We start from the raw sequence: 40,641 nt of genomic DNA, 5'->3' as shown, positions 1-40,641 counted from the left end.
GCCCTGCTTGGTGAAGGCCATGGGCAGCAGGTCCAGCTTGGCCTCGTCCTTGAGTTCCTTCTTTTCCTTCTTGCCGGGCTTGCGGCCTTCGGTGGCCTCGATGTGGGCGGCCTTCTCGTTGACACGGCGGTTGAGCACGCTGGCCGGCAGCATCTTGGCCTCGGTCATGAAGCGCATCACCCACTGATTGGCCACGGACTCGGCCAGCGGGCCATGGGGCTCGCCGCGCGGCGGCACCCAGCCGGCGCTGCGCTCCTGCGTGGCGCCGCACTCGGCAAACGGGCTCTTGCCCAGGGCTTCTTCAAGCTGCTGCAAATCGCCCTGCCAGCTCTCGGCAATGCGATAGACGATCATGTTTTTGAACATAGCGAACCTTTGCTCGGACGGACTGCGGCCGTGCCGCAAGAGGGTGTGCAACACCGGGCTGCGCCGCCTCCATCCAGAGGGAGAAAACTGAAAAAACAGCAGGGGCGCCATGCCTTGGCGCCCCGCCCGGCCATTGTGCATGCCTGGCGCCGGACAGCGCTGCACAAGCTTGTCAATTCTTTACAAGCCCTGCGCAAAACCACACGGCCCCGATACATCGGACGACCACACTTCAACCATCCGCTGCACAGGGCCCGCCAAGTGCCTTGACGGCGGCCTTCAGTCACCCTCTCCAGAAAGGATTTTGGAATGACCACCACCTTCCGCCGCACCCTCGCCAGCGCCGCAGCTGCCACCGCCTTGCTGGCCTCGTTCGCCCTGCCCTCGTACGCCCAGACCGCCGCGCCGGCAGCACCGGCTGCAGCCACCACGCCCAAGCCCGAACGTCCCATGCACAAGCCCGGCGAGCGCCGCGAGCACATGCAGCAGCGCATCGCCAAGCTCAAGGCCGACCTCAAGCTCACGCCGGCCCAGGAGACCGCATGGAACACCTATGCGGCCACCTTCAAGCCCGGCGAGCGTCCCCAGCGCATGGAGCGCGAGGACTTCGCCAAGCTGACCACGCCCCAGCGCATCGACAAGATGCGTGAAATGCGCGCCCAGCGCGCGGCCGATGCCGATCGCCGCGGCGAAGCCACCAAGGCCTTCTACGCCCAGCTGGATGCCAGCCAGCAAAAGACCTTCGATGCCGCCACGCTGCACAAGGGCCACCCCGGCCACCACGGCATGGACCACGGCCCGCGCCATGACCACAAGAGCGGCCAGGCCCGCCCTGCCCCGGCACCTGCCCAGTAAGCGCCAGCCTGGCCTGCCTGCCACCGGCGGGCAGCCGGATTGCTTGAGCCAGCCCTTGCACGGACGCCTTGTCGGGCGACCGACAGTGCAAGGGCTTTTTTGCTGACGCCCCGGTCTTCACCAGCCTCCCTAGAGTGCTACAGGCACAGCAACGTGTGCCGCCCCCGGAGAAGATCATGGCCCTCAAAATCATTCAAACGACGCCATCCAGCTACCAGCGCCTCGCCAAGGCACGCATCCATCCGCCAGCACGCCTGGCAGCGACCGTGATGCTGGCCTGCGCAGGCGCTGTCCTGCCGATGGCGACCCAGGCGCAATCCTTGGCGCCGGAATCCACCCCTTCCCTGTACCTGCAATATGGCGCGGCCGAGCGCAGCGCCGACAGCTGGACCCTGGGCGTTACCGTGCCCTGGCGCAACTGGCGCCATGCGCTGTGGGGCGGCCAGCTCAGCGGCTACTGGGATATCTGGGGCGCGCGATGGTCCGCCCCCCTGGAAGGCAGCCACCGCAGCACCTGGGTGGTGGGCATCAATCCCACGCTGCGCTGGCGTGGCAGCAACGGACAGTCGCCCTGGTTTGCAGAAACCGGCGTGGGTCTGAGCTGGGCACTGAACCGGCGCTACGTCACGGACGAGAAGGAATTCCCGACCCGCTACAACTTCGCCACCCATATCGGCGTGGGCTACCTGTTTGGCAACCAAGGCCAGCATGAACTGGTGCTGAGGCTGGAGCACCATTCCAACGCTGGCATCAAGAAGCCCAACCCCGGCGAAAACTTCCTGCAGCTGCGCTACGCCCACCATTTCTGACCATCGCTGCAGCCCAGCCCCGACCACCCGCGAGGTGGTCTTTTTTTTGCCCGCTGCAGGCCTGTGGAAAAACCTGGGTATAAAAACCTTGTAAATCCATGCTTATTCACAGGATGGATGCATCGCGGAAAGTTGTTCCCAAAACGGGTGCAGCTGCAAGGCAGCATCCACCACAGGGTTTGCATACTCGTAACTTATTGATTTTCCATGTGAAAAATCAGTTATCAACAATTAAGCGATTCACTTACTACTACTACTAATTAAAAAATAGAAGAAATAGGAATAACAGCCGAGCTCAGTTTTTCACAGCACGAACGCAGATCTGGATAAAAAAAGCAGCCCCCTTGCCCAGGAAAAGCTGCTTGTCAACAGATCACAGCATGGTCAGACCCTGTGTTCATCCATGCATCACAGGTCTGCCTTCTGACTGGTAAACGCTTAAATTTCTTTTAAATCAATAACTTACGAGAAAACATCACAAAAAAAGCCTGTCATGCAAAACTGTGGATAGAAGATGATCAACTTTCAAGTTATCCACAGAAAAATCCGTGACATGCAATCTATCCCCGTTGGCAAGACACCGGGAACAGGGCGTTGACCACATGTTTTTCAGTACGCTAGATCCTTGTTTTTTTTAAGGTAATGGCAGTTATCCACAGAGATATCATGCCTCTACTACTACGACTATTCTTTATAAGAAGATCAAAGAACAACCAAAGGCGAAGTCACGCCGGGATGCCAAGGCAGCCAGGTTTGCCAAAAAAACAGACGCGTGAGCTTGGCTGGAGCCAGGCATGTGCAAAGAAGGACTGCGCTCCAGCGAAATTGGCGCGCCTGTCTGCAAAAAATCCGCAAGACTCCTGGGCGATGGCCTTGCTCATGAAGACAAGACGTCACCCGTCACCCGGTTGGCATGCAGGTGAACGACGGCCTTTTTCACGCCAGGCTGTGAACAACCAGGGAAAACTTCGAGGAAACGGCGTCTCTCGCACGGGCACATGCGGACACGCCAGAGGCCGCCGTTGTTCATTCAAAAAAATTCAATCCTTGATCTGGACCCTGCAAGCGGCCTGTGCATCCGAATCAGGAGCAGTTGATCCAGCACTGGCAAGGGCAATCACGAAAAGTGATGGCTGCAGCACTGCAGGGAGAAAGGATGGGAATCAGGCCGTCTCTCCAACGGCCCGCAGACAGCGCAAACACCAGGCAGATGCCAGGACCCCTGCAGGGGCGCCAAAGCGCTTCCTGGGGCCGCCTGATGGCCTGTGGGCCGTGATCTACGGGGGTGGTCGGCAGGTGTGGCCTGCGAGGTCGTGCAGGTCCTTTGAACCTGTTGCCGGGCGCCGCATGCATGAACGGATCCCGTGGAGTGAAGTTGCCCACAGGCTGTGTGCAAATGGCCTGTGGGCAATAGGGAGGATGGTTTTCAGGAAAATTGCCTGAAATCAAGGGCTTGTGTGGATGGGGGAAGGTGGAGGAAACGGACAGGGGCTGGTTTCCCCGTTCTTTCCACAGCTTTCGTCTCAGCGTGCCGGGCGGCGCTGCAGGGCAAAGGGCGGCAGGCCCTTGAGCAGCTGCTGGCCATAGCTGGTGTTCACCAGGCGCCGGTCATAGCAGTAGACATGGGCCTGGTCTTCCTCGGTGCGGATGGCGCGGCCCACCCACTGGGCCAGCCGTATCGCCGTGGCCGGCACCACGAGTTCGTTGAAGGGGTTGCGGCCGCTGCTGCGCAGCCATTCGGCGCGGGCCTCGCCCACGGGGTCGTCGGGCGGGGCAAAGGGCAGCTTGGTGATGAACAGGGACTCGCACAGTGCGCCGGGCAGGTCCAGTCCCTCCCCGAAGGACTGCATGCCGAAGATGATGGAGGGCTCGCCCATCTCCACGGCATCGCGGTGGCGTGCCAGCAGCAGGGCGCGGGGCATGGCCGTCTGCACCAGCACCTGCGAGCGCATGGCCGTGGACAGCGCATCCACCGCCAGGCGCATCTGCTCGCGCGAGGTGAACAGCACCAGGGCGCCGGCCTGCACGTGGGACAGGTCGCCCAGCAGCGCGTCCACCATCTCCTGGGTGAAGCGGGCGGCCTCCTTGGGGTCGGCCACGGTCTCGCGCGCCACCAGGGTGCCCTGGCGCGCGTAGTCGAAGGGGCTGGGCACTTCCAGCGTGGTCACGGCCGCATCGTCGTGCAGGCCTGCCTCGCGCAAAAAGAAGTCGAATTGTCCACAGCTGGTCAGGGTGGCCGACGTGAGCACCGCGCCGCGCACCTGGGACCACAGATGGTGGCGCAGCGTGGCTCCGGGCAGGATGGGGCTGGCATGGGCCTTGACCACGATGTACTCGCCATCTGTCTCCAACGTGAACCATTTGGCATTGGGTACGCGGCTACTGTCGTCATCCTGCGCCGGCTGCTGCATCAGCAACTGGGCCGTGTCATAGACGGATTCCAGGCGGGGTGCCAGTGCGCCAACCTGTGCATAAGCTGTAGACAGCCTGCGTGCTTCCTCTGGATTGTCCTTGATGGCGGCGCGCAGCGCCTTGGAGATGGCGCGCAGCGCGTCCAGAAAGCTGTTGGCATGGTGGGCCGCCCTGCCCAGCGGCTCCAGCAGGGGCTCGGGCAGCATGCCGCGCGGCACGCGCACCCGGGCCGGCCCCCAGCTGTCCTTTTGTGACTTGAGCGTATCTCCGTACAGCTCCATCACTAGGCGCGCCAGTTCCTGCAGCTGCTGGCGCAGCTGGCTTGCATGGCTGGGCAGGTCGGCCAGTTCCTCCACTTCGACCAGGGTATTCACGCGCAGGGCGCGGCTGGTCAGCTTGTCTATCCAGCCCAGGCGGCTCAGGTCCATCTCGCCGGCGAACTGGCCCAGCGCCGTGGCGGGCAGATGGTGGGCTTCGTCCAGCACCAGAAGGCAGTTGTCCAGCTCGGGCAGCAGCCGCGCGCCCAGGGAGGACAGCAGCAGATCGTGGTTGGCCACGATGACCTGGGCGGCCACCAGGTCCTTGCGGCGCTCGTAGTAGACGCAGTTGCTGAAGGCCGGGCAGTGCTTGCCCGTGCAGGACGAGGATTCGGCCGCCACGGGGCTCCAGGCCTCGGCCTCGGGCGGGGTTTCCAGCGAGTCGCGGTCGCCGTCCCAGGCCTGGCTGGCCAGCGCGTTGGCCATGCTTTTGTAGAACTGCATGCGCGCCTCCAGCTCCAGGGCCGGGCGTGCCACGCGGCTTTGGGCCTGGGCCTTTTCCTCGGCGAACAGATCGTCCAGATCCTCGTCCTGGGCCTCGCCAGTGCTGGCTAGCCGCTCCAGCTTCAGTTTGCAGACAAAGCGGCCCCGGCCCTTGGCCAGCGCGAACTTGAAAGGCTGCTCCAGCTGCTGGGCCAGCGCGGGCAGATCCTTGTTCACCAGCTGTTCCTGCAGCGCCACGGTGGCCGTGGAAATCAGCACCCGGGTGCCGCGCGCCAGCGCCATTGAAATGGCGGGAATGCTGTACGCCAGCGATTTGCCCACCCCCGTTCCGGCCTGCACCACGGCAATGGACCGGGTGGGCTCCGGCGCGCCCTCATCGATTTTTCCCAGCTGGGCCTGGCTCAAGGTCTGCGCGACCTGGGCTGCCATTTTTCGCTGCCCCTCACGATTTCGGAACCCCGGGATGGCTCCGACCACGTCATCGAAGGATTTCAGGGCTTGGTCAGCCCATTTTTTTTCATGCATTTCGGCGTATTTCGACCAGATGGATCACTTTGGTCCGTCTGTTTATAAGGATTCGTACAGTGATATGTATTAAATAAGATGCGAAATCTTATGGAATACAGCGCACAAAGCGCGTTTTTCGTATGCCGTACAGCCTACAAGCTGCACGTCATATGGATCACTGCACCCGCCAATCGCATGTGCGTACAGGTGGGTATCGGTGGCCGGGATGGGCATCTGTCCACCGGCTGTTCCTGGATTGTTCCCATGGCCGTTGATGGCTGTGCGCGTGGCTGCATCCACAGTCTTGCCCACAGCTGCCAGGGTGTGCGGCCTGTGGTCAATCTTGTGTGCATGCTGTTGGCATGCCTGTGGATTGATGGAGTGATTGTCGCAATTCATCGTTGATTTGCAACGAATTTTTCGCGGATTCAGGTTTGCTGCAATTTGCAGAAGGTGGTGGAAGTTGTCACCACTGTGGAAAACAGGGCCTGTGCAGATCTCTGGCTTTGCAGGGCGCATTTTTCCCTGGGATATCCACAGGTCTGCCGCCACTGCGGCCTGGCCTGGGTCACACGCCAGGCGGCAGGTCCGGGACCGCGCAGGCTGTGCGCCGCGGACCGCGCCGGATCTCGCAAAAGTCCGGCAAAGGCACAGACCATCCCCGCCGGGGACAGGTCCCGGGGGCGAGCCCAGGGCATGCGAGTGCCTTACCAAACGGTAATGAAGGCTTCACGCACGCCGGAAGATGCGTTTTCTAGCATCTGTTTCATCTCAGGAGACAAGGGTCGGCTCGCTGCAGTCCCTGCGCTCCAGGCATGGATTGAAGGGGCAAGAATGATCAAGACACTTGCGGGCCTGCCCACGGCAGCCCGGTTTCCGGCGGCCTCGGCATGCGCCGTCATCGCCGTGGCCTGCCTTGTGGCGGGCTGCGATGCATCCAAGGCATCGGCACAGAACGAGCCTGCCGCGCAGGCGCCCGCGCCGGCCGGCGTGGTGCGGGTCAAGCCCGAGTCGCTGAAGATGCTGGACATCGCCGCGGTGGCCGATCCGCAGGGCACGCAGATGGCCTGGGCGCCGGCGCGCGTGACCTTTGCCGAGGACCGCGTGGCCACCGTCTCGGTGCCGCTGGCCGCGCGCGTGGTGTCCGTGCGTGCCCACGTGGGCGACATCGTCAAGGCCGGCGACGAGCTGGCCACCCTGGTCAGCCCCGAGGCGCTGCGCGTGCGCTACGAAGTGGAAGCTGCCCGCAGCGCGCATGACGTGGCCACCGTGGAAGTGCGGCGCCAGCAGACCATGGTGGACAAGGGCGTGGGCGTGGAGGTGGATCTGCGCGCGGCCCAGGCCAAGCTGCGCGAGTCGGCCCAGGAGCTGGCGCGTGCCCAGGGCACGTCGGCGCTGCTGGGGCAAGGCGGCGGCGACCGGCTGGTGCTGCGTGCGCCGCGCGCCGGCGTGGTGGCCGAGCGCAAGGCCGTGGTCGGCGCCTCGGTCGAGCCCAGCGGCGAGCTGTTCCTGATCGGCGATCCCTCCGCCATGAACGTGGTGGCTGATGTCTTTGAAAGCGATCTGCCCGGCATCCGCCTGGGCAGTGCCGTGCAGGTCGATGTGCCGCAGCTGCCCAAGCCCCTGACCGGCACGGTGCGCCACCTGGGCGCCACGCTGGACAAGGAATCGCGCCGCGCCTCCGTCATCGTGCAGCTCGATGCGCAAAACCCCGTGCTGCGTTCCGGCATGCAGGCGCGCGTGGGCCTGCAGGTCTCCAACGAGCACGAGATGCTGATCCCCGTGACGGCCGTGCTCATCAAGGATGAAAGCCGCAGCATCGTCTTCGTGCAGACCGGCGAGCTGCAGTTCGAGGCCCGCACCGTGGTGCTGGGCCGGCCCTCGCGCGGCATGGTGCCCGTGGTGTCGGGCCTGAAGTCGGGTGAGAAGATCGTCGTGCGCGGTGGCCTGCTGCTCGACGGCGCAGCCAGCCAGCTGCTCTGATCGCGGCAAGGAGTCCCATCAATGCTGCGTTCCCTGATAGCGTTTGTGGTGCACCGGCGGCTCGTCGCCCTGTGCGCCACCCTGATCATCGCCATCTATGGCGTGTATTCGTACCTGCACACGGCCATCGAGGCCTATCCCGATGTGACCAATGTGCAGGTGGGCGTGATTGCCCAGGCGCCGGGCCTGGCCCCCGAAGAGGTGGAGCGCCAGATCACCCAGCCGCTGGAGCGCGAGCTCAACGGCACGCCGGGCCTGGTGTCGCTGCGCTCGGAGAGCTACTTCGGCCTGGCCATGATCAACCTCGTCTTCAATGACGAGGCCGACAGCTTCCATGCGCGCGCCGAGGTGTCGCAGCGCCTGCCCCAGGCCAATCTGCCCGACGGCGTCACGCCCGAGATGGCGCCCGACTACACGCCGCTGGGCAAGATCTTCTACTACCGCTTGAAGAGCGACCGCCACACGCTGGCGCAGCTGCGCACCGAGCAGGAATGGCGCGTGGTGCGCGTGCTCAAGCAGGTGCAGGGCGTGGCCGACGTGGTCAGCATCGGCGGCTTCGTCAAGGAGTACCACGTCGAGGTCGATCCCGAGAAGCTGTATGCGCTGGGCCTGTCGCTGGAAGACGTGAGCGATGCCCTGTCCAAGTCCAACCGCAACGTGGGCGGCGGCCTGATGCGCCGCGGCGAGCAGTCGCTGATCATCCGCGGCATCGGCCTGCTGCGCACGCCGCAGGAGATCCAGGGCGTGGTCGTGGCCATGCGCGGCAGCGCGCCCGTGACCATTGGCGACGTGGCGCGCGTGGTGCAGTCGCACACGCCGCGCCAGGGCTCGGTGGGCATGGACGATGCCGACGACGTGGTCCAGGGCATCGTGCTGCTCAAGCGCGGCGAGAACCCCTCGGTGGTGCTGGACCAGATCCATGCCAAGGTGGCCGCGCTCAATGACGGCGGCCTGCCCGAGGGCATGCACATGGAGACCAACTACGACCGCTCCGACCTGGTCGGCCACACGCTGGGCACGGTGCAGCACAACCTGCTGTTCGGCGCCACGCTGATCGTGGGCGTGCTGTGGCTGTTCCTGCGCAGCCTGCGCGGCTCGCTGATCGTGGCCACGGTGATCCCGCTGTCGCTGCTGGTGGCCTTCATCGGCCTGCACCTGCTGGGCATGCCGGCCAACCTGATCTCCATGGGCGCCATCGACTTCGGCATCATGGTGGACGGCGCCGTGGTGCTGGCCGAGAACATCATCCGCAACGCCCGCCTGCGCAAGCCGCAGACGCAGGCGGACATGCGCCACATCATCATCGACTCGGCCGTGGCCGTGGCCAAGCCCACGCTGTTCGCCATGGCCATCGTGATCGCGGCGCTGATCCCCGTGTTCTCGCTGGAAAGCATCGAGGGCCGCATCTTCCGTCCGCTGGCCATGACCTACAGCTTCGCGCTGCTGGGTGCCCTGGTCTTCGCCATGGGCCTGGTGCCGGCGCTGTGCGCGCTGTTCCTCAAGCCCCAGCACGTGATGGTGGAAGAGCCCAAGATCTTCGACCGCGCGCACCACGGCTACCAGCACTGGATCGGCAGCCTGCTGGGCGCCGGGCGGCGCCGTGTCATGGTGGTGGTCGCCTCGCTGGCCATCCTGGTGGCGGCCGGCCTGTCGGCGGCCTGGCTGGGCACGGAATTCCTGCCCGAGCTCGATGAAGGCGACGCCTACGTGCTGGTGCAGATGCCGGCATCGATCTCGCTGGAAAAGGGCCAGGAAGTGCTGCGCGACGTGCGCCTGCGCCTGAAGACCTTCCCCGAGGTCATCACCGTCACCACCGAGCAGGGCCGTCCCGAGTCCGGCACCGACAACGAGACGCTGAACCTGGCCAAGGTGCTGGTGCGCCTGAAGGGCCACGGCGAATGGCGCAAGGGCCTGACCAAGCCCCAGCTCATCGAGCAGATGCGCGCCACGCTCAGCGAGATTCCGGGCGTGTCGTTCAACTTCGCCCAGCCCATCCGCGACAGCGTGGAGGAATCGACGTCCGGCGCGCGCGGCCAGGTGGTGCTCAAGGTCTTCGGCCCCGACATTCCGCAGCTGCGCTCCATCCTGCAGCAGACCGTGGACCTGGTGAAGGACATCGACGGCGTGGTCGACCTGGGCCTGTACCGCGATGCGCCTGCGCCCCAGGTGCACGTGGAGTTCGACCGCCAGGCGCTGGCGCGCCAGGGCATTGCCATGGAGACCGCGCAAAAGACGCTGGAGGCCGCGCTGGCCGGCAACATCTCCACCACGCTGTGGGAAGGCGAGTACCCCGTGCCCGTGCGCGTGCGCCTGCCCTACGTGGACCGCATGGACGAGGAACGCATCCGCAACATCGCCATCCCCCTGCCCAATGGCGCTGCGGGCGGCTCGGTGCCGCTGCACTCCGTGGGCCAGGTGGCCATCAAGATCGGCAACTCCTCCATCTTCCGCGAAGGCAATGCGCGCTACATGGCGCTCAAGTTCAACGTGGAAGGCCGCGACATCGGCTCCGTGGTCAAGGACACGCTGGCCACGTTCAAGAAGAACGTGAAGATCCCCGAGGGCTACCAGGCCGTCTGGGGCGGCGAGTGGGAGAACCAGCAGCGCGCGGCCGCGCGCCTGAAGATCGTGGTGCCGCTGTCGCTGATCATCGTCTACGCCCTGCTGTTCGGCGCGCTGGGCCAGGCGCGCAGCGCCGGCATCATCTTGCTGTGCGCGCCCTTCACCATGGTGGGCGGCATCGCGGCCCTGCACTTGGCGGGCATCGAGCTGTCCATCAGCGCGGCCATCGGCTTCATTGCCTTGCTGGGGCAGGTGGCGCTGGCCGGGCTGCTGGTGATCTCGGCCGTGGAGGAGCTGCGACGGCAAGGCATGCCCATGATGCAGGCCCTGGTCGAGGGCGCTGCCGAGCGCATGCGCTCCATCGTGCTCGTGGCGCTGCTGGCGCTGCTGGGCCTGCTGCCCATGGCGCTGTCCACGGGCGTGGGCAGCGAGACGCAAAAGCCCTTCGCCTCCGTGATCGTGGGCGGCATGGTGGTGCTGCCCCTGGTGGCCCTGGTGCTGCTGCCCGTGCTCTATGCGCTGCTGGGCCCCAAGAACATGTTGACGCAGGAAGAACTCGATGAAAAAGAGTGATAGCCCCCTGAGCGGCTTCGCCGCTTCCCCCTCTCGCTTCGCGGGGGGGACGACGCCCTCGCCGCGAGGCGGCTCTTGCTCGGCGTCCCTGGCTTTTGGTCGCGCCGGTTTTGCAGGCAGCGCCCGTTATCGGGCCCTGTTTGTGGCTGTGGCGCTATGCTGGGGGGCGGGTTCTGCGCTTGCGCAGCAGGCTGTACCCGCTGTGCCCGCTGTACCGGGCGGGGCGGCTGTGCCGGCCATCACTGCGGCGCCTGCCTCCGAGGTGGCTCCGGCGGCTGCGCCGCAGCAGCCGGTGGGGATGCAGGAGTATCTGCAGATGGTGGTGCGCAACCAGCCCCAGCTGGCTGCGCAGCGGCTGCAGATCGGGATTGCGCAGGCGGACAGCCGCACGGCGGCGGCGTTTCCCAATCCTTCGGCGTCGTACAGCAGCAAGCCGGGCGAGAAGCAGTGGGGCATAGAGCAGCCGCTGCCCATTTTCGGCCAGCGGCGCCTGCGCATGGAGAACGCGCGCAAGGGCGAGACGGCGGCGCGCGCCAATGTCGAGGTGGCCGTGGCCACCACGCTCAACGATGCAGCCACGGCCTTCATTGATCTGTTGATGACGCAGCAGCGCCTGCAGGTCTGGCAAGAGGCGCAGGAGGCCCTGAACAGCGCGGGCAATATCGTGCGCGGACAGATCGAGGCCGGTGCGCGCAGCCGCTATGACGGCGCGCGCCTGAGCCTGCAGCAGGCCCAGATGGCCATGCAGGTCAGCCAGGCCCAGTCGGACTGGCAGGATGCCGCCTCGCACGCCGCCGCCCTGGCCGCCCTGCCCCAGTGGGCACCGCGCGCCACGGGCAGCCTGCAGGCCGTTCCCGTGGCCCAGCTGCTGCACGAGCAGGAACTTTGGGAGGCCGCGCGCCTGCGCCTGCCGGCCCTGGTGGCCGCCCAGGCCGAGCTGGACCAGCTGCGCCACAAGGTCGAGCTGGAACGCCGCGAAGCCCTGCCCACGCCCAGCATCAGCGTGGCGCGGGTGCGCAACCGGCTGGACGGCAACTACAACCAGATCGGCGTGTCGGTGGAGCTGCCGCTGTTCGATCGCCGCGAAGGCCCCATCGCGCGTGCCCAGGTGGAGGCCGAGCAGGCCCAGCTGCGCTACGACGCCGCGCTGATCGAGGCGCGTACCGAGCTGCAGCGCGCCATCAGGCAGCTGAAGCTGCGCCGCGATGCCGTGCGCGCCTACGAAAAGCAGGGCCTGGCGCAGATCGCGCCGCTCAACCAGATGGCCCAGGACGCCTACAAGCTGGGCCAGGGCTCCATCCTGGAGCTGATCGATTCGCTGGGATCGATCAACGAGCACCGCCTGGAGCACCTGGACCTGGTCAAGGAAATGATGCTGGCCGAGTGGCAGGTGCGCGTGGCCAGCGGCGATCTGCCGATGTGGGCAGCGCCCTGACGGTTTCATGCGGCGCGGTGCTCTGGGATGCCGCGCGGCCCTGCCCCTAGCTGGAAAGAGGTGGTCAACATGCCGGCATCCCCACCGATCTCGGCGGAGTCTGGCGCGCCGTATAGTGTCTGCCTCAGTTTCGAGTCAGGCCCTGCCGCCCGCATGTACCGCTATCTCATCATCGAAGACGACGCGCTGAACGCGCGCTACATCGCCGAAGGCCTGCGCCAGCAGGGCGCGCAGGTGGCGGTGTGCAGCGATGGTGTGCAGGGCATCGCCATGGCCGTGGGCGAGAGCTGGGATGTGATCATCCTCGACCGCATGCTGCCCAACGGCTTCGACGGCCTGCAGATCCTGCAGACGCTGCGCTCCATGGGCAAGCAGACGCCGGTGCTGGTGCTCAGCGCCCTGTCGGCCACGGACGAGCGCGTGCGCGGCCTCAAGGCCGGCTGCGACGACTACCTGACCAAGCCCTTTGCCTTCTCCGAACTCTCGGCACGCCTGGAGGCCCTGGTGCGCCGCGCCCAGATCCCGGCCCCCGCGCGCGAGATGCGCCTGGCCGACCTGCGGCTGAACCTGCTCACGCGCAGCGCCGAGCGCGCGGGCCAGCCGCTGGCGCTGCAGCCGCGCGAGTTCCGCCTGCTGGCCTTTCTGATGCAGCACGCGCACCAGATCGTCACGCGCACCATGCTGCTGGAGTCGGTGTGGGACTACCGGTTCGACCCGCAGACCAATGTCATCGACGTGCACATCAGCCGCCTGCGCGGCAAGGTGGACAAGGGCTTCGAGCCTGCGCTGATCCACACCGTGCGCGGCGTGGGCTACAGCCTGTCGGACCGGCCGCAGGACCTGCCGCAGGTGGCCTGATCCCATGTCGCTGGCCAAGCCCTGGAGCTCCACGGCCTTCCGGCTGGCGCTGACCTACGGCGTGCTGCTGGTGCTGACCATGTCCATCGTGCTGTCGGTGTTCTACGTGCAGACCGTGGGCGTGCTGCGCATGCGCATGGACCGGCAGGCCGAGAACCACATGCGCCGCCTGGTCGAGCACCGCGACAAGTACGGCGAGCCCGCGCTGGAGGCCGAGATCCAGCAGACCCTGCTGGACGGCGTCAACACCGATACCGAAATCCTCATCCTCATGGATGGCGACGGCAATCCCATCATCGGCAACGCCGACGTGGTGCCCGCACGCCGCCTGACGGAGATGGGCGTGCGCGATCTCAAGGTGCGGCGCAACGGCCGCATCATCGCGGGCCGCGTGGCCGTGGCCCAGCTGTCCGACGGCAAGCTGCTGGCCGTGGGCAGCGACATGCAGGTGCAAAGCGATGTGGAGGAGCTGTTCGGCCGCGCCAGCCTGCTGGCCGGCCTGGTGGCCCTGGGCATGGCCGTACTGGGCGCCGGGGCCTTCCGGCGCGTGGTGGAAGAGCGTGCCGCCGACATCCGCAGCACCATGGCGCGCGTGGCCACGGGCGACCTGCGCCAGCGCATTCCGGTCACGCGCCGCGACGATGAGTTCACGCTGCTCAACCGCGACATCAACACCATGCTGGACCGGCTGGAACTGCTGATGGACGGCATACGCCATGTCTCCAACACCATCGCCCACAACCTGCGCACGCCGCTGACGCGCATCCTGCTGCGCCTGCGCAATGCCCAGCAGGCCACGCCCGAGGAAAAGAACGAGACGCTGGCGCTGGTGGCCCAGGAAGTGGCCGAACTGGGCGTGGTCTTCGACAAGCTGCTGCAGATTGCCGAAGTGGAAAGCGGCGCCAGCCGCAAGAACTTCGCGCCCGTGGACCTGCGTGCCCTGCTGGTCGACGTGGTGGAGTTCTACGAACCGCTGGTCGAGGACGCAGGCGGCGTGCTGCGCCTGGAGGTCGAGGGCACGCCCATGGCGCTGGGCGACGGCGACCTGCTGGCCAGCGCCGTGGCCAACCTCGTGGACAACGCCATCAAGTACGGATCACTGCCCGACAGCGACCACGGCGCCGACATGCTGCTGCGCGCGGGCGTGGCCCACGAACACGGCATGGACGGCGGCGCATGGGGCGTGGAAATCATCGTGCAGGACCGCGGCCCCGGCGTGGACGCGCAGACGCGCGAGAAGATGAGCACCCGTTTTTACCGCGCCGAATCGGACCGCGAAGGCTACGGCCTGGGCCTGGCCAGCGTGCTGGCCATCGTGCAGCTGCACGGCGGCAAGCTGGGCTTCGAGAACATGCATCCGGGCCTGCAGGCAAGGATCTGGCTGCCCGGGTTGCCCACGGCCTGAAGCCGTTTCAGCGGTCCTTGTGACCGTAGGCGCAAAAGCCGGGCTTGGGCCCCTTCTTGGGGTGCAGGCGACAGGTTTCGGGCCGCTTGTCGTAGACCGTGCAGCGCCGCGACTTGGCATCCAGAAAATTGCAGTCCCCGCTGGCGCGCCGCGCCATGGTGAAGATGTTGTGCTTGGGGTTGTAGTGGTCGATCAAGCGCATCTTCATCAACCGCTTGGCGATGAGCTTGGGCTCCACGTTGTCCACCTCGAACGGATCCACCAGCTCCAGCCGCACCAGATCGGGCAGCTGCACCTCCAGCGGCATGGTGCAGCAGTTGGCCGCACAGCTGTCGCACATGCCGGGCTTGTATTTGCTCCAGGAGTCGAGGCGGTCGACGTCGACGATGCTGATGGGGGATCTCATGGTGGGCGATGGGCGTGTGCAGGGCCGCTATTTTTCGCCAGAAAGCCCGGCGGCGGTTGCCGCGCCGGCGTAGCCAAGCGACGGGGCGGGTCTTTGGGGGACGCCGCCCCTGCATCCATCCCCTGGCCCTCAGGCCGGCCGCTTCCTCAGCAGGTATTTCTGAAACCCGTCGGACACCCGCTCGTCGCGCTGGTTCAGCACCTCGGTGGCCAGGGTCAGCACGCCCGTGGTGTTGCCGGGCTTGAGCTCGGACACCGTCAGCGTGCAGTACAGCGTGTCGCCCACATAGACGGGGGCCAGGAAGCGGCTGCCCTGCTCCAGAAAGCCCTTGAGCGATTCCTCGACCATGTGCGGGAACAGGCCGGCGCCCGCCGCCGTCTGTATGGCCACCTGGTAGCCGTGGGCCAGCATATGGGGCATGCCGCGCGCACGGCAGTACTCCACGTCGTAGTGCACGGGATGGTTGTCGCCGCTGGCCAGCTGGAAGGCGGCGAACAGGGCATCGGTCATGGTGCGCGATGGCAGGGCGAAGACCTCGCCCAGCGCGAAGTCTTCAAAGTAGCGCTGGGCGCACAGGGATGGGTGGCGTGGCATGGCGACTCTCCTCAGTTCGCGCTCATGTGGGCGGCCCGGGCGACCTTGCCCCATTTGTCCAGCTCCTGCTTGAGGAAGGCGGCCAGCGCCTGGGGGCGCGGCTGCTTTTCCAGCACCAGGCCCATGTCGTAGGCCTTTTTCTGCAGCCCGGCATCGTCCACCGTGGCCTGCAGGCTGGACTGCAGGCGGGCAATCAGCGCTGGCGGCGTGCCTGCGGGGGCGAACACGGCGTTCCAGGTATAGGCCTCGTAGCCGGGCACCTGCTCGGCAATGGCAGGCGTGTCGGGCGTCTGCGGCAGGCGCTGGGCCATGGTGGTGGCCAGCAGGCGCACCGTGCCCGCCTTGACCTGGGCCAGGCCTGTGGGCGCGCTGTCCAGCATGAAGGCCAGGTGCCCGCCGATGAGGTCCTGTATGGCTGGCGCACTGCCCCGGTAGGGCACATGCTGGGCCCGGGTGCCCGCCATCAGGTTCAGCAGCTCCGCACCCAGGTGCGGAGCGCTGCCCACGCCCGCCGATGCATAGCTGACCTGGCCGGGCCGCGCCCGCAGATAGGCCAGGAAATCCGGCAGGCTTTGCACGGGCAGCCGCTTGTCCACCACCAGCACCAGCGGCGCCCTGGCGAGCAGTCCCACGGGCGCGAAGTCTTCCTCCGTGCGGTAGCCCAGCTTGTCGTGGATGTAGGGATTGACGGCATGCGCCACCGTGGTCAGCAGCAGGGTGTAGCCGTCAGGGGCTGCCTTGGCAACCGCCTCCGTGCCCACCAGGGTGCCGGCACCCGTGCGGTTCTCGATCACCACGGGCGTGCCCAGCTTCTGGCTCCAGACATCGGCCATGGCGCGGCCAAAGGTGTCGGTGGGGCCGCCTGCCGCGTAGGGAATCACCAGCTTGATGGGGCGCGCAGGATAGTCCTGCGCTGCGGCCGCGCCTGCGGCCAGAAGCAAGGCGGTGATCAGGGTTTGGCGTCTTGCCGTCTTGAAGTCCATAATTTTCTCCGTTGTCTCCTGGCGCCGACTATAGAAATGCGCTGCCAATGCGGCCAGTCGAATCATTGATAGGGCGGTTAGAAACCGTCTAACACCAAGGAAATGCCCAAGGCGGGCATGCAACGGATGCGATATGAATTGACGGATCTCAGGGTTTTCCTTGCGATTGCCCAGGCCAAAAGCCTCAGCGCAGGCGCGGCTGAAATGCATTTGACGGCGCCATCGGCCAGCTACCGGCTCAAGAATCTGGAGCAGGCCATGGGCGCATCGCTGTTTGAAAGAACGTCCAAAGGCATGGTGCTGACCCCGGCGGGAATGACGGTCAAGAAATACGCCGATTCCATTTTTGGCAGCGTGGACCGCTTGCACGGAGAAATGCAAAGACACATCAACGGAATATCGGGCCATATCCGCGTCTTTGCCAACAGCAGCACGCTGACGGGAATTGCGCCCGTGCTCAGCCGCTATCTGGCCCATTATCCGAACGTCAATGTGGACCTGGAGGAGCGCCTGAGCGAAGACACGGTGCGCGCCGTGCTCGACGGCAGTGCCGACGTGGGCCTTGTGGCTGGCCAGATCGATCTGCATGGCCTGCATGCCATCACCTATGGCCACGATGAACTGGTGTTTGTGGTGCCCGCTGGCCACCCCTTGGCCGCCAGCAGCAGGGTGCCGCTGGAAACCGCGCTGACCTACGACCTGGTCTCGATCGGCCGCAAGACCAGCAACTTCCTCTACCTCCAAGGCATGGTTTCCAGGCTGGGCATGAATCCAAGGGTACGTGTGCACGCACCAACATTCGAGGCCGTGCTGCAGTGCGTGCAGGAAGGCGTGGGCATTGCGCTGGTGCCACGCTCCATTGCCCGGCCGGCGCTGCAGGCGCGCCGGCTGGCTGCCGTGGGTCTGGACGAGGCCTGGGCGCAGCGCGAGCAGAAGGTGGTCACGCGCGAACCCGAAACCCTGCCCGCCTATGCCCGCGATTTCGTGGCCTATGTGGCGGCCCAGCCTTTGCCCGAGGAAGGCGCCGTGCAGGAATCCCTGCCTTAGAAGATTTGGAATTCCGCTTAGAAAATGCCGACTGGCTGGGTGATGGTCGCACTTCTAGAATGCGGCGAATCGAATATTCGCCTCGTTCAAGAAAATGCAGACACGCCCATTGGATGGTTTGACGGTATTGGCCATGGAACATGCCGTGGCAGGGCCTTTTGCCAGCCGGCAGCTGGCGGACCTGGGTGCCAGGGTCATCAAGCTGGAGCGATTGCCCGATGGGGATTTTGCACGGGGCTATGACGACAAGGTCCATGGTGAATCATCATTTTTTGTCTGGGCCAATCGGGGAAAGCAAAGCCTCGCTGCGGATATCAAGACCGCCGAAGGGCAGCATATCGTCGGGAAAATACTGGAAAACGCCGATATCCTGATCCAGAACCTGGCCCCGGGTGCCATGCAGAGAATGGGCATGGATTTCGACAGCCTGCATGAGAAATATCCGCGTCTCATCGTCTGCGATATATCGGGCTATGGCGAGGGCGGCCCGCTCAGCGACAAAAAGGCCTACGACCTGCTGATCCAGGCGGCAGCCGGCCTGATCTCGGTCACGGGCACGTCCGACCAGCCCGCACGCGTGGGCATTTCCATCGCCGACATCGCGGCCGGCATGTATGCCTACTCGGGCATGCTGTCTGCCCTGCTGCAGCGCGCCCGCACCGGACGGGGCCTGCGCGTGGAGGTGTCCATGCTGGAGGCGCTGACCGAATGGATGGCCTACCCGCTGAACTTCGCCCACTACGGCGGCACGGCGCCCGCGCGCAGCGGGCTGACCCATCCTTCCATCGCGCCCTATGGCCAGTACACGGCCGGTGACGGCCAGAGCCTGATCTTCGGCCTGCAGAACGACCGCGAATGGCACAGCTTCTGCACCCATGTGCTGCAGCAGCCCGCGCTGGCGCAGGACGCGCGCTTTGCCACCAACCTGCAGCGCGTGGCGCACCGCAAGGAACTCGATGCGGTGATCACCTCCGTGCTGGCCCACCTGAGCCGCGAACAGGCCATGCAGCGCCTGGATGCAGGCGGCATCGCCAACGCGCCGCTCAACGGCATGCACGAGGTCTGGAACCATCCGCAATTGCAGGCGCGCCAACGCTGGCGCGAGGTGGCCACGCCCGCCGGCAGCATCCAGGCCCTGCTGCCCCCGGCCACGCTATCGGATGCCGAAGCCGCCATGGGCGCCGTGCCCGCGCTGGGCGAGCACACGCAGGCGCTGTGGGAGGAGTTTGGCGGGCGGTAAACATGGGCAGGGGGGCCAAGGTCCGGCCATGAAAAAAGCGCTCCTTGCAGAGCGCTTTTTGCAGTGTGCCGTTCGGCTGGATCAGACGTCGATATTGCCTGCCCGCAGCGCATTCGTCTCGATGAAGTCCCGGCGCGGCTCCACCTCGTCGCCCATGAGCATGGTGAACACGCGGTCGGCCTCGATGGCGTCGCCGATCTGCACCTGCAGCAGGCTGCGCACGGTGGGGTCCATGGTGGTCTCCCACAGCTGCTCGGGGTTCATTTCGCCCAGGCCCTTGTAGCGCTGGCGGGCCGTGGTGCGTTCGGCCTCGTGCAGCAGCCATTGCATGGCCTGGCGGAAGTCGGTGGCCTTGTCGCTCTTGGCCTTCTCGCCTTCGCCGCGCGTGACCTTGGCGCCTTCGCCCAGCAGGCCGTTGAAGTTCTGGGCTTCGTCGGCCAGTGCGGCGTAGTCGTGGCTGCGCACGAACTCCTGGGTGAGGATGGAGCTCTTGATGTTGCCGTGGTGGTGGCGGCTGATGCGCAGCACGGGCTTTTCGGAGACCGGGTCGATTTCGGCCGTGACCTCGGCGGGCACGCCCGTGGTGGTCAACTCGCGCAGCTTGGCCTCCAGGATGGGGGCGCAGGCCTGTGCCGCCTCGATGCTGTCCAGCGTGATCTGCACGCCGTCGGCGATGGCGCGCAGGGCTTCGGCATCCATGAAGTTGGACAGGCGGTCGATGACGGTCTCGGCGGCCAGGTGCATGTTGGCCAGCTTGGCCAGTTCCTCGCCGTCCAGCGTGCGCGGGTTGGCGCCGCCGGTGCTGACGCTGGCGTTCATCAGCGCGATGCGCAGCAGGTACTGGTTGAGCGCGGGGCCGTCCTTGATGTACAGCTCTTCCTTGCCGTTCTTGACCTTGTACAGCGGCGGCTGGGCGATGTAGATGTGGCCGCGCTCGACCAGGTCCGGCATCTGGCGGTAGAAGAAGGTCAGCAGCAGGGTGCGGATGTGGGCGCCGTCCACGTCCGCGTCGGTCATGATGATGATGCGGTGGTAGCGCAGCTTGTTGGGGTCGAAGTCGTCGCTGCCGCTCTTGCCCGATTCGGCCGTGGCCTTGCCGATGCCGGTGCCCAGGGCCGTGATCAGGGTGACGATTTCGTTGCTGGACAGCAGCTTCTCGTAGCGGGCCTTTTCCACGTTCAGGATCTTGCCGCGCAGCGGCAGGATGGCCTGGAACTTGCGGTCGCGACCTTGCTTGGCGGAGCCGCCGGCGGAGTCACCCTCGACGATGTAGATCTCGCACAGCGCCGGGTCCTTTTCCTGGCAGTCGGCCAGCTTGCCGGGCAGGCCCATGCCGTCGAGCACGCCCTTGCGGCGCGTCATCTCGCGGGCCTTGCGCGCGGCCTCGCGGGCACGCGCGGCATCGACGATCTTGCTGCACAGGATCTTGGCGTCGTTGGGCTTTTCCTCCAGGTAGTCGGTCAGCGCCTTGGCGACGATGTCCTCCACGGGCGCGCGCACTTCGCTGGAGACCAGCTTGTCCTTGGTCTGGCTGCTGAACTTGGGCTCGGGCACCTTCACGGACAGCACGCAGCACAGGCCTTCGCGCATGTCGTCGCCGCTGACCTCGACCTTGGCCTTCTTGGCCAGCTCGTTCTGCTCGATGTACTTGCCGATCACGCGCGTCATGGCGGCGCGCAGGCCCGTCAGGTGGGTGCCGCCGTCGCGCTGCGGGATGTTGTTGGTGAAGCACAGCACCTGCTCGGCGTAGCTGTCGTTCCACTGCATGGCGACTTCGACGCCGATCTCGGTGCCGGGGATGCCGCCGTAGCTTTCCGCAGGACGCGTGCCGTTGGCGTGGAAGGCGGTGGGGTGCAGCACCTTCTTGTTGGCGTTGATGAACTGCACGAAGCCCATGACGCCGCCGGCGCCGGAGAAGTCGTCCTCGCGGCCGTCGCGCTCGTCCTTGAGGCGGATGCGCACGCCGTTGTTCAGGAAGGACAGTTCGCGCAGGCGCTTGGCCAGGATCTCGTAGCGGAACTCATGGTTCTGCGTGAAGATTTCCGTGTCGGGCAGGAAGTGGACCTTGGTGCCGCGCTTGTCGCTCTTGCCGACCACGCGCATGGGCGAGACCTCGACGCCGTCCACGATCTCGATGGGGCGGTTCTGCACTTGGCCGCGCGAGAAATCGATCTCGTAGACTTCGCCGTCGCGGCGCACGCTGAGCTTGAGCCAGATGGACAGTGCGTTCACGCAGGACACGCCCACGCCGTGCAGGCCGCCCGAGACCTTGTAGCTGTTCTGGTTGAACTTGCCGCCCGCGTGCAGTTCGGTGAGGGCGATTTCGGCCGCCGAGCGCTTGGGCTCGTGCTTGTCGTCCATCTTCACGCGCGTGGGGATGCCGCGGCCGTTGTCGATGACGGACAGGGAGCCATCGGCATGGATGGTGACCAGAATGTCGTCGCAGTAGCCGGCCAGGGCTTCGTCGATGGAGTTGTCCACCACTTCGAAGACCAGGTGGTGCAGGCCCGTGCCATCGGAGGTGTCGCCGATGTACATGCCGGGGCGCTTGCGCACGGCCTCCAGGCCTTCGAGGATCTGGATCGCGCCTTCGCCATAGCCGCTGGAGTCTGAGCCTTCGGGGGCAATGGTCTGGTTTTCTGGCTTGTTCTCGTCGGTCATGGAAGGCCCTGGGGTAGTTCCGTCGGAAGCTGTCGCTTCGCTTGAAAATGTTCGATTCGGCCGCTGGCGCGGTGCGTAGGGACGCGCGCTGCGGGCTACGAGTCGGATAGGGTGGTTGCGCGCCTTGCACCGGCTTGTGCCACCGGGCGGCGGGTGCAGGGGCTGCGCAATGTGTCAGGCATCGGGTAGGTGTGGCGCGCGCTCAGATGCGCATCGGCATCACGACGTACTTGAAGCTGTCGTTCTCGGGGATGGTCAGCAGCGCCGAGCTGTTGCCGTCCTGCAGGTCGATCCTGATCATGTCCTGGCCCATGTTGGACAGGGCGTCGATCAGGTAGGTGACGTTGAAGCCGATCTCGATGGTGTCGCCACCGTAGTCGATGTCCAGCTCGTCCATGGCCTCTTCCTGCTCGGCGTTGTTGGAGGCCACGCGCAAGGTGCCGGGTTCCACCGTCAGGCGCACGCCCTTGAACTTGTCGCTGGTCATGATGGCCGTGCGCTGCAGGCTGGCCAGCAGCGGGGCGCGGCCCAGGGTCACGCTGTTGGTGTGGTTGCGCGGGATGACGCGGTTGTAGTCGGGGAACTTGCCCTCGACCAGCTTGGTCACGAACTCCATGCCGCCAAAGGTGAACTTGGCCTGGTTGTTGGCGAACTGCATCTCGATGTGGGGCTGGTTCTCGCCGCCGGCATCCGACAGCAGGCGCTGCAGCTCCAGCACGGTCTTGCGCGGCAGGATCACTTCCTGCTTGGGCACTTCCACGTCCAGCTGGCTGCTTGCAAAGGCCAGGCGGTGGCCGTCGGTGGCCACCAGGGACAGCTGCTTGCCCTCGGCCACGAACAGGATGCCGTTGAGGTAGTAGCGGATGTCCTGCACGGCCATGGCGAAGGAGACCTGGCCCAGCAGGTCCTTGAGCACCTTCTGCGGCACGCTGAAGGAAGGGCCGAAGGCCGCAGCCTCCTGCACCAGCGGGAAGTCCTCGGCCGGCAGGGTCTGCAGCGTGAAGCGGCTCTTGCCGCCCTTGAGCACCATCTTGGCCTGCTGGGTCTCCAGGCTCACGGTCTGGTCGCCGGGCATGGTCTTGAGGATGTCGATCAGCTTGCGCGCGCCCACGGTGGTGGTGAAGTCGCCGGTGTCGCCGCCGAGTTCGGCGGTGGTGCGGATCTGGATTTCCAGGTCGCTGGTGGTCAGCTGCAATGCGTTGCCGGTCTTCTTGATCAGCACGTTGGCCAGGATGGGCAGCGTGTGGCGGCGTTCGACGATGCCGGACACCGATTGCAGGACCGCGAGAACTTTGTCTTGTGTGGCTTTCAGGACGATCATGTCAACCTCTGATTTAAGGATGCGGGTCTCGGTGGGAGCGGCGGCTCACACATGAGCCCCCTCTTGCCGCTCGAATCCCCCATTTTGCCGCGTACGCAGGGCCTGAACGGGGGAGTTTTCATCAACCTTTGAGAGTTTGCTCCAGCACGTGCAGCTGCTGGTTCAGCTCGGTCAGTTGCTGGCGTTCGCCGGCGATCTTGCGCACCGCGTGCAGCACGGTGGTGTGGTCGCGTCCGCCGAACAGCTCGCCGATCTCGGGCAGGCTCTTCTGGGTCAATTCCTTGGCCAGGTACATGGCAATCTGGCGCGGTCGGGCAATGCTGGCCGGGCGCTTCTTGCTGTACATGTCGGCCACCTTGATCTTGTAGTAGTCGGCCACCGTCTTCTGGATGTTTTCCACGCTGATCTGGCGGTTCTGGATGGACAGCAGATCACGCAGGGCCTCGCGGGCCAGCTGGATGGAGACTTCCTTCTGGTTGAAGCGCGAATAGGCCAGGATCTTGCGCAGCGCGCCTTCGAGCTCGCGCACGTTGGAGCGCACGTTCTTGGCCACGAAGAAGGCGACTTCCTCGGGCATCTCGGCGTTCTCGGCGCGGGCCTTGTTGATCAGGATGGCCACGCGCATCTCCAGCTCGGGCGGCTCGATGGCCACCGTCAGCCCGGAGTCGAAGCGCGAGACCAGCCGCTCGTGGATGTTGGCCAGACCCTTGGGATAGGTGTCCGAGGTCATCACGATGTGGCTCTTCTTGGCCAGCAGGGCCTCGAAGGCGTTGAAGAACTCCTCCTGCGTGCGGTCCTTGTTGGCGAAGAACTGCACATCGTCGATCAGCAGCAGATCCAGCGAGTGGTAGCGCTCCTTGAATTCGTCAAAAGTGCGGCGCTGGTAGGCCTTGACCACATCCGAGACGAACTGCTCGGCGTGGATGTAGAGAACTTTCGCGTCGGGCTTGTCGGCCAGCAGCTTGTTGCCCACGGCATGCACCAGGTGGGTCTTGCCCAGGCCCACGCCGCCGTAGATGAACAGCGGGTTGTACAGGTGGCCGGGCGAGCCCGCCACATGCATGGCGGCCGAGCGTGCCATGCGGTTGGCCGTGCCTTCCACCAGGGTTTCAAAGGTCAGCGCGGCGTTCAGGCGCGTACGGAAGACCGGCGCTGCCGCGTCTTCGCCAGTGACCGTGGGCACCGAGGTGACAATGGTTTCCGGTGGGGCCGAGCGCTCGCTGGAAGATGGGCGAACATAAGTACGCACAACGCTTTCCCGTTGAGCGAGCGCTAACTCAAGTGTCACCGGCTGGCCATAGAGCGACTCCAGCATGGCCGAGATGCGGCCTGCATATTGGGCGCGGATCCAGTCGAGCTTGAAGCGGTTGGCCACGTAGACGGTGACTTTGGAGAAGTCTTCGGCGACGTGCGCGGTCAGGGGCTTGATCCAGGTGTTGAACTGCTGCTCAGGCATTTCCTGCCCCAGTTGCTCAACGCAGACTTGCCACAGGCCCTGGCCTGCATCGTTCGTAGGTTCCTCTGTCATTGTCGAAGTCTAGTTGTGGATAGGAGGAACTGTTGCGAGGCTGCCATTGTAGCTTTTGCGGAAGTTATCCACAAAATATCAGGAGCTTGTCCTCTGCCCTGTCGCAAAATGGGCAGGCATCCTTCGGGTTCGAAGGGCATTGCATCAAGTGGGCAACGCTGTGATAATCGCGGGTTTCCCTGAATGTGTTCAGGGTGATATGTCCCGCCCGTCTGCATCGGGTCTGCATGCTGCTGCTGGTTGCCTTGGGCGAAACCTTCCCGGTTCGCGCTCCTGGCCGCACATGGCAAGTGCATCGTGCAGATTTTTGGCAGGTGGCCTGGCGGTTTGCCTTTGTGGCGGCTGCTGGCTGCACTGCGTGTAGCGTGCCGGATACGGGACCGGTGCAAAACTGAACCTTCTCTAGGAACCAACATGAAACGTACTTACCAACCCTCCAAGACCCGTCGCGCCCGCACCCACGGCTTTCTGGTCCGCATGAAGACCAAGGGCGGCCGCGCCGTGATCAACGCTCGCCGCGCCAAGGGCCGCAAGCGTCTGGCCGTCTAAGGCCAGCCATTGCTGGGCGGTTTGCTCGCTGCACTGAACCCCTGAAAGGGGTGCTGGAATGCAACGGCTGAAAACACGTCCGCAGTTTCAGGCCGCCATGGCTGCTGGTACGATTTCGCGTACCGCGCACTTCGCCCTGCACCGTCTCGTTCTGACGGAGCAGGTCGCTGCCATGCCGCCACCGACAGGGCCCGGATCGCAAGATCCGCAGGCCCTGTTCGGCGTTGGCGCGGTGCGCCGGGATGCCTGGCTGGGTGCCATGGTGCCCAAGCGCTGGGCGCGCCGATCGGTGACACGCCACACCATCAAGCGGCAGATCTACGCCGTGGGCGGCGAGCACGAGGCCTTGATGCTCCATGGCGCGCATGTGGTGCGATTGCGCTCGGGCTTTGACCGGCGCCAGTTCGTGAGCGCCACGTCCGATGTGCTCAAGCAGGCGGTTCGTGCCGAGCTGCAGCAGCTGTTCGCCCATGCCGCGAAACGCCTGTCGCAGCCGGCACCCGGGTTGCCTCAGCCAGCGCAGGAGCCGGCCGCTGCCGCTGGCGAGCCTGCCGGAGCCACGCCATGATGCAGCGGCTGCTGATGGCGCTGGTGCGTGGCTATCGGCTGATGCTCAGTCCCTGGCTGGGCTCGGCCTGCCGCTTCACGCCGACCTGCTCTGCCTATTCCCTTGAAGCGCTGGAGCAACACGGCGCTGCGGTAGGCTCCTACCTGACACTGCGCCGACTGGCGCGCTGTCATCCGTGGTGTGACGGGGGGCATGACCCTGTGCCAGAGCACAAGCCCAGGCTGTTCACCAGCCTGACGGCTGCGCCCGAAAACACCCAACCTTCCTCACCTAAGAAGTCTTCATGAACGATATTCGCCGCACCATCCTGTGGGTGATATTTGGCTTTTCGCTGGTCTTGCTATGGGACAAATGGCAAGTGCACAACGGCAAGAAGGCCACTTTCTTCCCCGCGCCGGCCGTGGCCACGGCCCCGGCACCTGAAACGGGCAAGGCGCCCGGCGACGCCAGCGTGCCCTCGGCAGCGACTGCGGCAACGGCCGGTGCCGGCGAAGTGCCTGGCGGCGCTGCCGCGCCCGAGGCTGCTCCGCGCCAGAACGTGACCATCAGCACCGACGTGCTGCGCCTGACCTTCGACAGCCAGGGCGGCACGCTGCGCCATGCCGAGCTGCTCAAGTACGCCGATTCCGCCCACAAGGACAAGCCGGTCGTGCTGTTCGACGAGAGCGTGCACCGTGTGTATCTGGGCCAGTCGGGCCTGATCGGCGGCGGTTTCCCCACGCACAAGACGACCATGACCGCGCTGCCCGGTGCACGCGAGCTCAAGGACGGCGAGGACCAGATGGAGCTTCGCTTCGAGTCACCCGACATGGGCGGCGTGAAGCTGGTCAAGATCTGGACGCTCAAGCGCGGTGCCTACGACATCGGCGTGCGCCATGAAGTGGTGAACACCGGCACGACTGCCGTGAACCCGCAGCTGTACCTGCAGCTGGTGCGCGACGGCAACAAGCCCGAAGGCGAAGAGTCCACCATGTACTCCACCTTCACGGGCCCGGCCGTCTACACCGACGAGAAGAAGTACCAGAAGGTCGAGTTCAAGGACATCGAAAACGGCAAGGCCAGCGTCGAGAAGTCGTCCTCGGGCGGCTACGTGGCCATGGTCCAGCATTACTTCGCCAGCGCCTGGCTGCTGGCCGAAGGCGTGCAGCGCGAGAACTTCCTGCGCAAGGTGGACAGCAACCTCTACGCCGTCGGCATGATCACGCCCGTGGGCACCATCGAGCCCGGCCAGAGCAAGAGCGTGGAAGCGCGCCTGTTTGCCGGACCCCAGATCGAAAAGCGCCTGGAGGCTCTGGCCCCCGGCCTGGAGCTGGTCAAGGACTATGGCTGGCTGACCATCCTGGCCAAGCCGCTGTACTGGCTGCTGGACAAGCTGCACGGTTTCCTGGGCAACTGGGGCTGGTCCATCGTGGCCCTGGTGCTGCTGCTGAAGATCGCCTTCTACTGGCTCAATGCCAAGGCCTACTCCTCGATGGCCAAGATGAAGGCCATCAACCCGCGCATCATGGAAATGCGCGAGCGCCTCAAGGACAAGCCCCAGCAGATGCAGCAGGAGATGATGCGCATCTACCGCGAGGAAAAGGTCAACCCCATGGGCGGCTGCCTGCCCATCATCATCCAGATCCCGGTGTTCATCGCGCTGTACTGGGTGCTGCTGTCCAGCGTGGAAATCCGCAACGCCCCCTGGATCGGCTGGATCACCGACCTGTCGGCCAAGGACCCGCTGTTCATCCTGCCCGTGCTGATGACCCTGTCGTCGCTGCTGCAGACCGCGCTGAACCCCGCTCCGCCGGATCCGATGCAGGCCAAGATGATGTGGATCATGCCCCTGGTCTTCAGCGTGATGTTCTTCTTCTTCCCGGCCGGCCTGGTGCTGTACTGGCTGACGAACAACATCCTGTCCATTGCCCAGCAGTGGATCATCAACACCCGCATGGGCGTGCCGCCGCAGTTCAATCTGCCCAACTTCGGCAAGACCAAGCCTGCCAAGTAAGCCTGCGAAGGCCCTGGCTCCAAAGCCCGCTTCGGCGGGCTTTTTTCATGGGCGGCCTATCATCGGCGGCCTGAAATCCCTTCCCAAGAAAGCTCCATCCATGCTGCCCCGCCACAACGACCCCATTGCCGCCATCGCCACCGCTCCGGGGCGCGGCGCCGTGGGCATCGTGCGCGTCTCCGGCAAGGGGGTGGCGCCGCTGGTGCGGGTGCTGTGCGGGCGCGACCTCAAGCCGCGCGAGGCCACCTACCTGCCGTTGCGCGATGCCGCAGGCGGACCCATAGACCACGGCCTGGCCCTGTTCTTCCCGGCGCCGCACAGCTACACCGGCGAGGACGTGCTGGAGCTGCAGGCCCACGGCGGCCCGGTCGTGCTGCAACTGCTGCTGGCACGCTGCCTGGAGGCGGCGCAAGAGCCTCTCGAAGGCCATCGCAGCGTACTGCCTGGCCTGCGCCTGGCCCAGCCTGGGGAATTCACCGAACGAGCCTTTCTCAACGACAAGATCGATCTGGCCCAGGCCGAAGCCATTGCCGACCTGATCGACGCCAGCACCGAGGCCGCCGCGCGCAGCGCGAGCCGCTCGCTGTCGGGAGCCTTCTCCGAGGAGATCCATGGCCTGCGCGATGCGCTGGTGCACCTGCGCATGCTGGTCGAGGCCACGCTGGACTTTCCCGAGGAAGAGATCGACTTCCTGCAAAAGGCCGATGCCAGCGGCCAGCTCGCGCGGCTGCGCGGCAAGCTGGACCAGGTGCTGTCGCGCGCCCACCAGGGTGCGCTGCTGCGCGAAGGCATCAAGGTCGTGATCGCAGGGCAGCCCAATGCGGGCAAGAGCTCGCTGCTCAATGCGCTGGCCGGTGCCGAGCTGGCCATCGTCACGCCCATCGCCGGCACCACGCGCGACAAGGTGCAGCAGACCATCCAGATCGAGGGCGTGCCGCTGCATGTGATCGACACGGCAGGCCTGCGCGAGAGCAGCGACGAGGTCGAGCGCATCGGCATCGCGCGCGCCTGGGACGAGATCGCCGCGGCCGATGCCGTGCTCTTCCTGCACGACCTCACGCGCATGGGCGACAACGACTATCTGGCCGCGGACGCGGCCATCGCCGAAACCCTGGCCCAGAAGCTGCCGGGCCAGGTGCCCGTGATCGATGTCTGGAACAAGACCGATCGCGCCGAGCCGGCCCAGCTGCAGGCGCATGGCGGGCGCGAAGGCAGCGTGGCGCTGTCGGCACGCACCGGCGACGGCCTGGATGCGCTGCGCCGGCGCCTGCTGGATGTGGCCGGATGGCAGTCCGCCCCCGAAGGCCTGTACCTGGCGCGCGCACGCCATGTGGAGGCGCTGCAGGCCGTGGCCGCGCACCTGGAAGAGGCCGAGCTGCAGCTGGCGGCCCAGGCCGCCCATCTGGACCTGCTGGCCGAGGAACTGCGCCTGGCCCAGGTCTCGCTGAACTCCATCACCGGGGAATTCAGCTCGGATGACCTGCTGGGTGTGATCTTCTCGAGCTTTTGCATTGGCAAGTGACAGAGGGGATGCGGGCTGAGCGCGGCATGCCCAGCACGGCTGATGGGATGGCGGCAATATTTATCTTTTGCTACAAAATTTGCCGTCGAAAACCCACGCGCCGGCATTGGCGTGCCCGCTGCCGTCGCTTAGCATGCGGCGTGCCGCAGCGGCCCTTGCCGCTGCCTGTCGCCGGGTGCCGTCCCGGAGCGGGTACGCGGCCCACTTCGAACCGGATCCGCCATGTCTTCTTCCTCCCACAATGATTTGCGGCCCTTGGCCCAGGCCATGTCGTCGGCCGTGGCTGTCGACGGTGTGCAGAACGCGCTGACCTCGGAGCAGTGGGATCTGCTGGCACCTTACCTGGTGCCCGTCACTCTGGCCGCGGGCGAGCTGCTGTTTGCCGAAGGTTCGCTGGACCGCAATCTGTACTTCGTGGAGTCCGGCAGCCTCAGCGTGCACTACCAGGATGCCAAGGAGCGCATCCGCCTGGCCATCGTCGGTCCGGGCTCCATCCTGGGCGAGGGCGCCTTCTTTGCGCACCGCGCGCGCCACGCCACCGTGCAGGCTGCCGCGCCGGGGCGCCTGTGGTGCCTGACGGCCATGCGCTTCGCCGAACTCAGCAACCGCCAGCCCGGGGTGGCGCTGGCCCTGGTCATGGCCGCCGGCCAGGTCCTGGCGCGACGCGCGGTGGACAGCCGCCGCCGGGTGGCGAGCACCTGAGCCGCACCTGAACGGCACTTGGGCGAAGGCTCTCCGGGGGCCGGGTGGGATTACAGACCGGGCTTTGCTCTGCGACAAATTGATACAGCGGTTTTTGCAACACCTGTGCTCAAAATGTCGCCAAGTTGCAGGCACAATGCCGCGAGTTTGTGACTATTCGTGACAATGAGAGCCCCCATGTCTGTGTTCAACTGGTTTTCCCGCAAGCCTTTGCCCGAACAGGGCCGTGGTTCGCCTGGAAACGATGGCCAGGCCAACCCCGCGGCACGCCGTGATGCCGTCGCGGCCGGGCGCCGCAGCGAGCGGTCCGAGCGCCGTGAGCAGCTCTACGGCGTGGTGCGCGATGTCATGGTGCGTGCCGGGGTGTTGTCGGCCAGCTACAAGTTCAAGGTGCTCTCGCTGGACAGCGTGGGCCAGCGCTTCGTGGTGATGATGGACTTGGCACGGGCCTATGCCAGCGAAACCGCTCGGCTCAGCGAGATCGAGGCCATGCTGGCCCAGGCGGCCAAGGCCCGCATGGGCGCGGTCGTGACAGCCGTGTACTGGCGGGTCAGCGACCAGAACGCTGCCGCCCAGGCCCAGGTGCATTCCGTGGCCGTGCGCACACCGCGTCCCGTCCAGCCCGTGGCCGTCCCCGCCGTGGCTGCGATGGAGGCCGTGGCGCCCCAGCGCCGCAGGCAGGACACGGCGCCGTTCGAGCCCATAGACGACCAGGAAATGGCCGCCTTCAAGATGGCCGTGGCGGCCATGCCCGCTGCAGCCCGTGGTGCGGGCTCTGCAGCTGCGGCGCCCGCCGGCGTGCGCCGCTCGGGCCCCTTGCTCGGGCCAGGCGCAGGCGAACGCGGCGCGGACTTTCACCACAGCACGCTGGACCATCTGGACCTGGGTGTCACCCAGTACGGCGAACTGCGCTGACCGGGCGCCGGCCTGATTCAGTGGCCGGCGAAATCCACCAGCGTGAACAGCGGCAGGCCGCCATCGCGCAGCAGGGTGGAGCCGCCCAGTTCGGGCAGATCCACGATGGCCGCGCCCTCGATCACCGTGGCGCCCAGCTTTTCCAGCAATCTCTTGCCGGCCATCATGGTGCCGCCGGTGGCGATCAGGTCGTCGATCAGCAGTACGCGATCGCCGGTCTTGACGGCATCTGTGTGCAGCTCCACCGTGGCGCTGCCGTATTCGAGCTCATAGGTTTCCTCCACCGTGGTGAACGGCAGCTTGCCCTTCTTGCGGATGGGCACAAAGCCAACGCCCAGCTCGTGGGCCACCACGGCACCCAGGATGAAGCCGCGTGCATCGAGCCCTGCCACCACGTCGGGGCGCATGCCGCGCTGCATGTAGCGGTGCACGAAGGCGTCGGTCATCACGCGAAAGACCTGGGGGTCCTGCAGCAGCGGCGTGATGTCGCGGAACTGCACGCCGGGCGCCGGCCAGTCGGGCACGGTGCGTATGTGCGATCGCAGGTAGTCGTTGACGCTGAGGGTGGTGTGCATGGCGCTGGATCGGGGGCTGGAAAGAACGGGCCAGTGTACCCAGACGCCCGATGGGGGCCGCCGCCGCCGGGTAGCCAGACCGCCTAAAATCTTCCAGATGAATTCTGATGCTGCCACCTTGAATGCGCTGGATACGTCCAGGGTCCTGCGCCTGGCCCGCGACACCCTGGGCATCGAGGCCGATGCCCTTCTTGCCATGTCGCAGCGCCTGGATGGCGTGTTCGGTGAAGTGGTGCAGCGCATCCTGAGCCTGTCCGGCCGCGTCGTCGTGATGGGCATGGGCAAGAGTGGCCATGTCGGGCGCAAGGTGGCGGCCACCCTGGCATCCACGGGCACTCCCGCCTTCTTCGTGCATCCGGGCGAGGCCAGCCATGGCGACCTGGGCATGGTGACCGGCATCGATCTGGTACTGGCGCTGTCCAACAGCGGCGAGGCCGATGAACTCACCGTGCTGCTGCCTGCCATCAAGCGCCAGGGCATACCCCTGGTGGCCATGACCGGCGGCGCGCAGTCCACGCTGGCCCGCCATGCCGACTGGGTGCTGGACACCCGTGTGGAGCGCGAGGCCTGCCCTTTGAACCTGGCACCCACGGCCAGCACCACCGCGCAGATGGCCATGGGCGACGCCCTTGCCGTGGCACTGCTCGATGCACGCGGCTTTGGCGCGGAGGACTTTGCGCGCTCCCATCCGGGCGGCGCGCTGGGCCGCAAGCTGCTGACCCATGTGCGCGATGTCATGCGCAGCGGCAAAGAGCTGCCCAAGGTCGGGGCCGATGCCAGCTTTGTCGAGTTGATGCGCGAGATGAGCGCCAAGGGCCTGGGCTGCTCGGCCATCGTCGATGCGGCAGGCGTGCTGCAAGGCATCTTCACCGACGGAGACCTGCGCCGCCGTGTCGAGGCCGGCACCGACCTGCGCGCGCTGCAGGCCGGCGATGTCATGCACAAGGGCCCCCGCACCATCGCCGAAGACGCGCTGGCCGTCGACGCCGCCAGCATGATGGAGGAGCACGGCATCACCGCCGTGCTGGTGGCCGATGCGCAGCACCAGCTGCGCGGCGTGGTCCATATCCGCGACCTGATGCGCGCCAAGGTAATCTGATGGCACGCGCTCCCTTGACGCCCGTGCAGAACTGGGACGCACCGCTGCTGCTGCTGGCGCAGGACGTGCGGGTGGCATTCTTCGATGTCGATGGCGTGCTGACCGATGGCGGCCTGCTGTTCTCTGGCGAAGGCGAAGTGCTCAAGCGCTTCAACACGCTGGACGGCCATGGTCTGAAACTGCTGCAAAAGGCTGGCATCACGCCCGCCGTGGTGACGGGCCGCGATTCGCCCGCGCTTCGCCTGCGGCTGAGCAATCTGGGCGTCACGCATGCGCGCTTTGGCACGGAAGACAAGGTGCCTGCCGCCGAGGCCATCCTGAAGGAGCTGGGCCTGCAATGGCACCAGGCGGCAGCCATGGGCGACGACTGGCCGGACCTGCCCGTGATGCGGCGCTCCGCCTTCGCCTGCGCACCGGCCAACGCCCATGACGAAGTGCTGGCCGTGGCCGATTGGGTCACGCCGCGCAGCGGCGGTGAAGGAGCGGTGCGCCAGCTGTGCGACCTGCTGCTGGCCGCGCGTGGCGCCTATGCCGGGCTGCTGGCGGAATACGCATCATGACCCAGGCCTGGCGCCGCGTCGGTGACCGGCTTTCCCTGTACCTGCCCGTGCTGCTGATGGGCCTGCTGGCGCTGGGCACCTGGTGGCTGGTGCGCAATGCGCCGCAGCCCCTGGCCAGCGGCACCGAAAAGGCCGTGGCGCACGAGCCCGACTATTTCATGAAGGATTTCTCGATCAAGAGCTTCGATGCCACGGGGCGTCTGAAGAGCCAGATCGAGGGCAGCATGGGCCGCCACTATCCCGATACCGACACGCTTGAAATCGACAACGTCCGCATGTTCGCGGTCTCGCCCGAAGGCCGCATCACGCGCGGCAGTGCGAACCGGGCGCTGAGCAATGCCGATGGTTCCGAGGTGCAGATGTTCGGCAATGCCATCGTCACGCGCGAGCCATTTGTGACAGCAGGTAAACAGCCGCAGCCGCAGTTGCAATTCCAGGGCGAATTCCTGCACGCCTGGCCCAACGAGGAGCGCGTGAGTTCCAACCAGCCCGTGGTGCTGACCCGTGGCAAGGACCGCTTCACGGCCGATAGCATGCAGTACAGCAACCTGGATCTGGTCATGAAACTGCAGGGCCGCGTGCGCGGCACCCTGCAGCCTTCCAGGACCAAGTAAGGCACCAGCGCAAGCGCAGGCATGCCGATGGAGAACAAGCCATGACGACATCCTCGCGCAGCCCGGCACCCCTGGCCTTCATCACCGGCGCATCCAGCGGCATAGGCCAGGCCCTGGCCTGGCACGCCTACCAGCAAGGCTGGTCGCTGGCGCTGGTGGCTCGGCGCGGCGACGTGATGGCGCAATGGGCTGCGCAACAGGGCCTGGACTCCTCGCGTTTCGCCCTCTACGAGGCTGATGTGGGCGTGCCTGACAGCATCATCGCCGCCGCCCGGCGCTGCGAGCAGCAGCAGGGCCTGCCCGATGTCGTGATCGCCAATGCTGGCGTCAGCTGGGGCGTGGACACCTCGATGCGCGAGGACATCGACACCATGCAGCAGGTGCTGGCCGTCAACACGATGGGGGTTGTGGCCAGCTTCCACCCCTTCATCGCACCCATGGTGCAGCGTGGAAGCGGGCAACTGGTCGGAATTTCCAGTGTGGCCGGGCTGCGCGGCCTGCCAGGACACGGCGCTTATTGCGCCAGCAAGGCTGCAGTCATTGCCTATTGCGAAAGCCTTCGCGGTGAATTGCGCAGTAGTGGCGTAAAAGTCACGACATTGCTTCCTGGCTATGTGGATACACCCCTCACGCGTGGTAACCGCTATGGCATGCCATTCCTATTGGAGCCGCAGGAGTTTTCCGCAAGGGCCTGGCGTGCCATTGAAGATCGCCGTAGTCTGGTCATCATTCCATGGCAAATGGCCTGGGTGGGGCGGTTGATGAAAATTCTCCCCAACGCGATATTCGACAGGCTGCTTGTAGGACGGAAGCGCAAACATCGGCATTTGGAAAATCCCTGATGCCCATTGCCGTTCGGAATATGCTCATGCACGCATCTTGTGCGTAAAAAAGGCTCCATGAAGGAGCCTTTTTGATTCGGGGTAACACTGAGAACCGTGGATCTCATTCCCCGTTGTTATTGTTGTTTCCCCAGCCGCCGCCACGGCCGCCATTGCGGGGGCCGGAGCCATAAGGGCTGCGGAATCCGCCGTCGCCACGACCGCCGTAGCCGCCGCCACCGCCGCCGTCGCCACGGCCATAGCCGCCACGGTCGCCACCGTCACCGCGTCCGTAGCCACCGCCATCACCGCGGCCACCGCCACCGTAACCGCCGCCGCCACCATCGCCACGGCCATAGCCGCCGCCACCGCCGCCAAAGCCGCCCGAACGCGGGGGGCGAGGCTCCATGGGACGTGCTTCGTTCACCACGAGGCTGCGTCCGCCCAATGGCTGGCCATTCATGCCCTGAACGGCAGCCTGAGCCTCGGCATCACTGCCCATCTCGACAAACCCGAATCCCTTGGAACGGCCTGTGTCGCGCTCCATCATGACCCGGGCGCTGGTGACAGCGCCGAACTGGCTGAATGCCTGCTCCAAGTCGTTGTCACGCACACCATAGGGAAGGTTGCCGACGTAAAGCTTATTGCCCATCAAAAACTCCTCAACTCCTCAATGCTCACTGGTTTGCGCTCGGCTTCAGGACGCACAGACATCAGGTTCCTTGTATACAAGAGCCTGGCCAACCTTCCTAAACACATAGCGTTCGAACGGGTCTGCCCGAAACTAAATTATGAAGCACAAAAATCAAAAAGATAAATGCTCGAAAACACAAGCTGATAACGTTTGGCAACAAAAAAGGGGCCCGGAGGGCCCCTTTTTTTGCTAACGCATGCTCTAAGCGAGAGCTTAGTAGCTGTTGCGACGGCCACCGCCGTAGCCGCCGTCGCGGTTGCCACCGCCGAAGCCGCCACCGCCGCCACCACCGAAGCCGCCGCCGAAGCCGCCGCTACGGGGAGCGCGGGGCTCCATCGGGCGGGCTTCGTTGACCACCAGGTCACGGCCGCCGCGGTTTTGGCCGTGCAGGCCTTGGATAGCAGCTTGTGCTTCGGCATCGCTGCCCATTTCGACGAAGCCGAAACCCTTGGAACGGCCGGTGTCGCGCTCCATCATTACCTTGGCGCTGTTAACGGCGCCGAATTCGCTGAAGGCTTGCTCCAGATCGCTGTCACGGAAGGTGTACGGCAGGTTGCCGACGTAAAGCTTGTTGCCCATGGAGGACTCCTGAAAAAACTGGAAAACGCGATGGAGCCCTAGGGAGTCAACACGGGATGACAACGTTAGAGACGCAAACGCACTAGCACTCATTGAGCCGAAGCCCGAACGAAAGCTCGCCCATTATGTGGCAGAAGTTTTCGCACGTTATTACTGTTTCGCAAAAATTCGTCGTGCCCGCCACAGAATGCCCCTGGGAGTTACCCTGAAATTGCGGCAGCGCATAAGCAAGTGCCTTGGCGGCAGTGGGGGCCGGCATGCAGATCCGAGGGCTGCTATGATCGCCGGCTCAGTCTTTGGGGAGTAGATCGTTCGGCTCAGCAGCCGGATGCATGCGTCAACAAACTTGGGCCTTCGCTGGCCTATGGCGTATGCGGCGCGCAGTGCAATGCTGCGTGTGACCGATCGAGACCATTGGCCGCGCACCGATCCAAAGGCCGGAGTCGGAGCGTGGTCAATGCGTGCTCTATCCGGCCGGATAAATCCCCACACCATGGAAGCCTTCCTGATTTCAACCTCCGTCGTCGCGCTTGCCGAGATGGGGGACAAGACCCAGCTGCTGTCGCTGGTGCTCGCCGCGCGTTTTCGCAAACCCTGGCCCATCGTTGCGGGCATTTTCGTGGCCACCCTGGTCAACCATGCGCTGGCCGGTGCCGTGGGCGCCTGGATCACCAGCTATCTTGGCGAGAACGCCATGCGCTGGATTCTTGGCCTGTCCTTCATCGCCATGGCGGTCTGGATGCTGATCCCCGACAAGCTCGACGAGGACGAGGTGTCCGGACACTCGCGCTGGGGCGTCTTCGGCACGACGCTGGTGGCCTTCTTTCTGGCCGAGATGGGCGACAAGACGCAGATTGCCACCGTGATGCTGGCGGCCAAGTACAACGCCTACCTGTGGGTGGTGGCGGGCACCACGCTGGGCATGATGCTGGCCAACGCTCCCGTGGTGTGGCTGGGCGACAAGCTGGTCAAGCGCGTGCCCATCCGGCTGGTGCATGTGATCTCGGCCGTGATCTTCCTGGTGCTGGGCGTGCTGGCCCTGTTCCTTCCGGGGGCAGGCGTTTTGGCATAATGATTCTTCATGCGCCGATTTGCTTCTGCTTGCGGGCGCTTTATAAATCCAGCTAAAGACGACACCAGAGAACCCGGCCTCGTTTTTAGCGATGCCGGGTTTTTTCATGTCCTTCATCGCCACACCACAATCCATGCACTTCGACGAGCCGCTGCCGCTGCAGGGCGGCGGCTCGATCCGTGACTACGACCTCGCCTACGAGACCTACGGGCAGCTCAACGCCGACCGCAGCAATGCCGTGCTGGTCTGCCATGCGCTCAACGCCTCCCACCATGTGGCGGGCGTGTACGAGGGCCAGCCCAAGAGCGAGGGCTGGTGGGACAACATGATCGGCCCCGGCAAGCCCGTGGACACGAACCGGTTCTTCGTGATCGGCGTGAACAACCTGGGCTCGTGCTTTGGCTCCACGGGCCCCATGCACGCGCATCCGGACACCGGCAGGATCTATGGCGCCGACTTTCCCGTGGTCACCGTGGAGGATTGGGTGGACGCCCAGGCCCGGCTGCTGGACCGGCTGGGCATAGCGCAGCTGGCCGCGGTGCTGGGCGGCAGCCTGGGCGGCATGCAGGCGCTGTCCTGGTCACTGCGCCATCCGGACCGCATGCGCCATGCCGTGGTCGTGGCCAGCGCGCCCAACCTCAATGCGGAGAACATCGCCTTCAACGAGGTGGCGCGGCGTGCCATCGTCACCGATCCGGATTTCCATGGAGGGCATTTCTACGAGCATGGCGTGGTGCCGGCGCGCGGCCTGCGCATCGCCCGCATGATCGGCCACATCACCTACCTGAGCGACGACGTGATGAACCAGAAGTTCGGCCGCCAGCTGAGGGAGGGCCTGGACCTGAAGTACAGCACGCAGGACGTGGAGTTCCAGATCGAGAGCTACCTGCGCTACCAGGGCGAGAAGTTCAGCAGCTACTTCGACGCCAATACCTACCTGCTGATCACGCGCGCGCTCGACTACTTCGACCCGGCGCGCACGCATGGCGGCGACCTGACCCAGGCGCTGTCGGTGGCCAAGGCCGGCTTTTTGCTGGTCAGCTTCACCACCGACTGGCGCTTCGCGCCCGCACGCAGCCGCGAGATCGTGAAGTCGCTGCTGGAGAACAACCGCGACGTCAGCTATGCCGAGATCGACGCGCCCCACGGCCATGACGCCTTTCTGCTCGACGACCCCCGCTACATGAACGTGATGCGCTCCTACTTCGACGGCATCGCCCAGGAAACCACGACAGCCGCCAAGGAGGCCGCATGACCGAGCTGAACACCATGCAGGCGATTGCGCGCCTGATCCCCAAGGGCTCGCGCGTGCTCGACCTGGGCTGCGGCGATGGCGCCCTGCTGTCGCACCTTCAGCGCGAGCGTGGCTGCACCGGCTACGGCGTGGAGCTGGATGACGCCAACGTGCTGGCCTGCGTGCGCCGGGGCGTGAACGTGCTGCAGCTGAATCTGGAGGACGGCCTGGCCATCTTCCAGGACAACAGCTTCGACGTGGTGCTGCAGATCGATACGCTGCAGCATCTGCGCAATGCCGAGACCATGCTGCAGGAGACGGCGCGCATAGGCCGCGCGGGCATCGTCGCCTTCCCCAACTTCGCGCACTGGCCCAACCGCCTGTCCGTGCTGCGCGGGCGCATGCCGGTGACGCGGCGCCTGCCCTACCAGTGGTATGACACGCCCAACATCCGCGTGGGCACCTACAAGGACTTCGAGGTGCTGGCCACCCGGAACCGGCTGCGCATACTGGACTCCTTCGGCCTGCAGGATGGCCGCAGCGTGCGTACCCTGCCCAATCTCATGGCGGGCACGGCGGTCTTCCATTTCGAGCACGCCTGAGCGCAGGCGGGCCATGCCCGTGTCATCCCCGGCGCGCACAATCGGATGCCCCGAGACCCCGGAGACAGACATGGACAACCTCCCACGCCGCCGCGCGCTGGCCCTGGCCGGCGCGGCCGCCGGCCTGCTGGTGGCCGGCTGCGCCGCACCGCAGGCGCCCGCCCGAAGCGATGCCGCTGCCGACTGGCCGCCCCGGCCCGCGCTGATCGCCCATCGCGGCGCATCGGCGCTGCGGCCAGAGCACACGCTGGAGGCATACCGCGAGGCCATACGCGCGGGCGCCGACTTCATCGAGCCCGACCTGGTCATCACGCGCGATGGCGTGCTGGTGGCGCGGCATGAGAACGCCATCGCCATCCTCGCGGCCGACGGCAGCCTCAAGGAGGCCACGACCAATGTGGCCGACCGCCCCGAGTTCGCGGCGCGCAAGACCACCAAAACCATCGACGGGCAGGCGATCACGGGCTGGTTCGTGGAGGATTTCACGCTGGCCGAGCTGAAGACGCTGCGTGCGCGCGAACGCATCCCGGCGATCCGCCCGGCGAATGTGCAGTTCAATGACCGTTTCGAGGTGCCCACGCTGCAGGAGGTCATCGACCTGGCCCGAGCCGAGAGCGCACGCTCGAGCCGCACCATCGGCATCTATCCCGAGACCAAGCACCCGAGCTACTTCCAGTCCATCGGCCTGCCGCTGGAGCCCGCGCTGCTCAAGCTGCTCGCGGACAACGGCTGGAACCATGCGCAGGCGCCGGTGTTCGTGCAGTCCTTCGAGGTCGAGAACCTGCGCTGGATCCGTGCGCGCAGCAGCCTGCGCCTGGTGCAATTGCTGGCGCCCAAGGGCAAGCCCTATGACAGCGTGGCACGCGGCACGGGCCCCGGCTATGCCGACATGGTCACGCCCGCAGGCCTGGCCGAGATTGCGCGCTACGCCAACGGCATAGGGCCGAGCAAAAGCATGGTGATCCCCGTGGTGCAGGGTGCGAATGCCGCGCCCACTGCGCTGGTGGCCGATGCCCATCGCGCGGGGCTGCTGGTCCATCCCTGGACGCTGCGGCCCGAGAACGCCTTCCTTCCCCTGAGCCTGAAATCTCCGCCCGCACAGGACGGCGCCCGGCGTGGCAATGCGCGCGCCGACATGGACGATTTCCTGCGCACGGGCATCGATGGCATCTTCACCGACGACCCGTCGGTGGGGCGAGCCGCCATTGACGCATTGCTCAAGTCGCGGCCTTGACCGGACGTGCTGCCGTGCGCCGGCCCGCTGCCTGCGCCTGCTCCAGCCACTGCTGGCGGCGTGCGGCATCGGCGCCGAGCACGGGTCCGAAACTGTGTATGCGCACGGGCCGGATGCCGCTGAACTCCAGGATGGCACGGCGCATCTGGTGATGGCCCGGCATGTGCGCCAGCCAGCGGTAGTACCAGGGCGGGGAATCCATGCTCACCAGCAGATCGGCGGTGCGGCCGGCCAGCAGCCGGTCCCACAGCATCGAGCCCTTGCGGTACTTGAAGGCGAAGCCCGGCAGAAAGATGCGGTCGATGAAGCCCTTGAGCAAGGCCGGCAGGCCGCCCCACCAGGTCGGATAGACCCAGGCCAGGTGGCTGGCCCACAGGATGTCGGCCTGGGCCTGCTGCAGGTCAGGCTCCAGGGGCTGATCCTGGCGATAGCCGGCGCGCAGCAGCGGGTCGAATTCCAGTTCGCCCAGGCGCAGCGTGCGCACTTGGGCACCGCTGTCGCGTGCGCCCTGGGCGTAGGCATCGGCCAGGCCGGCGCACAGGCTGCCGGCCGACGGGTGGCCGAGGATGATCAGGATGCGCTGGGGATGATGGGGGTGCGTGGTGCTTGGAGACATGGCGGCCATGTTCGCCTTGCCCCAAGGGGCAGGGTCAAGACCCTGGATCAAGCCATGGCGGTCTCGCAGGCGCGTTCTCTGGAATCCGTCGGCTCCAGGCGGCATTCGAGCAGCTCACGCTCCAGTGCGGCCAGCTGCGTCTGCAGTCCCTGAAGGTGCTGCATCTGCGCCTGCACCTGCTCGCGGCGGCCGCGCAGCAGCCGGGCCAGCGCGTCCCAGCTGTCGGCGTGGTCCAGGCGCTGCAGGCCATGCAGCTCGTCGAGCCGAAAGCCCAGCCCCAGCGCCTGGCGGATGCGCTGCACCAGCACCAGATCCTGCTGTCCATACACGCGGTAGCTGCCTGCCCGCGCCACGGCACCGAGCAGGCCCCGTGATTCATAGAGCCT

The 40,641-nt window shown here is 65.7% G+C and carries 37 protein-coding genes (1 of these 37 running past the window's edge); 24 read left to right on the top strand and 13 right to left on the bottom strand.

Going from position 1 to position 40,641, the window contains the following annotated elements:
- A partial coding sequence (rdgC, locus tag ACF8NF_RS13770) for a recombination-associated protein RdgC (RefSeq protein ID WP_392450724.1) occupies positions 1-366 on the bottom strand: 366 nt, incomplete at its 3' end.
- A gap of 309 nt (positions 367-675) precedes the next feature.
- On the opposite strand from rdgC, the gene ACF8NF_RS13765 reads away from it, so the two are divergent.
- Both ACF8NF_RS13765 and ACF8NF_RS13760 read left to right on the top strand, forming a co-directional pair.
- Positions 676-1,221 carry a Spy/CpxP family protein refolding chaperone gene (locus tag ACF8NF_RS13765; RefSeq protein WP_065344976.1) on the top strand — a complete coding sequence of 182 codons (546 nt, stop codon included), beginning with the start codon at positions 676-678 and terminating at the stop codon, positions 1,219-1,221.
- Between the two features lie 176 nt (positions 1,222-1,397).
- The gene (locus ACF8NF_RS13760; RefSeq protein WP_046984862.1) at positions 1,398-2,030 is read left to right on the top strand and encodes an acyloxyacyl hydrolase; all 633 of its coding nucleotides are present in this window, start codon (positions 1,398-1,400) and stop codon (positions 2,028-2,030) included.
- Between the two features lie 1,523 nt (positions 2,031-3,553).
- Here ACF8NF_RS13760 and dinG read toward each other — a convergent pair.
- Entirely contained in the window at positions 3,554-5,728 is a 2,175-nt protein-coding gene (dinG, locus tag ACF8NF_RS13755) for an ATP-dependent DNA helicase DinG (RefSeq protein WP_083281183.1), read from the bottom strand.
- Between the two features lie 816 nt (positions 5,729-6,544).
- Between dinG and ACF8NF_RS13750 the strand changes: the two genes are divergently transcribed.
- The 5 genes from ACF8NF_RS13750 (at position 6,545) to ACF8NF_RS13730 (ending at position 14,526) form a co-directional block, all read left to right on the top strand.
- Positions 6,545-7,693 (top strand): efflux RND transporter periplasmic adaptor subunit, encoded by a 1,149-nt coding sequence (locus tag ACF8NF_RS13750; RefSeq protein WP_016447268.1) that lies wholly within the window; start codon positions 6,545-6,547, stop codon positions 7,691-7,693.
- 21 nt (positions 7,694-7,714) lie between these two features.
- Entirely contained in the window at positions 7,715-10,828 is a 3,114-nt protein-coding gene (locus ACF8NF_RS13745) for an efflux RND transporter permease subunit (RefSeq protein WP_016447267.1), read from the top strand.
- 298 nt (positions 10,829-11,126) lie between these two features.
- A complete protein-coding gene (locus ACF8NF_RS13740; protein WP_392450723.1) occupies positions 11,127-12,263 on the top strand; it encodes a TolC family protein in 1,137 nt (378 codons plus the stop codon).
- 153 nt (positions 12,264-12,416) lie between these two features.
- Positions 12,417-13,121: a response regulator transcription factor gene (locus ACF8NF_RS13735; protein WP_017407046.1), complete on the top strand. Its 705-nt coding sequence runs from the start codon at positions 12,417-12,419 to the stop codon at positions 13,119-13,121.
- A gap of 4 nt (positions 13,122-13,125) precedes the next feature.
- The gene (locus tag ACF8NF_RS13730) at positions 13,126-14,526 is read left to right on the top strand and encodes a HAMP domain-containing sensor histidine kinase (protein WP_013799933.1); all 1,401 of its coding nucleotides are present in this window, start codon (positions 13,126-13,128) and stop codon (positions 14,524-14,526) included.
- 7 nt (positions 14,527-14,533) lie between these two features.
- On the opposite strand, the gene ACF8NF_RS13725 is transcribed toward ACF8NF_RS13730, so the two are convergent.
- The 3 genes from ACF8NF_RS13725 to ACF8NF_RS13715 all read right to left on the bottom strand — a co-directional run bounded on the left by ACF8NF_RS13725 (position 14,534) and on the right by ACF8NF_RS13715 (position 16,509).
- Entirely contained in the window at positions 14,534-14,932 is a 399-nt protein-coding gene (locus tag ACF8NF_RS13725; RefSeq protein ID WP_013799932.1) for a YkgJ family cysteine cluster protein, read from the bottom strand.
- Between the two features lie 129 nt (positions 14,933-15,061).
- Complete coding sequence (locus ACF8NF_RS13720; RefSeq protein ID WP_012201953.1) at positions 15,062-15,526, bottom strand: MaoC family dehydratase; 465 nt, start codon at positions 15,524-15,526, stop codon at positions 15,062-15,064.
- Between the two features lie 11 nt (positions 15,527-15,537).
- Positions 15,538-16,509 carry a tripartite tricarboxylate transporter substrate binding protein gene (locus tag ACF8NF_RS13715; RefSeq protein ID WP_016447264.1) on the bottom strand — a complete coding sequence of 324 codons (972 nt, stop codon included), beginning with the start codon at positions 16,507-16,509 and terminating at the stop codon, positions 15,538-15,540.
- A gap of 126 nt (positions 16,510-16,635) precedes the next feature.
- On the opposite strand from ACF8NF_RS13715, the gene ACF8NF_RS13710 reads away from it, so the two are divergent.
- Together ACF8NF_RS13710 and ACF8NF_RS13705 are read left to right on the top strand one after the other, a co-directional pair.
- Positions 16,636-17,556: a LysR family transcriptional regulator gene (locus ACF8NF_RS13710; protein ID WP_392450726.1), complete on the top strand. Its 921-nt coding sequence runs from the start codon at positions 16,636-16,638 to the stop codon at positions 17,554-17,556.
- A 133-nt stretch (positions 17,557-17,689) separates the two neighbouring features.
- Complete coding sequence (locus tag ACF8NF_RS13705) at positions 17,690-18,796, top strand: CaiB/BaiF CoA transferase family protein (RefSeq protein ID WP_392450722.1); 1,107 nt, start codon at positions 17,690-17,692, stop codon at positions 18,794-18,796.
- 81 nt (positions 18,797-18,877) lie between these two features.
- Here ACF8NF_RS13705 and gyrB read toward each other — a convergent pair whose 3' ends face one another.
- From gyrB to dnaA, 3 genes are all read right to left on the bottom strand, one after another.
- A complete protein-coding gene (gyrB, locus tag ACF8NF_RS13700) occupies positions 18,878-21,457 on the bottom strand; it encodes a DNA topoisomerase (ATP-hydrolyzing) subunit B (RefSeq protein ID WP_016447261.1) in 2,580 nt (859 codons plus the stop codon).
- A 202-nt stretch (positions 21,458-21,659) separates the two neighbouring features.
- Complete coding sequence (gene dnaN / locus ACF8NF_RS13695; RefSeq protein ID WP_016447260.1) at positions 21,660-22,778, bottom strand: DNA polymerase III subunit beta; 1,119 nt, start codon at positions 22,776-22,778, stop codon at positions 21,660-21,662.
- A 121-nt stretch (positions 22,779-22,899) separates the two neighbouring features.
- Positions 22,900-24,306, bottom strand: coding sequence for a chromosomal replication initiator protein DnaA (gene dnaA, locus ACF8NF_RS13690; RefSeq protein WP_016447259.1), 1,407 nt, complete (start codon positions 24,304-24,306; stop codon positions 22,900-22,902).
- Positions 24,307-24,720: 414 nt separating this feature from the next.
- Between dnaA and rpmH the strand changes: the two genes are divergently transcribed.
- The 7 genes from rpmH (at position 24,721) to ACF8NF_RS13655 (ending at position 30,555) form a co-directional block, all read left to right on the top strand.
- A complete protein-coding gene (gene rpmH / locus ACF8NF_RS13685) occupies positions 24,721-24,855 on the top strand; it encodes a 50S ribosomal protein L34 (protein WP_012207856.1) in 135 nt (44 codons plus the stop codon).
- Positions 24,856-24,913: 58 nt separating this feature from the next.
- Entirely contained in the window at positions 24,914-25,423 is a 510-nt protein-coding gene (locus ACF8NF_RS13680; protein ID WP_017407041.1) for a ribonuclease P protein component, read from the top strand.
- Positions 25,420-25,710: a membrane protein insertion efficiency factor YidD gene (yidD, locus tag ACF8NF_RS13675; RefSeq protein WP_016447257.1), complete on the top strand. Its 291-nt coding sequence runs from the start codon at positions 25,420-25,422 to the stop codon at positions 25,708-25,710. The genes ACF8NF_RS13680 and yidD overlap by 4 nt, the downstream gene beginning before the upstream one ends.
- Complete coding sequence (gene yidC / locus ACF8NF_RS13670; protein ID WP_016447256.1) at positions 25,707-27,416, top strand: membrane protein insertase YidC; 1,710 nt, start codon at positions 25,707-25,709, stop codon at positions 27,414-27,416. The genes yidD and yidC overlap by 4 nt, the downstream gene beginning before the upstream one ends.
- Positions 27,417-27,516: 100 nt before the next feature.
- Complete coding sequence (gene mnmE / locus ACF8NF_RS13665; protein WP_017407040.1) at positions 27,517-28,938, top strand: tRNA uridine-5-carboxymethylaminomethyl(34) synthesis GTPase MnmE; 1,422 nt, start codon at positions 27,517-27,519, stop codon at positions 28,936-28,938.
- Between the two features lie 222 nt (positions 28,939-29,160).
- Positions 29,161-29,640: a Crp/Fnr family transcriptional regulator gene (locus ACF8NF_RS13660; protein WP_016447254.1), complete on the top strand. Its 480-nt coding sequence runs from the start codon at positions 29,161-29,163 to the stop codon at positions 29,638-29,640.
- Positions 29,641-29,817: 177 nt separating this feature from the next.
- Positions 29,818-30,555: a hypothetical protein gene (locus ACF8NF_RS13655; RefSeq protein ID WP_016447253.1), complete on the top strand. Its 738-nt coding sequence runs from the start codon at positions 29,818-29,820 to the stop codon at positions 30,553-30,555.
- 17 nt (positions 30,556-30,572) lie between these two features.
- On the opposite strand, the gene ACF8NF_RS13650 is transcribed toward ACF8NF_RS13655, so the two are convergent.
- A complete protein-coding gene (locus ACF8NF_RS13650) occupies positions 30,573-31,130 on the bottom strand; it encodes an adenine phosphoribosyltransferase (protein WP_017405006.1) in 558 nt (185 codons plus the stop codon).
- A gap of 97 nt (positions 31,131-31,227) precedes the next feature.
- Between ACF8NF_RS13650 and ACF8NF_RS13645 the strand changes: the two genes are divergently transcribed.
- The 4 genes from ACF8NF_RS13645 to ACF8NF_RS13630 are packed head-to-tail and all read left to right on the top strand — an operon-like array spanning position 31,228 to position 34,245.
- Entirely contained in the window at positions 31,228-32,229 is a 1,002-nt protein-coding gene (locus ACF8NF_RS13645; RefSeq protein WP_016447251.1) for an SIS domain-containing protein, read from the top strand.
- On the top strand, positions 32,229-32,789 hold the full coding sequence (locus tag ACF8NF_RS13640) for an HAD family hydrolase (protein ID WP_016454196.1): 561 nt from the start codon (positions 32,229-32,231) through the stop codon (positions 32,787-32,789). The genes ACF8NF_RS13645 and ACF8NF_RS13640 overlap by 1 nt, the downstream gene beginning before the upstream one ends.
- The gene (gene lptC / locus ACF8NF_RS13635) at positions 32,786-33,403 is read left to right on the top strand and encodes an LPS export ABC transporter periplasmic protein LptC (RefSeq protein WP_016447249.1); all 618 of its coding nucleotides are present in this window, start codon (positions 32,786-32,788) and stop codon (positions 33,401-33,403) included. The genes ACF8NF_RS13640 and lptC overlap by 4 nt, the downstream gene beginning before the upstream one ends.
- A gap of 41 nt (positions 33,404-33,444) precedes the next feature.
- Complete coding sequence (locus ACF8NF_RS13630; RefSeq protein ID WP_017405004.1) at positions 33,445-34,245, top strand: SDR family oxidoreductase; 801 nt, start codon at positions 33,445-33,447, stop codon at positions 34,243-34,245.
- 103 nt (positions 34,246-34,348) lie between these two features.
- Here the strand turns inward: ACF8NF_RS13630 and ACF8NF_RS13625 are convergent, their stop codons facing one another.
- On the bottom strand, positions 34,349-34,876 hold the full coding sequence (locus tag ACF8NF_RS13625) for an RNA-binding protein (protein WP_082001643.1): 528 nt from the start codon (positions 34,874-34,876) through the stop codon (positions 34,349-34,351).
- A 255-nt stretch (positions 34,877-35,131) separates the two neighbouring features.
- On the bottom strand, positions 35,132-35,497 hold the full coding sequence (locus ACF8NF_RS13620) for an RNA-binding protein (RefSeq protein ID WP_016447246.1): 366 nt from the start codon (positions 35,495-35,497) through the stop codon (positions 35,132-35,134).
- A gap of 493 nt (positions 35,498-35,990) precedes the next feature.
- Between ACF8NF_RS13620 and ACF8NF_RS13615 the strand changes: the two genes are divergently transcribed.
- The 4 genes from ACF8NF_RS13615 to ACF8NF_RS13600 all read left to right on the top strand — a co-directional run bounded on the left by ACF8NF_RS13615 (position 35,991) and on the right by ACF8NF_RS13600 (position 39,639).
- Complete coding sequence (locus tag ACF8NF_RS13615; protein ID WP_034348253.1) at positions 35,991-36,569, top strand: TMEM165/GDT1 family protein; 579 nt, start codon at positions 35,991-35,993, stop codon at positions 36,567-36,569.
- Positions 36,570-36,675: 106 nt separating this feature from the next.
- Complete coding sequence (locus ACF8NF_RS13610) at positions 36,676-37,824, top strand: homoserine O-acetyltransferase (RefSeq protein WP_026062280.1); 1,149 nt, start codon at positions 36,676-36,678, stop codon at positions 37,822-37,824.
- Positions 37,821-38,405 carry a methionine biosynthesis protein MetW gene (gene metW / locus ACF8NF_RS13605; RefSeq protein WP_012207840.1) on the top strand — a complete coding sequence of 195 codons (585 nt, stop codon included), beginning with the start codon at positions 37,821-37,823 and terminating at the stop codon, positions 38,403-38,405. The genes ACF8NF_RS13610 and metW overlap by 4 nt, the downstream gene beginning before the upstream one ends.
- A 70-nt stretch (positions 38,406-38,475) precedes the next feature.
- A complete protein-coding gene (locus ACF8NF_RS13600) occupies positions 38,476-39,639 on the top strand; it encodes a glycerophosphodiester phosphodiesterase (protein ID WP_189354098.1) in 1,164 nt (387 codons plus the stop codon).
- Here the strand turns inward: ACF8NF_RS13600 and ACF8NF_RS13595 are convergent.
- Entirely contained in the window at positions 39,623-40,264 is a 642-nt protein-coding gene (locus ACF8NF_RS13595; protein ID WP_016447241.1) for an NAD(P)H-dependent oxidoreductase, read from the bottom strand. The genes ACF8NF_RS13600 and ACF8NF_RS13595 overlap by 17 nt on opposite strands.
- Positions 40,265-40,302: 38 nt before the next feature.
- On the bottom strand, positions 40,303-40,641 hold the 3' portion of the coding sequence (locus ACF8NF_RS13590; protein ID WP_313284181.1) for a MerR family transcriptional regulator. Its footprint extends 51 nt past the window's final position; only the last 339 of its 390 coding nucleotides appear in the window; its start codon lies beyond the right edge, outside the window; its stop codon occupies positions 40,303-40,305.

It is taken from the genome of Delftia sp. WSY_22 (assembly GCF_043104185.1).
GTDB lineage: Bacteria > Pseudomonadota > Gammaproteobacteria > Burkholderiales > Burkholderiaceae_C > Comamonas > Comamonas tsuruhatensis.
The sequence above is the reverse complement of the archived record's forward strand: the minus strand, read 5'-3'. Positions and strand labels throughout refer to the sequence as shown.

Bases quoted from the DNA above. Each gene is read 5' to 3' on its own strand.
- ACF8NF_RS13610 (WP_026062280.1), top strand. From the start codon at position 36,676: ATGTCCTTCATCGCCACACCACAATCCATGCACTTCGACGAGCCGCTG.
- ACF8NF_RS13745 (WP_016447267.1), top strand. From the start codon at position 7,715: ATGCTGCGTTCCCTGATAGCGTTTGTGGTGCACCGGCGGCTCGTCGCC.
- ACF8NF_RS13595 (WP_016447241.1), bottom strand. From the start codon at position 40,264: ATGGCCGCCATGTCTCCAAGCACCACGCACCCCCATCATCCCCAGCGC.
- ACF8NF_RS13645 (WP_016447251.1), top strand. From the start codon at position 31,228: ATGAATTCTGATGCTGCCACCTTGAATGCGCTGGATACGTCCAGGGTC.
- ACF8NF_RS13650 (WP_017405006.1), bottom strand. From the start codon at position 31,130: ATGCACACCACCCTCAGCGTCAACGACTACCTGCGATCGCACATACGC.
- ACF8NF_RS13750 (WP_016447268.1), top strand. From the start codon at position 6,545: ATGATCAAGACACTTGCGGGCCTGCCCACGGCAGCCCGGTTTCCGGCG.
- ACF8NF_RS13630 (WP_017405004.1), top strand. From the start codon at position 33,445: ATGACGACATCCTCGCGCAGCCCGGCACCCCTGGCCTTCATCACCGGC.
- ACF8NF_RS13620 (WP_016447246.1), bottom strand. From the start codon at position 35,497: ATGGGCAACAAGCTTTACGTCGGCAACCTGCCGTACACCTTCCGTGAC.
- ACF8NF_RS13735 (WP_017407046.1), top strand. From the start codon at position 12,417: ATGTACCGCTATCTCATCATCGAAGACGACGCGCTGAACGCGCGCTAC.
- dinG (WP_083281183.1), bottom strand. From the start codon at position 5,728: ATGCATGAAAAAAAATGGGCTGACCAAGCCCTGAAATCCTTCGATGAC.
- ACF8NF_RS13740 (WP_392450723.1), top strand. From the start codon at position 11,127: ATGCAGGAGTATCTGCAGATGGTGGTGCGCAACCAGCCCCAGCTGGCT.
- ACF8NF_RS13715 (WP_016447264.1), bottom strand. From the start codon at position 16,509: ATGGACTTCAAGACGGCAAGACGCCAAACCCTGATCACCGCCTTGCTT.
- dnaN (WP_016447260.1), bottom strand. From the start codon at position 22,778: ATGATCGTCCTGAAAGCCACACAAGACAAAGTTCTCGCGGTCCTGCAA.
- ACF8NF_RS13710 (WP_392450726.1), top strand. From the start codon at position 16,636: ATGCGATATGAATTGACGGATCTCAGGGTTTTCCTTGCGATTGCCCAG.
- ACF8NF_RS13730 (WP_013799933.1), top strand. From the start codon at position 13,126: ATGTCGCTGGCCAAGCCCTGGAGCTCCACGGCCTTCCGGCTGGCGCTG.
- ACF8NF_RS13625 (WP_082001643.1), bottom strand. From the start codon at position 34,876: ATGGGCAATAAGCTTTACGTCGGCAACCTTCCCTATGGTGTGCGTGAC.
- mnmE (WP_017407040.1), top strand. From the start codon at position 27,517: ATGCTGCCCCGCCACAACGACCCCATTGCCGCCATCGCCACCGCTCCG.
- ACF8NF_RS13765 (WP_065344976.1), top strand. From the start codon at position 676: ATGACCACCACCTTCCGCCGCACCCTCGCCAGCGCCGCAGCTGCCACC.
- ACF8NF_RS13660 (WP_016447254.1), top strand. From the start codon at position 29,161: ATGTCTTCTTCCTCCCACAATGATTTGCGGCCCTTGGCCCAGGCCATG.
- ACF8NF_RS13725 (WP_013799932.1), bottom strand. From the start codon at position 14,932: ATGAGATCCCCCATCAGCATCGTCGACGTCGACCGCCTCGACTCCTGG.
- yidC (WP_016447256.1), top strand. From the start codon at position 25,707: ATGAACGATATTCGCCGCACCATCCTGTGGGTGATATTTGGCTTTTCG.
- rpmH (WP_012207856.1), top strand. From the start codon at position 24,721: ATGAAACGTACTTACCAACCCTCCAAGACCCGTCGCGCCCGCACCCAC.
- gyrB (WP_016447261.1), bottom strand. From the start codon at position 21,457: ATGACCGACGAGAACAAGCCAGAAAACCAGACCATTGCCCCCGAAGGC.
- lptC (WP_016447249.1), top strand. From the start codon at position 32,786: ATGACCCAGGCCTGGCGCCGCGTCGGTGACCGGCTTTCCCTGTACCTG.
- ACF8NF_RS13680 (WP_017407041.1), top strand. From the start codon at position 24,914: ATGCAACGGCTGAAAACACGTCCGCAGTTTCAGGCCGCCATGGCTGCT.
- ACF8NF_RS13640 (WP_016454196.1), top strand. From the start codon at position 32,229: ATGGCACGCGCTCCCTTGACGCCCGTGCAGAACTGGGACGCACCGCTG.
- ACF8NF_RS13705 (WP_392450722.1), top strand. From the start codon at position 17,690: ATGGAACATGCCGTGGCAGGGCCTTTTGCCAGCCGGCAGCTGGCGGAC.
- ACF8NF_RS13720 (WP_012201953.1), bottom strand. From the start codon at position 15,526: ATGCCACGCCACCCATCCCTGTGCGCCCAGCGCTACTTTGAAGACTTC.
- dnaA (WP_016447259.1), bottom strand. From the start codon at position 24,306: ATGACAGAGGAACCTACGAACGATGCAGGCCAGGGCCTGTGGCAAGTC.
- ACF8NF_RS13615 (WP_034348253.1), top strand. From the start codon at position 35,991: ATGGAAGCCTTCCTGATTTCAACCTCCGTCGTCGCGCTTGCCGAGATG.
- metW (WP_012207840.1), top strand. From the start codon at position 37,821: ATGACCGAGCTGAACACCATGCAGGCGATTGCGCGCCTGATCCCCAAG.
- ACF8NF_RS13655 (WP_016447253.1), top strand. From the start codon at position 29,818: ATGTCTGTGTTCAACTGGTTTTCCCGCAAGCCTTTGCCCGAACAGGGC.
- yidD (WP_016447257.1), top strand. From the start codon at position 25,420: ATGATGCAGCGGCTGCTGATGGCGCTGGTGCGTGGCTATCGGCTGATG.
- ACF8NF_RS13760 (WP_046984862.1), top strand. From the start codon at position 1,398: ATGGCCCTCAAAATCATTCAAACGACGCCATCCAGCTACCAGCGCCTC.
- ACF8NF_RS13600 (WP_189354098.1), top strand. From the start codon at position 38,476: ATGGACAACCTCCCACGCCGCCGCGCGCTGGCCCTGGCCGGCGCGGCC.